Origin of the sequence: Rhizobium sp. RM (assembly GCF_013390595.1) — a bacterium.
Lineage (GTDB): Bacteria > Pseudomonadota > Alphaproteobacteria > Rhizobiales > Rhizobiaceae > Agrobacterium.
Genome location: NZ_JACAWV010000006.1, coordinates 115343 through 171667, shown reverse-complemented (window position 1 = coordinate 171667; position 56325 = coordinate 115343). Strand labels below are relative to the sequence as shown.

At 57.2% G+C, this 56325-nt stretch carries 58 protein-coding genes and 1 tRNA gene (1 of these 59 running past the window's edge); 30 read left to right on the top strand and 29 right to left on the bottom strand.

Going from position 1 to position 56325, the window contains the following annotated elements:
* The 6 genes from HWX89_RS04685 to HWX89_RS04660 all read left to right on the top strand — a co-directional run.
* On the top strand, positions 1 to 54 hold the 3' portion of the coding sequence (locus tag HWX89_RS04685; protein ID WP_138793545.1) for an amidohydrolase. Its footprint begins 1824 nt before the window's first position; only the last 54 of its 1878 coding nucleotides appear in the window; the start codon falls outside the window, past its left edge; it ends in the stop codon at positions 52 to 54.
* A gap of 221 nt (positions 55 to 275) precedes the next feature.
* The gene (locus HWX89_RS04680) at positions 276 to 716 is read left to right on the top strand and encodes a DoxX family protein (protein WP_138793546.1); all 441 of its coding nucleotides are present in this window, start codon (positions 276 to 278) and stop codon (positions 714 to 716) included.
* Positions 713 to 2311, top strand: coding sequence for an MFS transporter (locus HWX89_RS04675; protein ID WP_138793547.1), 1599 nt, complete (start codon positions 713 to 715; stop codon positions 2309 to 2311). The genes HWX89_RS04680 and HWX89_RS04675 overlap by 4 nt, the downstream gene beginning before the upstream one ends.
* 183 nt (positions 2312 to 2494) lie before the next feature.
* Complete coding sequence (locus tag HWX89_RS04670; RefSeq protein ID WP_138793681.1) at positions 2495 to 3175, top strand: YoaK family protein; 681 nt, start codon at positions 2495 to 2497, stop codon at positions 3173 to 3175.
* 61 nt (positions 3176 to 3236) lie between these two features.
* Positions 3237 to 3632 carry a DUF1622 domain-containing protein gene (locus HWX89_RS04665; RefSeq protein ID WP_138793548.1) on the top strand — a complete coding sequence of 132 codons (396 nt, stop codon included), beginning with the start codon at positions 3237 to 3239 and terminating at the stop codon, positions 3630 to 3632.
* A 54-nt stretch (positions 3633 to 3686) separates the two neighbouring features.
* Entirely contained in the window at positions 3687 to 4730 is a 1044-nt protein-coding gene (locus HWX89_RS04660; protein WP_138793549.1) for an LLM class flavin-dependent oxidoreductase, read from the top strand.
* Between the two features lie 2 nt (positions 4731 to 4732).
* Here HWX89_RS04660 and HWX89_RS04655 read toward each other — a convergent pair whose 3' ends face one another.
* The 12 genes from HWX89_RS04655 to HWX89_RS04600 all read right to left on the bottom strand — a co-directional run bounded on the left by HWX89_RS04655 (position 4733) and on the right by HWX89_RS04600 (position 18287).
* Positions 4733 to 5845: an FAD binding domain-containing protein gene (locus tag HWX89_RS04655; protein ID WP_138793550.1), complete on the bottom strand. Its 1113-nt coding sequence runs from the start codon at positions 5843 to 5845 to the stop codon at positions 4733 to 4735.
* Positions 5846 to 5854: 9 nt separating this feature from the next.
* Entirely contained in the window at positions 5855 to 7066 is a 1212-nt protein-coding gene (locus tag HWX89_RS04650; RefSeq protein ID WP_138793551.1) for an MFS transporter, read from the bottom strand.
* 94 nt (positions 7067 to 7160) lie between these two features.
* Positions 7161 to 8408, bottom strand: a complete 1248-nt coding sequence (locus HWX89_RS04645) for an oxalate decarboxylase family bicupin (RefSeq protein ID WP_138793552.1) — start codon at positions 8406 to 8408, stop codon at positions 7161 to 7163.
* A 1-nt stretch (position 8409) separates the two neighbouring features.
* Positions 8410 to 8877, bottom strand: coding sequence for a hypothetical protein (locus HWX89_RS04640; protein ID WP_138793553.1), 468 nt, complete (start codon positions 8875 to 8877; stop codon positions 8410 to 8412).
* Between the two features lie 244 nt (positions 8878 to 9121).
* Positions 9122 to 9328: a hypothetical protein gene (locus HWX89_RS04635; RefSeq protein ID WP_138793554.1), complete on the bottom strand. Its 207-nt coding sequence runs from the start codon at positions 9326 to 9328 to the stop codon at positions 9122 to 9124.
* Positions 9329 to 9386: 58 nt separating this feature from the next.
* Positions 9387 to 9761, bottom strand: coding sequence for a response regulator transcription factor (locus HWX89_RS04630; RefSeq protein ID WP_138793555.1), 375 nt, complete (start codon positions 9759 to 9761; stop codon positions 9387 to 9389).
* Between the two features lie 90 nt (positions 9762 to 9851).
* Positions 9852 to 10484, bottom strand: a complete 633-nt coding sequence (locus HWX89_RS04625) for a response regulator transcription factor (RefSeq protein ID WP_138793556.1) — start codon at positions 10482 to 10484, stop codon at positions 9852 to 9854.
* Positions 10477 to 12057, bottom strand: coding sequence for a PAS domain-containing sensor histidine kinase (locus HWX89_RS04620; RefSeq protein WP_138793557.1), 1581 nt, complete (start codon positions 12055 to 12057; stop codon positions 10477 to 10479). The genes HWX89_RS04625 and HWX89_RS04620 overlap by 8 nt, the downstream gene beginning before the upstream one ends.
* 195 nt (positions 12058 to 12252) lie before the next feature.
* On the bottom strand, positions 12253 to 13842 hold the full coding sequence (locus tag HWX89_RS04615) for an MFS transporter (RefSeq protein WP_138793558.1): 1590 nt from the start codon (positions 13840 to 13842) through the stop codon (positions 12253 to 12255).
* A complete protein-coding gene (locus tag HWX89_RS04610) occupies positions 13839 to 14939 on the bottom strand; it encodes an HlyD family secretion protein (RefSeq protein ID WP_138793559.1) in 1101 nt (366 codons plus the stop codon). Before HWX89_RS04610 ends, HWX89_RS04615 begins: the two co-directional genes overlap by 4 nt.
* Positions 14940 to 14944: 5 nt before the next feature.
* Positions 14945 to 15778: a formate/nitrite transporter family protein gene (locus HWX89_RS04605; protein ID WP_138793682.1), complete on the bottom strand. Its 834-nt coding sequence runs from the start codon at positions 15776 to 15778 to the stop codon at positions 14945 to 14947.
* Positions 15779 to 15992: 214 nt separating this feature from the next.
* Complete coding sequence (locus HWX89_RS04600) at positions 15993 to 18287, bottom strand: FdhF/YdeP family oxidoreductase (protein ID WP_138793560.1); 2295 nt, start codon at positions 18285 to 18287, stop codon at positions 15993 to 15995.
* 433 nt (positions 18288 to 18720) lie between these two features.
* Here HWX89_RS04600 and HWX89_RS04595 point away from each other — a divergent pair, with 433 nt between their 5' ends.
* The 6 genes from HWX89_RS04595 (at position 18721) to HWX89_RS04570 (ending at position 22055) form a co-directional block, all read left to right on the top strand.
* Complete coding sequence (locus HWX89_RS04595) at positions 18721 to 19239, top strand: Dps family protein (RefSeq protein ID WP_138793561.1); 519 nt, start codon at positions 18721 to 18723, stop codon at positions 19237 to 19239.
* A gap of 1 nt (position 19240) precedes the next feature.
* On the top strand, positions 19241 to 20221 hold the full coding sequence (locus tag HWX89_RS04590; protein WP_138793562.1) for an alpha/beta fold hydrolase: 981 nt from the start codon (positions 19241 to 19243) through the stop codon (positions 20219 to 20221).
* A 73-nt stretch (positions 20222 to 20294) separates the two neighbouring features.
* Positions 20295 to 20471: a hypothetical protein gene (locus HWX89_RS04585; protein WP_178340623.1), complete on the top strand. Its 177-nt coding sequence runs from the start codon at positions 20295 to 20297 to the stop codon at positions 20469 to 20471.
* Between the two features lie 44 nt (positions 20472 to 20515).
* Positions 20516 to 21025: a redoxin domain-containing protein gene (locus HWX89_RS04580; RefSeq protein WP_138793563.1), complete on the top strand. Its 510-nt coding sequence runs from the start codon at positions 20516 to 20518 to the stop codon at positions 21023 to 21025.
* The gene (locus HWX89_RS04575) at positions 21022 to 21543 is read left to right on the top strand and encodes a DsbA family protein (RefSeq protein WP_138793564.1); all 522 of its coding nucleotides are present in this window, start codon (positions 21022 to 21024) and stop codon (positions 21541 to 21543) included. Before HWX89_RS04580 ends, HWX89_RS04575 begins: the two co-directional genes overlap by 4 nt.
* Positions 21544 to 21818: 275 nt before the next feature.
* Positions 21819 to 22055 (top strand): hypothetical protein, encoded by a 237-nt coding sequence (locus HWX89_RS04570; RefSeq protein WP_138793565.1) that lies wholly within the window; start codon positions 21819 to 21821, stop codon positions 22053 to 22055.
* Positions 22056 to 22204: 149 nt separating this feature from the next.
* Here the strand turns inward: HWX89_RS04570 and HWX89_RS04565 are convergent, their stop codons facing one another.
* Genes HWX89_RS04565 through HWX89_RS04555 form a run of 3 tightly spaced genes read right to left on the bottom strand, consistent with a single transcriptional unit; the run spans position 22205 to position 26048 of the window.
* Positions 22205 to 23521 (bottom strand): c-type cytochrome, encoded by a 1317-nt coding sequence (locus HWX89_RS04565; protein ID WP_138793566.1) that lies wholly within the window; start codon positions 23519 to 23521, stop codon positions 22205 to 22207.
* Between the two features lie 4 nt (positions 23522 to 23525).
* Positions 23526 to 25295, bottom strand: a complete 1770-nt coding sequence (locus HWX89_RS04560; protein ID WP_138793567.1) for a GMC family oxidoreductase — start codon at positions 25293 to 25295, stop codon at positions 23526 to 23528.
* Between the two features lie 21 nt (positions 25296 to 25316).
* Entirely contained in the window at positions 25317 to 26048 is a 732-nt protein-coding gene (locus HWX89_RS04555; protein WP_138793568.1) for a gluconate 2-dehydrogenase subunit 3 family protein, read from the bottom strand.
* A gap of 371 nt (positions 26049 to 26419) precedes the next feature.
* On the opposite strand from HWX89_RS04555, the gene HWX89_RS04550 reads away from it, so the two are divergent.
* Positions 26420 to 27445, top strand: coding sequence for a LacI family DNA-binding transcriptional regulator (locus HWX89_RS04550; protein WP_138793569.1), 1026 nt, complete (start codon positions 26420 to 26422; stop codon positions 27443 to 27445).
* A gap of 172 nt (positions 27446 to 27617) precedes the next feature.
* Here HWX89_RS04550 and HWX89_RS04545 read toward each other — a convergent pair whose 3' ends face one another.
* The 3 genes from HWX89_RS04545 to HWX89_RS04535 form a co-directional block, all read right to left on the bottom strand.
* Entirely contained in the window at positions 27618 to 27980 is a 363-nt protein-coding gene (locus HWX89_RS04545) for a hypothetical protein (protein WP_138793683.1), read from the bottom strand.
* A 349-nt stretch (positions 27981 to 28329) separates the two neighbouring features.
* Positions 28330 to 28419 (bottom strand) — tRNA-Ser (locus tag HWX89_RS04540).
* 197 nt (positions 28420 to 28616) lie between these two features.
* Entirely contained in the window at positions 28617 to 29774 is a 1158-nt protein-coding gene (locus HWX89_RS04535) for an ROK family transcriptional regulator (RefSeq protein WP_138793570.1), read from the bottom strand.
* A 190-nt stretch (positions 29775 to 29964) separates the two neighbouring features.
* Between HWX89_RS04535 and HWX89_RS04530 the strand changes: the two genes are divergently transcribed.
* From HWX89_RS04530 to HWX89_RS04505, 6 genes are all read left to right on the top strand, one after another.
* Entirely contained in the window at positions 29965 to 31272 is a 1308-nt protein-coding gene (locus HWX89_RS04530; protein WP_138793571.1) for an extracellular solute-binding protein, read from the top strand.
* Positions 31273 to 31343: 71 nt separating this feature from the next.
* Positions 31344 to 32234, top strand: a complete 891-nt coding sequence (locus tag HWX89_RS04525; RefSeq protein WP_138793572.1) for a carbohydrate ABC transporter permease — start codon at positions 31344 to 31346, stop codon at positions 32232 to 32234.
* A gap of 3 nt (positions 32235 to 32237) precedes the next feature.
* Entirely contained in the window at positions 32238 to 33155 is a 918-nt protein-coding gene (locus HWX89_RS04520; RefSeq protein ID WP_138793573.1) for an ABC transporter permease subunit, read from the top strand.
* Positions 33156 to 33158: 3 nt separating this feature from the next.
* Entirely contained in the window at positions 33159 to 34283 is a 1125-nt protein-coding gene (locus tag HWX89_RS04515) for an ABC transporter ATP-binding protein (RefSeq protein WP_138793574.1), read from the top strand.
* Between the two features lie 145 nt (positions 34284 to 34428).
* Positions 34429 to 35259, top strand: coding sequence for a glycerophosphodiester phosphodiesterase family protein (locus HWX89_RS04510; RefSeq protein ID WP_138793575.1), 831 nt, complete (start codon positions 34429 to 34431; stop codon positions 35257 to 35259).
* Positions 35256 to 36077 (top strand): inositol monophosphatase family protein, encoded by an 822-nt coding sequence (locus HWX89_RS04505; protein ID WP_138793576.1) that lies wholly within the window; start codon positions 35256 to 35258, stop codon positions 36075 to 36077. Before HWX89_RS04510 ends, HWX89_RS04505 begins: the two co-directional genes overlap by 4 nt.
* A gap of 35 nt (positions 36078 to 36112) precedes the next feature.
* On the opposite strand, the gene HWX89_RS04500 is transcribed toward HWX89_RS04505, so the two are convergent.
* A complete protein-coding gene (locus HWX89_RS04500) occupies positions 36113 to 36865 on the bottom strand; it encodes a FadR/GntR family transcriptional regulator (RefSeq protein ID WP_138793577.1) in 753 nt (250 codons plus the stop codon).
* A gap of 453 nt (positions 36866 to 37318) precedes the next feature.
* On the opposite strand from HWX89_RS04500, the gene HWX89_RS04495 reads away from it, so the two are divergent.
* From HWX89_RS04495 to HWX89_RS04450, 10 genes are all read left to right on the top strand, one after another.
* Entirely contained in the window at positions 37319 to 37792 is a 474-nt protein-coding gene (locus tag HWX89_RS04495; protein ID WP_138793578.1) for a RidA family protein, read from the top strand.
* 37 nt (positions 37793 to 37829) lie between these two features.
* Positions 37830 to 38570, top strand: a complete 741-nt coding sequence (locus HWX89_RS04490) for an amino acid ABC transporter ATP-binding protein (RefSeq protein WP_138793684.1) — start codon at positions 37830 to 37832, stop codon at positions 38568 to 38570.
* A 10-nt stretch (positions 38571 to 38580) separates the two neighbouring features.
* Positions 38581 to 39249, top strand: coding sequence for an amino acid ABC transporter permease (locus HWX89_RS04485; protein WP_138793579.1), 669 nt, complete (start codon positions 38581 to 38583; stop codon positions 39247 to 39249).
* A gap of 9 nt (positions 39250 to 39258) precedes the next feature.
* Entirely contained in the window at positions 39259 to 39909 is a 651-nt protein-coding gene (locus tag HWX89_RS04480; protein WP_138793580.1) for an amino acid ABC transporter permease, read from the top strand.
* 41 nt (positions 39910 to 39950) lie between these two features.
* Positions 39951 to 40796 carry a transporter substrate-binding domain-containing protein gene (locus HWX89_RS04475; protein WP_138793581.1) on the top strand — a complete coding sequence of 282 codons (846 nt, stop codon included), beginning with the start codon at positions 39951 to 39953 and terminating at the stop codon, positions 40794 to 40796.
* A gap of 172 nt (positions 40797 to 40968) precedes the next feature.
* Positions 40969 to 43059, top strand: coding sequence for a hydantoinase/oxoprolinase family protein (locus HWX89_RS04470; protein ID WP_138793685.1), 2091 nt, complete (start codon positions 40969 to 40971; stop codon positions 43057 to 43059).
* A gap of 15 nt (positions 43060 to 43074) precedes the next feature.
* On the top strand, positions 43075 to 44712 hold the full coding sequence (locus HWX89_RS04465) for a hydantoinase B/oxoprolinase family protein (RefSeq protein WP_138793582.1): 1638 nt from the start codon (positions 43075 to 43077) through the stop codon (positions 44710 to 44712).
* Positions 44713 to 44786: 74 nt separating this feature from the next.
* Positions 44787 to 45992: a pyridoxal phosphate-dependent aminotransferase gene (locus HWX89_RS04460; RefSeq protein WP_138793583.1), complete on the top strand. Its 1206-nt coding sequence runs from the start codon at positions 44787 to 44789 to the stop codon at positions 45990 to 45992.
* Positions 45993 to 46062: 70 nt separating this feature from the next.
* Positions 46063 to 46968, top strand: a complete 906-nt coding sequence (gene kdgD / locus HWX89_RS04455) for a 5-dehydro-4-deoxyglucarate dehydratase (protein WP_138793584.1) — start codon at positions 46063 to 46065, stop codon at positions 46966 to 46968.
* Between the two features lie 242 nt (positions 46969 to 47210).
* Positions 47211 to 48014: a DUF2189 domain-containing protein gene (locus HWX89_RS04450; protein WP_138793585.1), complete on the top strand. Its 804-nt coding sequence runs from the start codon at positions 47211 to 47213 to the stop codon at positions 48012 to 48014.
* Positions 48015 to 48051: 37 nt separating this feature from the next.
* Here the strand turns inward: HWX89_RS04450 and HWX89_RS04445 are convergent, their stop codons facing one another.
* The 8 genes from HWX89_RS04445 to HWX89_RS04410 all read right to left on the bottom strand — a co-directional run bounded on the left by HWX89_RS04445 (position 48052) and on the right by HWX89_RS04410 (position 54231).
* A complete protein-coding gene (locus HWX89_RS04445; protein ID WP_138793586.1) occupies positions 48052 to 48396 on the bottom strand; it encodes a cytochrome C oxidase subunit IV family protein in 345 nt (114 codons plus the stop codon).
* 11 nt (positions 48397 to 48407) lie between these two features.
* Positions 48408 to 49127 (bottom strand): heme-copper oxidase subunit III family protein, encoded by a 720-nt coding sequence (locus tag HWX89_RS04440; protein ID WP_138793587.1) that lies wholly within the window; start codon positions 49125 to 49127, stop codon positions 48408 to 48410.
* Between the two features lie 9 nt (positions 49128 to 49136).
* The gene (locus HWX89_RS04435; protein ID WP_138793588.1) at positions 49137 to 49835 is read right to left on the bottom strand and encodes a cytochrome c oxidase subunit 3; all 699 of its coding nucleotides are present in this window, start codon (positions 49833 to 49835) and stop codon (positions 49137 to 49139) included.
* Positions 49832 to 51610 carry a cytochrome c oxidase subunit I gene (locus tag HWX89_RS04430; RefSeq protein ID WP_138793589.1) on the bottom strand — a complete coding sequence of 593 codons (1779 nt, stop codon included), beginning with the start codon at positions 51608 to 51610 and terminating at the stop codon, positions 49832 to 49834. The genes HWX89_RS04435 and HWX89_RS04430 overlap by 4 nt, the downstream gene beginning before the upstream one ends.
* Before the next feature lie 41 nt (positions 51611 to 51651).
* A complete protein-coding gene (locus HWX89_RS04425; protein ID WP_138793590.1) occupies positions 51652 to 52467 on the bottom strand; it encodes a cytochrome c oxidase subunit II in 816 nt (271 codons plus the stop codon).
* 141 nt (positions 52468 to 52608) lie between these two features.
* On the bottom strand, positions 52609 to 52995 hold the full coding sequence (locus HWX89_RS04420) for a c-type cytochrome (protein ID WP_138793591.1): 387 nt from the start codon (positions 52993 to 52995) through the stop codon (positions 52609 to 52611).
* Between the two features lie 380 nt (positions 52996 to 53375).
* On the bottom strand, positions 53376 to 53579 hold the full coding sequence (locus HWX89_RS04415) for a hypothetical protein (protein WP_138793592.1): 204 nt from the start codon (positions 53577 to 53579) through the stop codon (positions 53376 to 53378).
* A gap of 178 nt (positions 53580 to 53757) precedes the next feature.
* Positions 53758 to 54231 (bottom strand): VOC family protein, encoded by a 474-nt coding sequence (locus tag HWX89_RS04410; protein ID WP_138793687.1) that lies wholly within the window; start codon positions 54229 to 54231, stop codon positions 53758 to 53760.
* A 224-nt stretch (positions 54232 to 54455) separates the two neighbouring features.
* Between HWX89_RS04410 and HWX89_RS04405 the strand changes: the two genes are divergently transcribed.
* On the top strand, positions 54456 to 54740 hold the full coding sequence (locus HWX89_RS04405; protein WP_138793593.1) for an acylphosphatase: 285 nt from the start codon (positions 54456 to 54458) through the stop codon (positions 54738 to 54740).
* Between the two features lie 19 nt (positions 54741 to 54759).
* On the opposite strand, the gene greA is transcribed toward HWX89_RS04405, so the two are convergent.
* Both greA and HWX89_RS04395 read right to left on the bottom strand, forming a co-directional pair.
* Positions 54760 to 55242, bottom strand: coding sequence for a transcription elongation factor GreA (gene greA, locus HWX89_RS04400; RefSeq protein ID WP_138793594.1), 483 nt, complete (start codon positions 55240 to 55242; stop codon positions 54760 to 54762).
* Positions 55243 to 55267: 25 nt separating this feature from the next.
* Positions 55268 to 56215, bottom strand: a complete 948-nt coding sequence (locus HWX89_RS04395) for an MYG1 family protein (protein ID WP_138793595.1) — start codon at positions 56213 to 56215, stop codon at positions 55268 to 55270.
* Positions 56216 to 56325: the final 110 nt, after the last annotated feature.

Genomic DNA, 56325 nt, shown 5'->3' with positions numbered 1-56325 from the left:
GCCGATCTGAAGGGCTTCTTCGGCGCGCTTGGTTGCTCCTGCTGGGCGGTCTGAGCCCTGTAATGACTGGCTAACGGTTCAATGGGCATCGATTTCGTCGATGCCCGTTTATCGCATTCAGCGTTAGAGTCGCCCAAATTATCATTATTGCATAAATCGCAATTAAATAGAAAATATTGATGCAATTGTAGTTCGCAATGCATCAAGCCAATATCGCTCCATCAGATGAACACGCAAGCCGCTCGCAACGAACGGCAAAGATGCAGGAGCAGACAATGATCGATCCAACTCGAACAATTCGCCGGGGCGGGCTTTTAGCCAACGTCGTTGCGGCGCCCGTCACACGAACCGTTGCACTTCTTGCGCTTTGCGCCGCCTATATTCAGGGCCCTCTCACCAAGATCGCTGACTTTCCAGGCGCTATTGCCGAGATGAACCATTTCGGACTTCATCCAGCTCCCGTGTTCGCCGTTCTGGTCATTGGATTTGAGCTTGCCGCATCCGCCATGGTGGTCTCCGGTTTTCTACGTTGGCTCGGCGCTCTCGCTCTATCCGGATTCACGCTGCTTGCGACACTCATCGCGCTGCGCTTCTGGGAGCTGCCATCTGGCATGGATCGCATGATGGCAACGAACGCATTCTTTGAACACCTCGGATTGGCCGGTGCTTTCGTCATCGTCGCAGCAATCGATCTCACAAAAGGAGCAGGCAAATGAGTGCCAACAAATCTTCGATGAGCAGTTTTGCTCCGCTCGCTCAACCCGTCTTCGCAGTCCTCTGGGCTGCCACGGTTCTCGGTAATACTGGCAGCTTCATGCGTGATGTGGCGAGTTCCTGGCTGATGACGGATCTGTCCGCGTCGCCTGCGGCCGTCGCCATGGTTCAGGCTGCAGGGACGTTGCCAATCTTCCTGCTCGCCATTCCGGCGGGTGTCCTGACTGACATCCTCGACCGGCGCAAGTTTCTGATTGCCGTGCAGTTGCTGCTGGCTTCGGTTAGCGTCAGCCTCATGGTGCTGGCTCATTCCGGCATGCTCTCCGTTAGCGCCCTGATCGGCCTGACCTTCCTGGGCGGCATCGGTGCCGCATTGATGGGGCCGACGTGGCAGGCGATTGTTCCTGAACTGGTCAAACGCGAAGACGTTAAAAGTGCGGTCGCGCTGAACTCACTGGGCATCAATATCGCCCGGTCGATCGGCCCTGCGGCTGGTGGTCTTCTGCTTGCTGCTTTTGGTGCTGCCTTCACCTATGGTGCTGACGTTGCCAGCTATATCGTCGTCATCGCGGCGCTGGTCTGGTGGCCGAGGGCAAAGAACGCCAACGATGCGTTGCAGGAAAACTTCTTCGGTGCTTTCCGCGCCGGCCTTCGTTACACCCGCGCTAGCAAGCCTCTGCATGTCGTTCTGTTGCGTGCAGCCATCTTTTTCGCCTTCGCCAGTGCCGTCTGGGCTCTGTTGCCTCTGGTCGCCCGTCAATTGTTGGGTGGAGACGCCAGCTTCTACGGTCTTCTTTTGGGTGCTGTCGGCGCCGGTGCTATCGGTGGCGCGCTGATCATGCCCAAACTGCGCGAACGTTTTGATGCTGATGGTTTGTTGCTGGGGGCGGCTGTCGTCACCGCTGTCGTCATGGGAACATTGTCCATGGCGCCGCCAAAATGGGTTGCCATCATCGTATTGCTTCTGCTCGGTGCCGCCTGGATCACCGCATTGACCACCCTTAATGGAACGGCTCAGGCTGTCCTGCCAAACTGGGTCCGTGGCCGTGGTCTTGCCGTCTACCTGACTGTTTTCAATGGCGCGATGACGGCAGGCAGCCTTGGCTGGGGTGCGGTTGGTGAAGCAGTTGGGGTGCCGGGTGCACTTCTTATCGGCGCTGCAGGTTTGCTGGTTGCTGGTGTCATCATGCACCGCCTGAAACTGCCGGCTGGCGATGCGGATATGGTGCCGTCCAACCATTGGCCTGAACCTCTCGTTGCCGAACCGGTTGCTCATGATCGCGGCCCTGTCCTGATCCTGATCGAATACAACGTCGAAAAGCATCACCGTACAGCCTTCCTGCATGCACTTGACGTCCTGTCGCAGGAGCGTCGCCGGGATGGAGCCTATGGCTGGGGCGTTACAGAGGACTCCGCCGATCCGCAGAAGATCGTGGAATGGTTCATGGTGGAATCCTGGGCTGAACATCTGAGACAACACAAGCGTGTCTCAAATGCCGACGCCGACCTGCAAGGCAAGGTTCTTGCCTATCACACAGGACCGGATAAGCCCGTCGTCCGGCATTTTCTGACAATCAATCGGCCCGGCAAGGCCTGAGAAACGAGGGAGCGGTCAAAAGCCGCTCCTTCTTTTATTGTTTCATAAATCGCAACTCACTCGAAAATATTGTTGCAATTGTTGGATCCGCAGTTTCTGGCCAATATCTCCATCGAACCGAACGAGCCGACGCTTAACGCGGCAGACGTTCCTCCACTAGAAACAGCGATCGAGATCAATGCCATGAAGTTTCCTTCTCTCCCCATGCTCCTGAGTTTCAACGGAGGTTACGTCGATACACTTGGCTTCCTGGCGCTGTCGGGGCTGTTTACCGCCCATGTCACGGGAAATTTCGTCACCTTGGGTGCGACCGCAGCCCTTGGCCTCGGCGGAGCGTTGTCCAAGCTTCTGGCGCTTCCGATGTTCTGCATCGTGGTCTTCGCATCCCGTCTCGTTTGCCTGAAGCTTCAGGACGCGGGCCGCTCGCCTATCAGGCCGATGTTGCTGGTGAAGCTGGCGCTGCTGACTGCGGTGGCACTATATGCTCTCTATCATGGGCCGTTCAATGCAAGCGAAACCGTCGCAACTTTCGTGGTCGCGATGCTGCTGGTGTCCGCCATGGCGATTCAGAACGGGCTTCATCGGGCTCATCTCGCAAAAGCACCGCCATCGACTTTGATGACCGGAACGACAACCCAGATCATGCTCGACCTCGCGGATCTTCTGGCTGATCCGAAAGCCGACGAAGTGGCCGCCGCCAAAGCGCGGATCAAGAAGATGAGCGCCGCAGTGTTTACCTTCGCGCTTGGATGTGGCTTTGGCGCTGCCGGTTACATCTATGCCCCCGCAGCAGCCTTCAGCCTGCCCGCCATTCTCGCACTGGTGGCTCTGTTTGCCAGCACGGCTGGCGCCGACGCCAACTAAGCCACTGCTTCTGCGGCCACGAGGCCGAAATCGTTTCTCTTCAACTAGAAGGACTATCGCAATGGATATTGGGAGTGAAGCTGGCGGTTTGGCAGGCCTGATCGCACCGATCCTGAGGCCACTCGCATCAGGCCTCGAATTCTTCGGCGTCGGCGTGATCCTCGCCGGTGTCGGTATCGCAACGATCGTTTATGTGCGGGACCTGCTATCCGCCTCTGGACACGACGCTTACGACCGGTATCGCGCAAACCTCGGGCGCGGCATCCTGCTCGGACTGGAGATTCTGATTGGTGCCGACATCATTGCCACGATCATCTCGCCACTGACCTGGGAAAGCGTTGGCCTGCTGGGATTGATTGTCCTCATCAGAACATTTCTGAGTTTTTCCCTCGAAGCCGAGATCGAAGGCCAATGGCCGTGGTCGCGAAATACACGTCCGCGCTCTGAGAACCGATGAAAGCTGATCCCACGCGCTCAGCTCCACAAAGATAAAGCATGAACTGGAAATCCCATGACCCAATCACTTGAATTCGGCCTCGACACCTTTGGGGATGTCACGACCGCTTTAGACGGACAGCTTCTCGCCCAACCGCAGGTCATCCGCAATGTCGTCGAAGAGGCGGTTTTGGCCGATCGCAACGGCATCGACTTTTTCGGTATCGGCGAACACCATCGACAGGACTTTGCTGTCTCAGCGCCAGAGGTGGTACTCGCCGCCATTGCCTCTCGTACAGAACGCATCCGATTGGGATCGGCGGTGACAGTGCTCAGTTCCGACGACCCCATCAGGGTGTTTCAGAGGTTTTCGACGCTTGATGCTCTCTCGAATGGCCGAGCCGAAGTTATTCTCGGTCGCGGCTCGTTCATCGAATCCTTTCCTCTCTTCGGTTATGACCTCTCACAATATGAGGCGCTGTTTGAAGAAAAGCTCGACCTCTTTTCCCAACTCGCCACTAAAAATCTGATCAATTACCAAGGGGATTGGAGACCGCCCCTGGTCGATCAGCACATCTATCCGCCCATGGCAGAGGGGCATCTGAAAACATGGATCGGTGTTGGTGGTAGCCCGGAATCCGTGTTGCGGGCCGTGCGGTACGATATGCGGCTGATGCTCGCCATCATCGGCGGTGATCCCGGCCGGTTTGCACCCTATGTGGCGCTATACCGCAAGGCGTCTGAACAAGCGGGTCGCCAGGCGGGTGAAATCGGTGTGCATTCGCCGGGCTATATCGCCGAAAGCGATGAGCAGGCGCGCCGTGATCTCTTCCCGCATTTCAAGAAGATCCGCGACCGTCTCGGACGGGAGCGCGGCTGGCCTCCTGTTACAGAACGGGATTTTGAAAACGAGATCGAGCACGGCTCGCTATACGCGGGTTCCCCCGAAACAGTCGCAAAGAAGATTGTAAAGCTTGTCCGCACGCTCGGTGTTTCGCGCTTCCAGATGAAATACTCGGCTGGTCCCATGGAGCACGAAAAGCTCATGAACAGCATTGAACTTTACGGCACGAAGGTGATCCCGCTGGTGCGTAGATTGCTGGCTGAGCCTCAAACGTGAGTTCAGAAAGCTGTTTCGGCGAGACGTCGCCCATAGGCGGCGATGGCCCTGCCGACTGGCAGACGGATGCGCTGGTATTGTGAAAGAGCCTCAGGCAGATCATCCGACTGGCGCAGGGTCTCTTGCAGTGCCATCGCATCGCCCGCAGCTTTGGAAACACCCATTGCCGTGTGGGGGCGAACGACGAAACCGGCATCTCCTATCAACGCGATGCGGTGCGAGACAATATGTTCTGCCTCGTAGTCGAAAATGCCCTGGATTGAGGGGCTTTCCTCTACCTGCACCGCGAGCGCCAGCTGCGGCGGTAGCTGTGAGTAAGCGTCTTTGCGCAATTGCTCCCGGCGGATTTTTGACAGCTCGCCACGCGGCAGCGAAAATTCGAATTGCCGACCGTCCTGGCCCGTGAAGGTTCGGGCCAATTCTTCCGTCGATGTCGGGCGATACCAGACCCAGTTGTAACGTCGCTGGCCTTTGTCCGTTTCGCCTTGTGATCCCGGAACGAGGTAACCGAGAACGTGGATGCCAGGGGCGATGAAGAACGTGAAGCGATCCAGCAGCAAGGCCGTATCATCTGGCAAATGTGTTTCGGGGATCAGTCCGCGCCACGCAACGTAACCCGCAAAGGAATTTGTCGCATTGCGGTTAAGGGCTCGTCGAACTGTTGAACCTAGGCCGTCGGCCCCGATCAGCAGGTCGGCGCGCTCCTGCGTGCCGTCGGCAAAGGTAAGGGTAACACCGCCATCGTTTTCCTCAACACTATCGACATGGTGGCCAAGACGATACGTATCCGGGGCAAGGCGAGATGATACGCGTTCGAACAGGTAATCCCAGGAGATCTGCATCTGTGGCATGTCGAGCCGTTGCGCGACACGCCCTGTTGCGTCGAGATATATTCTCTCTTTCGCGATCACGCCAACGTGGGCAACATCTTCGCAGCCAACGCGGCCGAGAATGTCGAACAGATCCTGCTGCGGGACCAGGCCCGCACCTCGGCCTCCAAGCCCGGACGACGAGCGCTCGTAAAGTTTGACGTCATGTCCATCCTGTTGCAGCAGGATCGCGGCGAAGAGACCTGCAAGTGAACCGCCTGCAATACGAATTGTCAGAGGTTTCATGGCGCGCTCCTATTCCTTGACGATGGAACGGCGCGGGGCGCGGTGGTCAAGAAGCCGGATAGCCAGTGCAACGAGCGCGAGCAGGGCACCCAAAACGCTGACACCACTCCAGCCCGCCTGTTCCCACGCGAAAGTGGCAAGTGCCGCGCCTGCTGCGCCACCAAGGAACATGGAGGTCATGAAGATCGTGTTCAAGCGGCTACGGGCCTCAGGTTCCAGTGCATAAACGATGTGCTGGTTCGAAACGAGCGTGCTCTGCACACCGAAGTCGAGAACGATAACGCCGATTATCAGTGCGGCAAGGGAGCCCCAGAGACCGAAGATGGCCCAGGACAGAAGGGTCAGCAGCACACCGATCCAGACCACGAAATGTGGACCGCGCCGGTCTGCGATACGTCCTGCCAAGGGGGCGGCAAAAATACCGACAGCGCCGATGATGCCGAAGAGACCGGCGACATCTGCGCCCAGATTGAAGCGCGGCGTCTGGAGATAAAAGGCAAGGATTGTCCAGAAGGCCGTGAACGAGCCGAAAAGCGCTGCCTGCATCAGTGCGGCGGTGCGCAACTGCCTGTGCCTGCTCCACAGATGCGCCAGCGAAGCGATGGCACGGTGGTAATGCATTCTGGAGGTCGGCCGGTGATCGGGCAGGGTAAAGTACATCAGAACGGCAGCAGCCAGCGAAAGCGGGACACTGATCCAGAACATTTCCCGCCATCCGGCATGCTGCCCGACGAAACCGGAAAGAGTTCGGCTGAAAAGGATGCCGCTCAGCACACCGGCCATAACGGTGCCGATCGTCGAGCCACGCTTTTCCGGTGTCGCCAGGCTCGCTGCAAAGGGTACGATCTGCTGAGCCACGGTTGCGCTTGCACCGACCAGCAGCGAAGCGCCGACGAGGAACCATGCCGAGGGCGCGATCGCGGCGACAGCAAGCGCAGCAGCCAGGACGATGAACTGGCCAATGATGAGCTTTCGCCGGTGAACGATATCGCCGAACGGCAAAAGGAAAAACAGGCCGAGGGCGTAACCGAGCTGTGTCGCGGTCGGAACCAGCCCCGTCACGGAAGTTCGGCCGAGATCGGTCTCGATGATGCCAAGCATGGGTTGATTGTAATAGATGTTCGCAACGGCGACGCCGCTGGCGACCGCCATGGCGTAGAGGGCGCCACGACCGAGACCGGCAGCGACATGTTGGTGATGGGACGAGGTGCTTATGTCCATGGTGTCTTACCTTCGCTCAGTTGCAAGCGTGTCTCGAATGGGAAAACCGGCGGATCGGCCATGCCGAAACGCCGGTGGGAATATCAAGGACCATTCAACCTGGCATGATCGCAGGCTGGTTCGCCGGGAACTTCGCCAGATCGTCGAGGCTGATGTTCAGGTGCTGGGCTACCAGTGCCGGCGGGGTATGGGTCAACCACGAGGAGAGGCTGACCTCCTGATATTCAGCGGTCTTGAAGACTGCGACGAACTGGAGATCGGTCTTTCCGGTGTTTTCGATGATGTGGCCCTGGCTTCGCTTGACGTATCCAATATCGCCGGCGCGAAAGTCGGCAGTCTGGCTGCGCGGACCTGCGTCGAATACCGTCATCCGTCCCTCACCCTTGATCCAGTATTGCCACTCATCCGCATTGGGATGCCAATGCATTTCCCTGACAGCGCCAGGTTTGATGGTCTCGATGGCAGCGGCAATCGTCTTGGAAACTGTGAAGGCGCTGCTGTCGGCAAGTTGAATGACGCCGGCTGCATTTTCCTTGAGAGGTTTGGATGCCGCCAGCTTGTAGGTGAAAGGAAAAGGCGGCAGGCCGGCGCCGGCAACGGCTTCCTGATCTATCGATAGAGGACCGGGCTCCTTACCCTGAAAAATCCAGAGATCCTGAAGTGGAATATTGCGAAAGGCATCCTGCGGAACACCGAAATTCTTGGCCAGCAGGTCGGGAGCGGTATGGGCGAGCCAGTCGGTCAGCAGCAACGTGCCGTATTCGGATTGGTCGCCTTCATCGAAGACGATGACGAATTCACACCCTTCGGGCCCGATCCCCTGCAGCGAATGCGGGAAGCCGGCCGGAAAATACCAGAGGTCACCGGCCTCGACATCCTGCACATAGGCGCGACCCTGCGTATCGAGCACAGTGATGCGGCACTGCCCGTTGGTCATGATCGCCCATTCGGCGGCACGGTGCCAATGCATCTCCCTGATCCCACCTGGTCCCAGACGCATGTTGACGCCGGAAACCGCGTCGGAAATCGCAAAATCCGATTTCGTTACCTGACGTGCCCAGCCGCCATTCTGAATGCGTTTTGCTGCGTTGTTGAATGATCCCCAGAAGAGCTGCATATCGCCGACATCGGTCGCGGGTGGATCCTGGAACGATGGAAATTCGCTGTTGATAGCAGGGTTCTTCGGTCCCGGATCGGTCAGGCTTGCGGCATTGGCGTTGATGGCACCTTCGGCCGGTTGGTCCGGATTGCCAAACGATGCTGCCTTCGCGGTGCTGGCGGCAAGCGCGGTGCTGCCGATGGCGCCGATGGCAAGAACTGCGCGTCTTGATAATGTTTCCATCTTAGAAATCCTTGTTCATGGCGATTTGGGACGAGGCTTCGATAAGGCGCGGTTGCGAAGCCAGCTGCAGTGTGGCGATCCGGTCGATCAGTTCCGCATTGAAAAGCCGGTGTTGAAGTTGGCAGAAGGTTTTGGGGTCGAGCGTTTCATGGCGATCGGTTTTTTGAGCAGCGCGCGTCGCGATGCAGGACGTTTTGTCCAGGGTCGGAACAGGCTGCGCCTCTGCGGTCGTATCATCGTCTGCCGTCGTGGAGACGGACAGGCCAGCCAACCGGTCGATTGTCTGTGGTGCGACAATGTGGAATGCGCTGGCTGATGCGACGTCCTCCGAAGCAGCAAGAGCCGGTTCGGTGTTCCTGATCAGGAAAGCATTGCCCGCGAGCACTGCTACCGCGCCCAATGTCAAAACTGCCGCGACTTTGAGGGGACGAGGCTTACGCTCGTCTGCATTTTTGCTGATGGAGGTCATGCCGTGCTCCACAAAAAGGGTGATGGTGTCATGAGGACCAGCCCTTTGGGGGCGCCGCTTGACTGGAGCAAAGGCTACGGTGCGGCGGAGGCGTCGGCATCTATACAGAGGTCTAGTTTGTATGTGCTGAAGTGTTAGGGGGCGATCCGATCACTGGAATGCCGCAGCCTTAAACGGCAATGCGTGCCCAGACGGTAAGGCCTGAGCATCAGAGAGCGATTGTGTGTTGGGGATCAGGATACGGTCAGGGCGAGGGAAGGGCTGCCTGCACCGTCTTGGAAGGCCGATCCAGATGTTCAGCCCTCAGGTGGTCCAGCGTCGGCATCGCTCCGTTCCTCTCGACTTCACAGCGAAGCGTATAGGACTGGTTCGACTGGCTGCTGAAAAGATTGGCGGATAGAGAAAGAACGCCGTTCTTTTCGGAGATCTGCAGATTTGACAATGACAGCAAAGACTCTACTCCTCTTCCATGAACAAACGTCGGTTGGCCATTGGCGTGGTGGTGTGGATCAGGACTGCTGGCCGAGGGCGGATTCCAGGCAGCCGATCAAGTTGCCGATATTGACGGGCTTGCGAAGAAAGGCAAAGGCGCCACCGCTCAAGGCGGCATTGCGTGTCCGGTCATCCTCATAGGATGTCACGAAGATCATCGGTGGATGATTGCCACGCCGGTTCAGTTCGCTCTGCAGTTCGATGCCGGAGAGACCTGGCATTTTCACATCCACAACGATGCAGTCGATTGCCGCGTGCTGCTCGAATTTCAGGAACTCCTCTGCGGAGGAAAACAGGCGGCATTCGTAACCGAAGGACATGATGAGGTCATCCATGGCTTCACGGATAGCCTGGTCGTCGTCAACGACGGCGATGATGGGTACGGGGGGCAATGAGGCGACCTTTTCTGTTTTTCTTTATATCTTCTATGCGCCCGCGCCGGTTTAAATGATACCATACTAAGATACAGGTGGATTGTGCTTCTAACCAAGCAACTCCGCTTTTCTGACAAGATCAGCAACCGATCTCGCCTCCATTTTGCGCATGACGTTGCCTCTGTGCAATTTCACGGTCACTTCGCTGATTCCAAGCTCGTAAGCGATCTGCTTGTTCATCAGGCCGCGAACGACGGCGCCCATGACCTCGCGTTCTCGTGGTGTCAGTTGCTCGGCAAGAGACGCGACAGCCTCGTTCTGGGCGTTCTCCAGCCGTCGCGAGGCATCACGTTCCATCGCCGTTGCGACAGCATCGAGAATGTCCTGCTCCTTGAACGGTTTTGTCAGGAAGTCTACGGCCCCAGCCTTCATTGCCCTCACACTCATGGGAATGTCGCCGAAGCCGGTCATGAAAATGATCGGCATCCTGTTGCCGATGCGATCCATCTGCATCTGGAAATCAAGGCCGCTGATCCCGGGAAGCCGCACGTCCAGCAGCAGACAACCATGCCGGTCGAGATTGGCTTTCTCAAGAAAAGCTGCCGTGCTTTCGAAGGCTTCGGCGTCGAACTTCATGGACCTGAAAAGATCAGTGAGAGCCTCTCGCATGGATATGTCGTCATCGACGATGAACACGACCGGCGAAGGCGGTTCCTTGGATATCTTGCGTGCTTCAGGCATGCTCAACCTCCGGGCTGATTGGCATGGAAATGGCAAAAACCGCGCCACCGAGAGGGTGGTTGTCGCCATCAAGCCGCCCACCGCGTGCTTCCAATGTCGTGCGGCAGATGGAAAGCCCCATTCCCATACCTGTCGCCTTCGTCGTGAAGAACGGCGAAAACAGCTTTTCCTTTATTTCTGCGGCAATGCCAGGCCCGTTGTCGCGAACAATGACGCGAATGGTATCGGCGTCCTGACTTTCCTTTCGAACGGTTATTGTGCGATTGCCAATGCCCGCTTCGTCCATGGCCTGAATGGCATTGGTGAGCAGATTGATGAGAACCTGCTGCAGTTCAATCCTGACGGCCTTGACCGGCGGCGTGGTTTCCTTTTCGACATTGACGGTCGTACCGCTGCGTTCCAGATCGTGTTCGAGGAGACCGAGCGTCTCGTCAATGAATTCGTCCAACTCGAAGGTTTCGAGCTTGCCACCGGTATGAGCCAGCATGCTTCTGGTGTTCTCGATGATCTCGCTGGCGCGCTGGCTGTCGCGGATCATGCGTTCGGCCGAACGGCGCGCCGCAGCAAGATCGGGTGGATCGCGATCCAGCCAACGCAGCAATGTCTGCGCATTGACGATGATGGCGCCGAGCGGCTGGTTCAGTTCGTGAGAGAGGGAGGCGGACATGGCCCCGACGGTCGCGGCTTTTGAGGCTTTCGTCAGTTCGGCCTGTGCCTCGGCAAGAGCCTTGAGTGCCATTTCGCGCTGGGTGATGTCGACCATGCTCACCACCACCCGATTGAAGGAAGAGGATTCCGCCGGAAAACTGATTGAAAGAAGCACCAGCCTGTCTTCGCCGCCAACGGTGCGGACGACCACCTTGTCTTCGAAAACCCGCCTGTTATCGACAATGGCTTGCAGCACATCCAGAAACTTGTCGGGTGCGGAGACAACCGACTGCTTTAAGGTGCCGCTGACGGAGGAATCATAACCGAGCATCTCCTTGCCGGCTTCGTTCGAGGCAACGACGGTGATAAGATCGATGCACTTCTGGGTAAATCCCGGATTGGCGCGGGCATGGGCGCGCATATCGACAATACCCTGCTGTTTGAGATCCACGAGCAAAGTATGAAGCCTGGAGTAGTCGCGCTCCCACAGCGCCACGCGCGTACGGTCGAAAATCGAGCGGTATCGTTCTTCGCTTTCCTTCAGTTCGGCGTTGATCGACAGCAATGCCAGACGGGCGGTTTCCGTCTTCAGCAGCAACATTGTCGTGACCGCCAGAGCCGATAAGGCGACGAGAAGGCGCAGTGCGGATTGCAGGTCGGCATCCTGTGCGTGCGTCATGGCGTATGACAACAACGACAGGATGGCGCAGGCGAAGGAGATTGTGATCAGTGCAGATCGTGTGATCGCCTGAGCGGCCAAAAGCATCGTGATCACGTAGAGCACGGCGATGGCGCCTTCGATGTCGGTGTAGGTATCGACATAAAAGACGGCCGCAGCCAATGCCAAGGCTCCCAGACCGAAGGCGAGATGATGTCCTCCGCCTTCCGGTTCGCGAGAGCGAAATATCGTTGACGCAATCGACATTGTTCCCCCGATGCGATTTTTCACGACAATACGTTTTTTCGAGCACAACCTAACCTATACATTGGTCTGGGTCGGGCGCGGTCCTGCACGCAAGGATATCGGGAATATTGCGCCGCGGTATTGAAAAATACACTCCATTTTTGGATGAAAGTGTTCCGGGTGAAGAGAGCAGATGCCGACTTTTCGGTCTGTACCTCAGGTTGTCGGGCGTTGCTGGTGCTCATAGTCGGGGTGAAGCGGGCCAAACGGCATTTTTCCCATGAATGCCACCAGTGCAAGACCTGCTACAGCGGCAACGAAAGACAGCATGAACATGTCGGAATAGGCCAGAGTATAAGCCTGAGTCCGGATTTGCGATGCGGTGAGAAGCAAAGCGTCTAATGTGCCGTGACTGGATTTGCCGAAAACCGTCCGGAGCCGCTCCATCCACATATGCAGTTCAGGCGAACCAGCGCTCACCTTCTGGCTCAGAATGGCGGAATGGAATTGTTCGCGTTGCCTCAGCCATGTTGTCATCAGGCTTGTTGCCAGCTCGACGCTGCCCAGTCTGATGACCTGAATATAGGCGGAAACCGCTGTCGCACGTTTTGGGTCGGAGTTGGCGATCAGATAAACGACGGTCGAGAAAAATGCGAAAGCCTGGCCAGCGGTATAAAGAAGAACCGTTGGCTGAAAATTATCCGGTGACCAGTCGGCTGTCACACGAGCGCCGAAAAGCGTCCCGGCCGCCATGAGAAGAAGCCCGATGATGATGCCAATGCGGGAATCGAAGCGGCGTTGAAGAATGATGGCCGCCATCGTGAAGAGCAGCACCGGTATGACGGCGCTGGTGAAATAGAGGCTGGAGATGGCGATGGGCCGCAATCCGCCGACCGTTTGTAAAAAGCCGGGAACCGCGATCGCGCCACCGGCACTGCACAGACTGAAGCAGATGATGACTGCATAACCCAGGCCGATGTTGCGTGACAGAATGACACTGGCGTGTGCCCAGGGGTGTCTGACCAGGCTTTCATTGAGGAAAAAACCGACAGCCAAGACACATCCACCCGCGATCAGTGCGCTGATCGTTCCGGATTGGAACCAGTCGAGCCGGTTGCCTTGGTCCAGGCCGATATAGATCAGCATCATCGCCGTTCCGAGCAGCATCATGCCACCCCAGTCAGCGTGTTCCAGCAGACCGATATCGATCTTTTCTTTCGGGGCCGCGACGATCAAAAGTAGCGCGATGAGCGGTGCAAGGATCACATCCTGCCAATATAGCCATTGCCAGCCAAGGTAGTCGCCATAGATGCCGACGAGCACGAAACCGAGGCTTTGCGACAGGGGAACACGCAGCGCATAAAGCGCAATGCCGATCAGCCAGTATTTCGTTGCAAGATTGCGGAAGACCACCATCAGCGTCGCGGGGATGAAAACCCCGAGCAGCAGTCCTCTGACGGCATGCAAGACGAGCAGCACGGTCCCTCCCGGCACCTGAGGGATTGCCCAGGACACCACGGCATAGGCCAGTGCGGAGGGGATCATGATACGGCGAATGCCGAACACCGTGACCAGCCAGGCGACTGCCGACGAAACGAGGATTTGGGGTGAATTGGCGATGGTGTTCAGCCATGAGGCTTCGTCGGCACTAAGCGAATAGGCGCCGCGCAAATCCGGCAGCCCGACCGCGAAGACACGGGTGTCGAAGCCGACGACAAAAGACGCCAGCAGAAGCGCTGCAACGATGAGCACAGGGCGACTGGCGTTGATGCCGCTCGTGACAGGTCCGAAGATGCGTGTTGTCATCGCCGAGATATGTCTTGATGAGAGGTATCGACCGTGACGATGGCCGACATTCCCGGTTTCAGCAGGTCGATCTCAGGCTGGCCCGGTTCAAGTTCGATGCGGAGTGGAATGCGTTGGACAACCTTTGTGTAGTTTCCGGTGGCATTGTCGGCTGGCAGTAGTGCGAAAATTGCTCCACTGGCGGGTGACAGCGCGGCGATCCTTCCGTGGAGTGTCTTTCCGGGAAATGTATCGATGGTCACGTCTGCACGGTTGCCCGGTGCCATATGGGCAAGTTGGGTTTCCTTGAAATTCGCCGTAACATAGACATGCGGCAGGGGAACTTCAGAGACGATCCCGGAACCTGCATTGACGACATCGCCCTCGTGAACGAGTTTGCGGCTCAGCACTCCGTCAAAAGGGGCTGTTATGCGTGTGTAGCTTCGATGGATCAAAGCCGTCTGCAGATTGGCGCGAGCGCCGTCCGCCTGAGCCTCAAGAAGCGGCAGTTCCCCTTGAAGAACCTTTAGTTGTGCCTGCTGTTGATCAATGGCAGCCGAGCTCGATTTCACCGCGGCTTCCGCCTGCAGGAACGCCGATTGAGACTGTTGACGCTGGTGCTCGGACGTCGCGACACCGAGATCATTCTGTCGCTGCAGTTCTGCGCGTGTCTGGGTCTGTTGCGCCAGCGCCGAGGCATTCTGCGCTTCAGCGACCCGGATGACGGCTTTTTGCAATTCAACCTGATTGGAAAGGTTGGCCACCGAGGCGTTCGCCGCGTCGAGGGTTGCCTCGGCAGCGCTCACCGCCGCATCATATTCGCTGGGGTCTATTTCAGCCAGAAGCTGCCCTTTGGCAACCTTCTGGTAGTCCGCGACAGGAAGGCTTTTGAGAACGCCGCTGATCTGCGCGCTGAGCGTTGAAACATCGGCGCCGACAACGGCATCGTCGGTTGTCTGGCTGTCGGCATCCGCAACCCATTTGCCCCAGTCACTGATTGACCATGAGACGCAGGCCATGACGGCTGCGATGGCAAACAGAGGGATTGTCAGCCGCCTGATGCCGGCTCGCGTCATGGTGGGTGTCGGGGGAGGAGAAGGATCGTTCCGGTCATTCATCGACGTTACGCCTTGTTGCGGCCCGCGCGGGCTTTATCGCCAAGTGCTGCGGGCACAGGAACAAAGGACACGTGACCACTGCTGCGGAACTGCACCCAGTAACCGAGCGCCATGAAGACGGAGCCACCGACGAGGTTGCCGAGCGTGACCCAGACAAGGTTATGTACTGCACCGGAAATCGTGACATTGGCGGGATGTTCGCCCAACAATGCCATCGAGAATGTGAACATGTTGGCCACGGAGTGTTCGTAGCCGGCGGCCACAAAAATCGTAATCGGCCAGAAGATCAGCATGATCTTTGCTGCTGCATTTTCGGTGCGGCCTGCCATCCAGATCGCCAGACAGACCAGCCAGTTGCAGAGGATGCCGCGGGCGAAAAGCTCGGCAGATCCGGCAGACATCTTGGCGGAAACGGCGGCGAAAAACGCCGCACTGCCATCGCCGAGCAACACGCCGCCGCCTGCCATGTGGAACAGGGCGGCAAGAAGAACCGCGCCGACGAGATTGCCGAGCCATGCGCTGCACCAGACGAGGAACACGTCTGCAATGCCCGATCGCCCCATCAGGAACGCGAGAGGCATATACATTGCCGTTCCCGTGAAAAGTTCCGAACCGGCAAAGACCACGATTGTCAGCGCGGAGGAAAAGACCGCTCCCATCACCAGATGGCTCCAGGCGGGATCGACGTGAGCACTGACGCTGAACATCAGGATATCGCCGAAACCGATATAGGCACCGGCCATGGCCGCGCCCGTAAGAAAGGCGAAAAGCTGTTTTCTTACGACCTGCGCCTTATGGGCGCCCGACTCGGCGAAACCTGTTATGGAATCCTCGTACATGACAAAACCTCGCATCTGACCGTCCGAAGATCGGCCACGTTTTTGATGCGATCAGGCTAGTCTCTCGATTTCACGGGCTGAATCATACCAAGGTGTAGTCGGGTCATCGGAATGGACAGGTTTTCGGGAGATGGCGAGACACCAACGAATGAAACCCCGTCACGATCGCGACAGGGTTTCGAGTTGAAACGGGGCCGGTGAACAATCCGATAGGTCAATCGCTTGCCGCAGTCACGATGACCGGGACACCCTTGTAGGAAGGTGTGCCGGACAGCCGGTCGTAATGGCTGAGCGCGACGACGGCGTTCATCTCGGGATAATAACCAGCGGCCGACCCCCTGGGGATGTCGTAGGCAATAGCGGTGAAGCCCTGTACGAGATGTTTTCCGGTGTCATCTGCGACGAGGCCATGAATATCGATCCTGTCTCCGTCCTTCAGGCCGCGCGTTGCAAGGTCGTCCTTGTTCATGAAGATAACATCGCGGCGACCGAACACGCCGCGATAGCGATCGTTCAAGCCATAGATCGTCGTGTTGTATTGGTCATGGCTGCGGATTGTCGTCAGCACAAGCGCATCGGGATTGCCGATCCTTGGATCTTCGTCTAGCCCGGCGGAGATCAGAAAGTTCGCCTTGCCGCTCTGCGTGTTCCAGCGACGGAAGGAGGCCGCGACATCAAGGCGAAAGCCTCCCCGCACCCGCACCCTCCTGTTGAAATCACGGAAGTCGGGGAACACCTCTTCGATCTTGTCACGAATGCGGTCGTAGTCTGCGATCAGCCAATCCCAGTCGATGCCGTGGCGGTTGCCAAGCGTTGCCCTGGCAATGCCGGCAATGATGGCCGGTTCGGACTTCAGCAGCTCCCCTGGCGGGTTGAGAAAACCGCGCGAAGCATGAACCATTGACATGGAATCCTCGACGGTGACGGCCTGCGGTCCCGAAGCCTGTGTATCGAGGTCCGTGCGTCCGAGGCATGGCAGGATGATGGAGGTTCTGGCGGTCAGAAGATGTGAACGATTGAGTTTTGTTGCGATATGGACCGCAAGGTCAAGCTTGCGCATGCCCGCAAATGTCACACCCGGGTCTGACATGGCAACGGCGAGGTTTCCGCCAAGGCAGATCAGCGCTTTCGATTTTCCGGCCGCGATCGCTTCGATGGATTCAATGGCGTTATGGCCTTTTTCCCCGGAGGGTCTGAAGCCGAAAGCGCGCTCCATTCCATCGAGCAGCGACTTGTTGGGAATTTCGGTAATGCCGACGGTCCGGTCTCCCTGCACGTTGGAGTGGCCACGGATCGGAGCTATTCCGGCACCCTCGCGGCCCATATTGCCACGAAGCATGAGGAGATTGGCAATCTGCTGCACGTTGCCTGTGCCCTTGGCGTGCTGGGTGATGCCCATGCCGTAACAGATGATGACATTGGAGGCATTTGCGTAAATCCGGGCAACGCTTTCGAGCGCCTCTTTCGTCAACCCGCTGACGGAGCAGATCGTTTCCCAGGACGTGTTGTCGATATCGGTGTGAAGCTCTTCGAAGCCTGCTGTGTGTTCTGCAATGAAGGCACGGTCGAGAACACCCTCGCCACCTGCTGCCAGGCTTTCGGCATCCATGTCGAACACCGCTTTCATAATGCCTTTGAGGGCGGCCAGATCGCCGCCGGTGCGAACCTGATGGTAGGCGGAGGCGATTTGCGTGGAAGACAGTGTGACCATCTCTACCGGGTCCTGCGGGGCAGCGAACCGTTCCAGCGCCCTTTCCTTCAGCGGATTGAAGACCACGATCGGCACGCCGCGCCGGGCGGCATTGTGCAACGTCGTCATCATGCGCGGATGATTGGTGCCCGGGTTGTGACCGAAGCTGAAGATGGCATCGGCGTGGTCAAAATCCTCCAGCGTGACGGTGCCCTTGCCGACGCCAATCGATTTTGGCAGGCCGACACTGGTCGCTTCATGGCACATGTTGGAACAGTCCGGAAAATTGTTCGTGCCATAAGCGCGGACAAAAAGCTGGTAGAGAAACGCTGCTTCGTTGGAGGCGCGGCCAGATGTGTAGAATTCGGCTTCATCCGGGCTGTCGAGCTTGTTGAGCTCCTGGGCGATCAGGCTGAAAGCATCATTCCAGTCAATCTGCTCGTAGCGATCGGTTTCGGCGTTGTACCGCATCGGAACGGTAAGGCGGCCGGCATCCTCCAGATTGTGATCGGTCCATTCCCACAGTTCGGAAACGCTGTGCTGTTCGAAGAATTCCGGTCCCGATCGTTTGGCAGTGGATTCCCATGTGATGGCCTTGGCGCCGTTTTCACAGAACTCGAAGGATGAGGTGTGTTTTGGATCGGGCCATGCGCAGCCAGGACAGTCAAACCCTTCAGGCTGGTTCGCCTTCAGTAATGTCATCGTACCCTGCGCGACGATTTGCTGGTGCGCGAGTGTCTTGGCGACAGCTTTCAGCGCTCCCCAGCCACCGGCGGGTTGATCATATTGTTCGATACCTTCCGGGCGTTGATCTTCCATGTCTGCAACTCCTTGAAGCTTCACCGGTGTTGAGCGGGGTTTCTGCACGCCCAAAATAGCTGCGATCGCGCGGGGTAAACATAATACCCAAGCATAGGTTGCCAGTTTTTCGCAGGTTCCCGTGGCGAAAAAAAAGGCCGTCTCCGGGCGGCGGAAGACGGCCTTGGCGGATCGAGGGGATGATCCGCGGCTCCGGAGGAGGGGAGGGACACCGGAGTTGTTGGCTTTGACGAGCCAGTCGCCTTCGAGGGGGAGGCGATGACCAAAAGCTACGCCGTGCCGGGATTTGTCGAAACTACACTTAGGTATCGGATCGACTGTACCAGCAGCCGATTTCTCCGGCCCCCTGCTTCTACCTATCCTTCAGGCAGATCAGACAGCAGCAACATGAGCGCTCAGCAACGAGCGGTCATTTGCTCAAAGGAGAAAGATCATGGACACGATCACAGCCACCAGACACCGCAAGCTTCCACTGGCAACGCCAACCGATCTCGGCGCTGATGCGACCCGGGAAATCTCCGCTGCGCTGACCGCGCTGCTGGCGGATGTTTTCACGCTCTATCTCAAGACCAAGAATTTTCACTGGCATGTTTACGGACCGCATTTTCGCGACTACCACACGTTGCTCGATGAGCAGGGCGCGCAGATTTTCGCGATGACGGACGACGTTGCCGAACGTGCCCGCAAAATTGGCGGCACGACCATCCGTTCGATCGGCCATATCGGGCGCCTTCAGCGCATTCTGGATAACGATGCCGAATTTGTCTCGCCGGACGACATGCTGGCCGAGCTACGTGAGGATAACAAGCAGCTGACAGCGATCCTGCGGCAGACGCACACACTGACGACGGAACACAATGATCACGCCACGACCAGCCTGATTGAAAACTGGATCGACGAGACAGAGCGTCGCACCTGGTTCCTGTTCGAGACGACGCGCCGTGAGCGGTGAGATGATCGAAAACCCAATCGAACTGGCAATTTCCAGACGGCATGTCCTTCTGGCCGGTGCCGTCCTTTCCACCGCGATGACAATGCCGTCGCTCGCTTTTTCAAAAAACACCCAAGCACCGAACGAAGGAGTATTTCCCATGACCGGATCATTCGTAAAAACCAAAGACGGCGTAGACATTTTCTACAAGGATTGGGGTCCGAAGGATGCCCAGCCGATCGTTTTCCATCACGGTTGGCCACTGTCGTCCGACGACTGGGATGCCCAGATGCTGTTTTTCGTTCAGAACGGTTATCGTGTCGTTGCCCATGACCGCCGGGGTCATGGCCGTTCACAGCAGGTCTCCGACGGTCATGATATGGACCACTATGCAGCTGATGCGGCGGCTGTCTTCGAGCACCTGAACCTCAGGAATGCCGTTCATATTGGTCACTCGACGGGTGGCGGCGAAGTCGCACGTTACGTTGCCAAATTTGGCCAGCCTCAGGGACGCGTGGCCAAGGCTGTGCTGGTGTCTGCCGTTCCTCCGCTGATGCTGAAAACCGCCTCGAACCCCGGCGGTTTGCCGATCGAAGTGTTTGACGGTTTCCGCAAGGGGGTCGCTGACAACCGGGCCCAGTTTTTCGTCGATGTGCCGGCCGGCCCGTTCTACGGTTTTAACCGTCCGGACGCCAAGGTCTATCCCGGTGTGATCCAGAACTGGTGGCGTCAGGGCATGATGGGCAGCGCCAAGGCTCACTATGATGGCGTCAAGGCATTTTCCGAAACCGACCAGACTGATGATCTCAAGGCAATCACTGTACCCACGCTCGTCTTGCACGGCGACGACGACCAGGTCGTGCCGATTGCAGATTCCGCAGAACTGTCGGTCAAGCTTCTGAAGAATGGTACGCTGAAGGTCTACAAAGGCTATCCGCACGGCATGCTGACGATCCACGCGGACGTCATCAATCCCGACCTGCTCGCCTTCGTGAAGGCTTGAGGATCTGAAACGCGTTGCTGCCCGCGCAGAAAAACGCGGGCAGCAACTCTTCCCTGGTGCGAAGGAGCTGCCGATGCGGTTGAAAACACCCTGTGACGATCCCGCTCTTCGAGACGGCATCGCAAGCCTCCCCGAGATGGAGGATATCCAGCTTGAACTTCCCTTGCTGCAAAGCTCCCCCGAGGATCAAGCGCTTCTTGTCGACGAAGAGCCGCATCCTCTGGCATCCGAAACCATCATCCGGATTTGACCGCAGGTTCCCGCATGCATGTGGGCCATAGGAGAAATGAAATCATGTCTGAACATAACGCTAGCAAGGCACTTTCGGCGGGAACCCGCGCTCCCGCATTCAGCCTGCATTCGACGCCGGACCAGACTGTAGCGCTGGAGGATCTTCAGGGAGCGCCGGTCATCTTGGCCTTCTATCCGGCTGACTGGAGCCCGGTCTGCGGTGACCAGATGGTGCTCTACAATGCCGCACTTCCGGCGTTTCACGCTCGTGGCGCACAACTCATCGGCATTTCCGTGGATGGCGTGTGGTGCCACGCGGCATTTGCCGCAGCCCGCAACCTGCATTTCCCATTGCTGGCCGATTTCGAACCGAAGGGCGAGGTCGCGCACCGATACGGAGTCTACCGGGATGCGGACGGAATAACTGAACGCGCCTTGTTTGTGATCGATGCCGACGGTGTCATTCGCTGGAGTTACGTTTCTCCTCTCGGCATCAACCCCGGTGCCGATGGTATTCTTGACGCACTTGATGCCATCGCTGCCGTTCCTTCGCTGCAGGAGATAAACGCATGAGCCGGCTCACTATTCCCGTGAATGAATACGACCATGTCCAGGGCTCACGCTCCGCCGCCGTTACGCTGGTGGAATATGGCGACTATGAGTGCCCCTATTGCGGCGAGGCCTATCCTGTTCTCAAGGCTGTCCAGAGCGCTATGGGAGACGAACTGCTGTTCGTATTCCGCAACTTTCCTTTGGCCGAGATGCATCCGCATGCCATGCGTGCCGCCGAATTTGCCGAGATAGCGGCGAGCCACGGACTTTTCTGGCAGGCCCACGACCTTCTATACGAGAACCAGCAGGCCCTGACGGATGGAGATCTGCGCCGTTATGCCGACGTTTTGGGTTTTCCATCTTCGGACACCGCACAGATCCTGGCGCGTCGTTTCGACCGCAAGATCGAGGATGATTTCCAAGGTGGTCTCAGAAGCGGTGTGAACGGCACACCGACCTTGTTCATCAATGGCCTGAGGTATAATGGCCCGCGCGATGTCGAGAGCCTGGTCACGGTTCTCAGGCAGGCGGCTCGCTGAAGTTTCCGGGCCCCGTGCGATATGCTTCCCATGTTTAAGCCCAGTAGCTGCGACAGATACATGTGGTTGGATAGGAACTATCCTTACTCCACAGCGTTTGCATCACAGGAGTTTCACTGTGTCAAACGGACATGACAGCGCCGAAGAACATCAGGATTTTTCCGTTTTCTCCTGATGGCCAACGAAACGGCAGACGAGCTTCTTACCTGTCCAGTGTACTCCGTCCCTCTTCAGGGACTATTTCGTCACCAAATTCGTTGTCGGGAGGCTTTGATATGGAAATGACACAGACACGCCGGCTCGCCGAAGAATACCTGAGGCTCGGGGGCACGAGGCAAGTGATGATTGACGATGACAAGACGTTCGTGCGTCAGTATCAGGACGACCCACCAGCCGCCAAGGCGTTCTGGCTGGAGAACATTGCCGGGTTGGATGAGGACACTTTGGAAGACGTCGAGTTCTTTCTTCCTTCAGTCAATTCGGATGCGAAACCGCAGAGCGATAAGCACTGATGTCTTGACTAGCTAGCCTGTGATCAGTGCAGACGAAAATGCCATTGCCGCCTGCCAGATCAATCGTGTTGGTCGATCGCTCCCCAGCCGTGTGACGTTCAAGGCTGGGGTGATTATTTGTTGGGCGATCAGGTGGTTCACCTCTTTGCTCAGGGCGTCGACATTTTCTGGTGTGCCTTCAGGAATGTCCGAAGCCGGCCGACATCCTCTTCCTGAACAGGGGATGCTGCATTGCCCCAGGAATTGCGAACGTAATTCAGCAAGGTGGCGATCTGGACATCGTCCATTTTCCAGTCGAATGCTGGCATGCCGGCCGCTGTCTGGCGATCGTGCGTATGCGGAGCACGAGCACCCTGGAGCATGGCATGGATCAGACTGGTGGCATCGGCTGACAGCAGACCATGATTATCCTTGAAAGCGGGTACCATACCCTCGATGCCTTCGCCCTGCAGTCCGTGGCATGCAGAGCAGTTGACCTCATAGGCGAGCGCAGCCGTCTGCATGGCCGTCGTATCGGTCGGCATCGGCCTTGCAGCCTCTGTCGGAGAGGGCGGAAGCGACTTGAGATAAGTACCCACCGCGCGCGCATCGGCCTCGGTGAAATATTGCGTCGAATGCTCAACGGCTTCCGCCATCGGACCTGCGGCAACCGCGATACCGTCGGCGCCTGTCCTCAGGTAATTTGCGATGTCCTCGACAGTAGACGAACCAAGCCCGACATGGGGATTGGACGTCAGGTCCGGGGCGTACCACGCGCCGATGTTGCCACCCTGCAGATAAGCCGAGCTCATTTCCCCGCCGAGCGGGTTACGGGGCGTGTGGCAGGCGGCGCAGTGGCCGGGACCGTCGACGATATATTTGCCGCGGTTCCAGGCCTCATCCTTCACAACATCTTGCTCGAAACCGGAATTGTCGAAGAAAAGCATGTCCCATCCGGCCATCGCCAGTCGGATGTTGAAGGGGAAGGGCATGCCGGCATTCTCGTCGATATCGTTTTTCACCGGCTTGACCGTTGACATGTAGGCCCACAGATCATGCACGTCCTGATCGCTCAGTTTTCGATAGGCGGTGTATGGCATGGCCGGGTAAAGCAGGCCATGCTGACCGATGCCCTGCCGCACCGAATTGAAGAAGTCGCGTTCGGTCATGTTGCCGATCCCGGTTTCCGGCTCCGGCGTGATGTTGGAGCTGACCAGCGTCCCGAACGGCGTCTTCATGTTGTAGCCGCCGGCAAACCTGCCACTCTCGCGGGTATGGCACGCCGAGCAGTCGGCCAGCCGCATCACATATTCGCCACGCTTTATGGCTTCGGCGTCTGTCGATTTGAAATCGGCCAGCCGCACGCTGTCGTCGGCAACGCCGGACGCGGATGTTTCGAGGCTGGTCCAGGCCCAGAACCCTGCGCCCGCTGCCGCGATAACGGCAACGATCGCCAAGCCGCCACCGATTTTTTTCCAGTTTGCCATGATCTTATCCCTTCACCAGCGGGCCGGGGTTGTTCACATAGGTCTGATGGATGGCCTGCGCGGCGCGGACCGCGAGCGCGCCGACGGTGACCGTCGGGTTGTAGCCGCCGTTCATCGGGAAGGCGGACGCGCCGACGACGAAGACGTTGTGAACGTCCCAGCTCTGCAGGAAGGGGTTAAGCGCCGAGGTGGTGGGATCCGCTCCCATAACCGCGCCACCAATGGTGTGCGAGGAATGCTGCATGTAGGGGTTCCAGCTGTGCTCAGCCTGGTTGTCGACGATGATGTCCTGACCACCGGCTTCGCGCATGATCTCGATGGAACGATCCACCGTGTACTTCAGCATGTTTTTGTCATTCTGGTTCCAGTCGAAGGTCAAGCGGAGAAGCGGCTGGCCATGGCGATCGCGATAGGTTGGATCGAGGTCGAGATACGCGTCTCGAACAGGCATCGAGGTACCCTGGATGAAGATGCCCGCGCCCTGATTGTAGTCGCGTGCGTAAGCTTCCTTCCAGGCGGAACCCCAGCGCTTCGAGCCCGGGCGCAGGTTGTTCATGTTCTGGATCGGCCGGCCATTGGTGGAGTAGCCCATGATCCCGGCGCCGCCGATGAAGTCGAGTTTGGAATGGTCGAAGTTGTCGCCATTGAAATCATCAATCTGCACCGCCAGCGCACCGCCACCGATGAACGGATTGATATATTTGTCCGGGAAGAAGGCATTGACCGTACCGCAGGTCTGATAGGTGTAATTGCGACCCACCGTGCCCTTGCCGCTGACTGGATCATATTGTTCACCAATGCGGGAGAGCAGCATCAGGCGGACGTTGTCCATCTGATAGGCCGTGATTACGACTATATCGGCTGGTTGAAAGCCTTCCTGACCTTCTTTGGTGACGAACTTCACACCTTTGGCGGTCTTGCCGTCATCATGCTTGACGGCATGTAGGACTTCAGTCTGCGTAAGAAGCGTGAAGTTCGATCGGCGCATCAATGCCGGCAGGATACAGGCCTGCGGCGACGATTTGGAGAAGTTGCCGCAACCATGGAAATCGCAGAAGCCACAATAGGTGCATGGCCCCATAGTGACGCCGAGCGGGTTCACATAGGCCTGACTGATATTGCCGGCGGGAATGGTGAAGGGGTGATATCCCAAACGGTCTGATGCCTCGCGAAATTCGCGCATCCAGAACGTGTCCTTGAGGGGCGGGGTGGGGTAATCGCGGTTTCGTGGTCCTTCGAAAGGATTGCCGCCTGGTTTTATGTCGCCATTGAGGTTGCCGGCGATGCCCGATGTACCGGCGATGCGCTCGAACCGGTCGTAATAGGGCTCCATATCTTTGTAGGTGACACCCCAGTCCTGCAGTTGCAGACCATCGCCTTTGGCAGCGCCGTAACGCTCCCGGGTCTGGGTGGCGATTTCGAAGTCCCAGGGCGTAAAGCGCCAGGACATGCCTGCCCAATGGGTGCCGGCGCCGCCGACATTCCAGCCAAATTGATAAGCCGACCAATTGCGAACCGGTGCTGCCGTCTGGTCCATGCTGTTGCGGAACGTCGTCGTCTCGACGCTCATCGGCTGCAGCAGTTCGCGGCGCGTATGCCAGCGTAGTTCGTCAGGATCGACAGCAGGTGGAAAATCGGTGGAGGTGTCTCGCCACGCACCGCGTTCGATGGCAACCACGTTAAGGCCAGCGCGTGTCAGTTCTTCGGCCATGATTGAGCCGGACCAGCCGAGCCCACAGATGACCACATCCGCCTTGGGACGTTCTATCGTCATTATTTTTCTCCTGAAGGGATATCAGTCGTTGGGGATCAGGCTGACCGGAACGAGGTTCAGGTTCTCGCCGCGTCGATCGACATAGGGCCGGTAATCGTAGCGGGCGCCTGGGAAGCCAATCATCTTCCAGCCCGCCATGTCACGGTTTCCGCCGTAAATCGGGTCAGCCAGATAGCCTTCACGGGCGTTTTGCAGCATGAGTTCGAAGAACGACTTGCCGTGCACACCATCAGGAAGTTCGATGCGACTTTCTTCCAGGCCCGTCAAAATCTCATCGATGCGATCCGCTGAAAGCGCATGGAAGGCAATGCCATCAGTGGCCTGTGCATAGGTTTCAAGAGCCTTGAGGCCCGCTTCATAACGCTGCCGTGGCGTCTGGGTAAACTGCGGCGACCCCATGATCGCTTCTTCATTCTCAGGCTTTACCGGGCCTTCGAGATAAAGGGCGCGCCCTTCGCCATAATGTCCGGCGAGTTGGTCATCCAAAAACTCAAGACAGCCCGCTTCGGTGGCAGATGGCCCGAACGTGTCGCTCGGAAGCAGGCGGTCGAACACAGCGGCGAGCGTGCGGCGATCGTTGTCCTGTGTGAACACTTGGAACGAGCCGCCTTTGATGGCGGGCTTCGGAAGATGGTCAGGTGACATTGCTGTCTGTGCGGGAAAACCCTTGAGTTCAGCGGCGGTCGATGGCGAAACAAGTGCCGACGTCGTCACTGCGGCTCCGAAGGAGCGAAGCAGGTCTCTACGCTTCATGGAAAAATCCTTTCGTTATTCAAACGGTCGAAAAGACAAGTGGGTTTTTTCGCGCGCCGGAAAGGACGCGCGGTGAAATCGACCGCGGCTGTGTTTGGGCTAACTTATGAGCGAGGACAGAAAAGCATTTTGGATAGAGCACCTAAGGTTCGTTGCTTCCTGCGCTAGATCGACGCACGGCGTGTGGCAAGATGTCCAAAATTGACATTTGCATAATCCCTCACAATGAGGGTCGTGATGGCTTTCTAATGCCCTCAAAATGATGGGTTTTGACGAAGCGACGCTGATCACGCAGTTAGTGCATCAACGAGTTTGACGCTTCGATGGACCGGTCATAAGAAGCGGCACCACCAACTAAAAAGGTTTCACGAGTGTCCCGGCATAAAACAATCGATGATCTCGCCCGAGAATCGAGAGTTAGCGTTTCCACGATCGATCGTATTCTCAGTGGCCGAGGGCAGGTTAAACCCTCGACGATGGAGCACGTTCTCGCTGTTGCAGAACATATCGGATTCTATGGCGTAGAGACGATCCGCAACAGGCTGCTTGGCGATGCGCCGGAGCGGCGCTTCGGTTTTCTTCTTAACAGTCGAAGCAGGCTGCTTTACTCTGAGCTTGCTCAGGAATTGACGGAAATTGTCAGGAAAACCGTTGCGGTGAGAGGCCATTTCGTTGTGAGCCATCTCACCGATACCGATCCGGACAGAGCGGCCGATGCTCTCGTGGAACTTGGCAAGGAATGCGATGCGATCGCCTGCGTATGCATCGATCACCCGGTGGTCAGTGCTGCAGCAGATGAACTCGCGCGGCGTGGGATACCCGTCGTGGCAATGATCTCGGATATCTCGTCACCCGCACGTGCTGGCTTTGTTGGGGCAAATGACCATCAACTCGGGCGCACTGCAGGCTGGTTTGCTAACCGGCTTGCCCGCCCGGGCAAGGCGGTCGTTCTCGTGGGATCTGAACGGTATACCTGTCAGCAACAGGCCGAGGCGAGTTTCAGAAGCTTTCTCAGAACGCAAACCACTGCGCTTGAACTCTTGAACACCAAGAGCACCGAAGAGTCCGATGAAACAGCCGAAAGGGTCACATTGGAACTGCTCAAAGAGCATTCAGGCCTTTCGGTCCTTTTTGCTGCCGGCGGTGGGATCGATGGCATATGCGCTGGCATTGAAAAGAGCGGGAGGAATGACATTACGCTGATTGGATGCGAAATGACGAGAAGTACGCGCAGCCGCGTTACCTCTGGCGAAATCGATGTTCTCCTTGTTCACCCTGTCGTTGAAATTGCCCATCAGGCAGTCCGCGCTATGATCAAGGTGTTGACGACGGCAGGACCACATCCCGCCTTCCAATCAATCCTCCCGTTCAACGTTGTCGTCAGTGAAAACTGTTGATCCACCCCGCCGAAGTCTCGCCGGACGACATCCATCTTGTTGTGAAGGTGTGGTCATCGCTGCGATTGACTATAAACAGCCGCGATTCTAGCGGCTGTTTTTTGTAGCAATCAGGCCGGCCAGAAGATCGCGCTAACGGCCCTATTTCTGGCAGGGAGCCACGCTGGGCAATTCACGCTTCGACTGGTTCGCGAACGTCATCCATGAGGAAATGCACGATGACGTAGTTCGTCGTGTATTTGTGACCGCTATCGGATATATTTTCGACAGCGCCACCATCGGCGGGATGCCATTTTTGGTAATGGGGATTGTTGGCGATGAGTGTGATCGCCTTGCCCGAAAACTTGCCGTCCAGCCGGTAGCGGGCCTCTGCGAGAGGCCAAATCTTTTCGAAATCCTGCTGGCTGATCCGGGCTTTCAGGGCTTTTCTCGATGTCGCTTTCCCAGGCGAGCCATCTTCGTGTGCCACCGGTGGAATATTCAGGTCTACCTCTTCCGCGCCGTCTAGCAGAAAGGCAAATTCGTCTGGCCACATTCGTCTCACGTATCGCTCCTCCCAAAGCTAACCGTCCAATAGCACCGTCATGATAGCGTCTTAGCCACAAGAGGCAATGGCCAGATGTTGTCGTTTATATCGATCACGGAAACGCCGTCGATTGAGCAGTGATTTTGATATCCCGCGTTTGGCGGATAGGATGACAGCCAATGCACTGACGTTCTTAACGCGTTTCAGCCTCTATGCCGTTATGCGAGAGCTATCGGCTAAGTCAGTCGATCAACGGATGGCCTGTGCCCTCACCGTAAGTTCGTGCGGCAGATGGAAAAATCTTTGCGACCATGCCGTGAATCAGATTAGTTTGGAAATTACGCCTTAGCGTTTATTATGGCGGAGAGGGTGGGATTCGAACCCACGATACGGTTGCCCGTATGCCGCATTTCGAGTGCGGTGCATTCGACCACTCTGCCACCTCTCCGCGGGCACAACGCTTGCGTCGTGCGGGCCCCTCTTAAACATCAATAGCGAGACTGACAAGGGGTATTTCATCTCTGCGTCACAAATTCTCGTCGCTCATGGAAATGTTTCTGTGCCATGCCGATTTCCATCGCCGCCAGCAGGCGAGGCCGTTGTTTTGACGGTGAATGCATTGGCGCCGAGATGTCTGGGTCGCTGCTAATAGAATGTTCGGCGGAAGGGCATGATGGCGGCGCCGATGGCTGGAGCGTCGGTTGCAATTTCCGATACAATCAGCTTAGGTCCGGGACGGTGGACGCCATATCGTGGGCGGTCGAAGAGTTTCGATCTGTCGATCATCATGCGGGCGAGGTCTGGGGGGATCTGGCCACCAAATACGATCGCTTGTGGATCGATCACGGCGCGGATGGCATTGATGAGGCGGTTATAGGCCGGTGTCGTTTCTTCCAGCCATTCGTTGACGCCTGGCCAGTTCCGATCGAAGTTTCGGCGCATGTAGTGGATCGAGGGCACGTTGATGCCGTTTCGGTTCAGCCGGTCGATCAGATATTGGAGCGCCGGGCGACGTTCCGATTCTTCCGCGTCGAACATGCCGGAGAATTCGCCTGCATTGCCGTTGCCGCCCTGCAGAAGTTCTCCATCGCTGATGACGCCGCCGCCAAAACCGTAGTTGAAACTCAGATACGCGAAGTGCCGGATGAATCGGCCAGCCCCGAACATGGATTCGGCTATCGCACCCGACTTGCCGCCATTGATGACCCATGCCGGCCGGTCGAACAGGTCGGCGATGAGTGGCCCAAGCTCGATTAGCGACCATTCATGCAGAGGAAGCGGCGCATTATGGCGGGTGCCATCGATATGGTAGCCGGCGATGGCAAAGCCGGTCCCGAAGAAATTTTCGTCCTTGAGGTCGTTTTGCCTTTGCAGGTCTCTTACATGCTGTTTCACGAGCTGTAATGCCTGGCTCATGGTTGTTTCGCGTAGCGTTACTTCGCGCTCGCCCAGGGTCTTTCCGGCGAAATCCGTAATGCAAATGCCAATGACATCCGTGTTGACCGAGATGCCGCAGGCATAAGCATGCGCCCCGTTCAGGCGCAGCATCGGGCTTGGCTGGCCGCGGCCCATTCCCGGTTTGGCCGAGCCCAGCAATATAATTCCACGGTCCGATAGCTGGTCGAGGATGCGATGTACGGACTGCTGGGTGAGATCCGTATGGCCGGTGATTTCCGAACGCGAGATTCCCGGATTTCGCCAGATGAGCTGCAGCAGCCGCCGTTCATTGGGAGATACAACATCCACCTCGCCCGCACGGCGAAAACGCTCGGGGATCAGGGCTTCTGCGCTATAGGCTCTCATTACCGTCAAAGCCTTACCCATAAAGTGTATTTTATATCATACGTTCAGTCGTGTTGATTTCAGCACTTATAGCCAAAGTTGTGTGTTTTCAAGCGTATTGCTTTGTCATCTAATTGTTACACGTAAAGTGTAGTAATCCGCCGTCGCAGGCAGGGCCAGATAGGCTCGCCGCAAAATCAGCGAGGGCATGATGAAAAAGTTCACTTTGGCGGCGACTGTCGCACTTCTCGGCTGTGCCAGCGCGGCGCAGGCCACCAATATTGAGTTCTGGTATGGCAATACTGGCCCTGTCGAGACTGCAATTAAGGCGCAGTGCGATGCCTTCAACGCGGGGCAGAGTGAGCACAAGGTCAATTGTGTGGGGCAGGGTAGCTATGAAGTGTCGATGCAGAAAGCGATCGCCGCCTATCGCGCCAAGAACCATCCGGTTCTCATCCAGTTTTTCGATGCTGGCACTCTGGACCTTATGTTATCCGATGCTGTCGAGCCCGTGCAGGATCTGATGCCTGATGTGAAGTGGGATAATTACATCGGCGGCGCGCGCGCCTACTACGAAACATCCGCTGGCAAGCTGTTCGCACAGCCCTACAACTCTTCGACACTTCTGTTCTACACGAACAAGACGGAACTGCAGAAGGCGGGCGTCATGCAGACGCCGACGAACTGGGAAGAGGTTATCGACGCAGCTCGCAAGCTGAAAGCTGCCGGCCATGCATGCCCCTTCGTTACGGATGGCGACACCTGGCGTGTGCTGGAGCAGTTCTCGGCGCGTCACGGTCTGCCGATTGCGACCAAGCACAATGGTTATGATGGCCTCGATGCTGAATATGTCATCAACACGACCTTTGCCGCCAAGCATCTCGCCAATCTCGTCGAGTGGCGAAATGAAGGGCTCGTCAGGCTGGATGCCGACACCAAGGCCGGTAAATATGCAGCGGCATTCAATGCCGGCGAATGTGCGATGATGGAAGGTTCATCAGGCTCATACACCGCCGCCGCCAAGGCGTTTGAGGGCAAATACGAACTGACGGTCGATATGGCGCCAATGTACAAGGGCTACGAGCGTCACAACACCTTTGTCGGCGGTGCGTCCATCTATGTCATGAAGGGGCATGACAAGGCCGAGATCGAAGCGGCCAAGTCGTTCCTCGACTTCCTGCGTCGCCCTGAACAGCAGATGTTCTTCACCGCGGCGACCGGCTACGTCCCGGTGACGACGGACGTCGTTGATGAGATTGCCAAAAGCAACGAGGCAAATTCACCCAAATATGCCACTGCGAAGGTTGGTGTGGCGTCCATGGATCAGCCCTCGACGCCAGATACACGTGGCATTCGCCTCGGTTTCTACGTCCAGTTCCGCGAAGTCTTCATGGAAGAGACGCAAAAAGCCTTCGCAGGACGGCAGACCATGCAGGTGGCGCTCGATAACGCCAAGACGCGTGGCGACCAGTTGCTGCGTCGGTTCGAGCAGACCTACAAGGGTAAGACGTTGCCTTGATCCAAGCCTAGCATCCGCGGTGTGGGGCGCAGTGCCGTCCCGCACCTGTCTCCTGTTCTGGGACTTTTTCCATGTCGTCGGATTCTTTCCTGTTCAGCAATCGCTGGCTGCCTATCCTGTTGGTGGCGCCCCTGATGTTGCTGATCCTGCTGTTTTTTTACGTGCCTGTTTTTCAGGCCTTTTACTGGTCCTTTTACCTGGAACAGCCGTTCGGCGGCGGTTCGCAATTCGTTGGATTCGAGAATTTCTCCCGCGTCCTGTCTGACCCGGAATTCTGGATTGCCGGCTGGCGGACGATCATCTTCATGTTGTCGGCATCGTCCCTTGCCGTTGCGGTGCCGTTGATGCTGGCAATCGCCGCCGACCGCAAGATCCGCATGTCGCTGCCGGCGCGCAACATTCTCGTCTGGCCAAAGGGTATCGCTGGTGCTTCGATCGGCGTTGTCTTTGCCTTCATCTTCAATCCGTTTGTCGGCATCATGGCGCCGCTCAACGGACTGTTTCCCGGTCTTTGGAACCCGGGTATCGATGGCACGGATGCCTTTATCACGCTGGTGGCGGCACATGTCTGGAGCGGAATTCCATTCAATTTCGTCATCCTGCTTGCCGGCCTGCGGTCCATTCCACACACCATGTATCAGGCTGCAGCAATGGATGGCGCTGGTCCATGGCGGCGTATCGCCGATGTGCAGCTTCCTCTCATCATGCCGCAACTGTTTCTGACGTTCGTTCTGGAATTTACCGAAAGCATCACGTCGGTCTTCGCCCTGATCGACACGATCACCGGTGGCGGCCCGGGCGGCTCCACGACCCTGATGGTCTACAAGATCTACGTCGACGGTTTCAGGGGCTATGACCTCTCAGGTGCCTCCACGCAGACCGCGATCCTCATGGCCTTCGTCATTCTCATCGCGGCCTGCCAGTTCCTCTTCATCGGCCGACGCATCAACTACGAGCGCTGAAAAATGATCGAGAACGCACGCTCCATCAACATCGTTGCCAGCATCCTGCTGTTCATCGGGATCGTCTATATTGTCGGACCGCTTTATCTCACGCTGTCTACTGCCTCGCAGTCCTATGAATTCCTGCTGCGCAACGGGCTTGCCTGGTATCCGGGTGGCGAGTTTTTCACCAATGTCGGCAAGGTCATCAAAGACACGCGCATCCCGGTCCAGATGCTCAATAGCCTGATCGTGGCTTTCTCCAACGCCTTCGCCACGTGTGCGCTGTCGTTCCTGTCGGCCTATGCGATCGTCTATTTCCGCGTACGGTGGGCAGGGGTGATATTTGCGCTGATCCTTGCAACGATCATGCTGCCGCTCGATATTCGTGTGATCACCACATATCAGGTCGCGTCCAACGTCTTTTCCCCGCTCAATGCGGTGCTGGATGTGACTGGCCTTAATACCCTCATCGCCAGCATGTTCGGCGCACCGGTGCATCTCGAACTCAGCGTGCTCAATACGCATTTGGGCCTGGTCGCGCCATTGGTGGCGCATGGAACGGGTACCTTCCTGTTTCGACAGTTTTTCATGACGCTGCCCAAGGATCTGTTCAAGGCGGCGCGCATGGATGGGGCAGGGCCGATCCGTTTTCTGTTCGATATTCTTCTGCCGCTTGCCCGCACCAGTGTTGCCTCCCTGTTCGTCCTGACCTTTCTCAGCGGCTGGACGCAGTATCTGTGGCCGCTGGTGGGCGCTTCTACGCCGGACATGCAAACGGCGGTGGTGGGCCTTGCCCGCCTAGTGCCCGACAATGATGGGCAGGTTCCAGATTACCCGATGATTATGGCCGGTGCCGTACTCGTATCCCTTATTCCCCTTTCGATGATCGCACTTTTGCAGCGCTTTCTCGTTCAGGGCCTCGTTCTCTCGGAGAAATGACCAATGACCGCGATTGCTAAAGGTGCCGCAGCGGCTGATATCGAACTCATGGGGGTCACCAAGGCCTATGATGCCAAGACGGTCGTCATTCCGCCACTTGATGTGGCCCTGCGACCGGGCGAGTTTACCGTTGTTCTGGGTCCGTCCGGCTGCGGCAAGTCCACACTTTTGCAGATGATCGCCGGCCTTGAGCGGGTCAGCGGTGGCAAGATCATGATCGGTGGACGCGAGGTCCAGGATCTGGAGCCCAAGCATCGTGGTTGTGCCATGGTGTTCCAGAACTATGCGCTTTATCCGCATATGACTGTTGCGCAGAACATGGCCTACAGTCTCAAGGTCGCAGGCGTTTCGAAGACCGAGCGCGCACAGCGGGTTGCCACTGTCGCTAAGACTCTTGGCCTTGCCGATCTGCTTGCCCGCAAGCCAAGCCAGCTTTCGGGTGGGCAGCGCCAGCGTGTCGCAATCGGACGGGCGATCATTCGCGAACCAGGCGTCTTGCTGTTCGATGAGCCTCTTTCCAATCTTGATGCGCAGTTGCGTCACGATATGCGTGTCGAACTCGCTGAACTGCATCGCCGCATCGGCGCAACCAGCGTCTTCGTCACCCATGATCAGGTGGAGGCGATGACATTGGCCGATCGCATCCTCATCCTGAACAAGGGTCGAGTTGAGCAGTTCGGCACGCCGAAGGAAATCTATCATCACCCAGCATCGGTCTTCGTCGCGAAATTCATCGGTGCACCGCCGATGAACGTTCTCAACGTAACGGGTGATGGCACAACGTTGCGCCTACCGGACGGGCAGGCGGTGGCGAGTTACGACGGTAAAGGCAATTTCCAGCTGGGCATCCGCCCGGAGGATGTTGTCGTCATATCAGGCGGTTCTCTCAAAGCGGAAATTCGCTACCGCGAGGATCTTGGTTCGCACGAGATCATCGAGGCGGATCTGGCCGGTCAGCAACTGCGCATTGCGACCCCGTTCGGCGCGGAAATTGGTGCACTGTCGACACTATCCCTGTCGTTCTCAGTCGAGCGCCTGCATCTCTTCGACGGGGAAACCGGTCGTGCCATTCCCGGTGCCCTGAAGCCGGTGGAAATCGTGCGCGAAGGCATCAAGGAATATCACTGAACCATAGTTTTCGCCCTGCTTTCTCGCGGTCATCGCGCGAAAGCGCGGCGGCCCGATGCTCGCGATAGCTGCCGCAGGCTGACGAAGCGTCGTGGATCAAACCTTCTTTTCAGGCTGTCGCCTGGACATTTCCAAGGAAAACAAAATGACGCATTACCAGGACTACATCGCCGATCCCAAGCGCGCTCCTGCCATCGTTGCCCATCGCGGTGCCTGGCGCGGGGCGCCTGAAAACAGCCTTGCCGCAATCGAGCGGGCGATTGCTGTCGGTGCCAATATCGTTGAGCTCGATATTCGCAAAAGTGCTGATGGCGAACTGTTCATCATGCATGACGATACGTTGCTACGTATGGCTGGTATCGATCGCGACGCAGAAACTTTCACCATGGCGGAATTGCAGGCCATTGCGCTCCGCGAAGATGATGGCGGGGAAGGCCGGGCAGTGTCCGATCAGCGCATCCCGACCCTGAAGCAGGCGCTGGAGATCATTCGCGGCCGTATCTTTGCCGATCTCGATCTCAAGGATCGCGGTCTTTTCCCGGAAGTCGCTGCTTGTGCGCGGGCGATGCAGGCAACGTCTTATGTCGATCTGAAAACACGCGTCATGACACGCGATGAACTGGATTGGGTACAGGATCAGAACATCGACGGCGTACCGTTCATGGCCATGGCCAAATTCACTGCCGGCGAGTTTCACGACACCATGGCGCTTCTCTCGGAAATCAAACCCTTCATGTGCGAGATGCGTTTCGATCGCATCGAAACGATTGTGGAAAATCGGGATCTCTTCCGTGAAGCCAATATGGCTCTGTGGATCAACACGCTCGATCAGGTTGGAAGCGGCGAATGGCGGGATGACAAGGCGATGATCGACCCGGATAGCATCTGGGGCCGTTTGATGGATGCCGGTATCAGCGTTTTTCAAACGGATCAGCCGGAAGCCCTCAAGGTCTATATCGAGGCGCGGCAGGCATGAAAGCCGTTAGTGACGAACTCATGTCTGCGTTGATGGACGATATGCGTGACGTGGCAAAGGCTGAGATCATGCCGCGTTTTCGCGGCGTCACCGCTGACGCCATGCGCGCCAAGACGGTGGCCGATGACCTCGTCACGGACGCGGACATCGCGGCAGAAAAGAGTCTGAGCGCACGGCTGACCGCGCGCTTTCCGGGCATTGCGATCATTGGCGAAGAAGCTGTGTCTGACGATGCATCCGTTCTGTCGCGGCTTGCAGCGGCCGATCTTGCCGCAGTAATTGATCCTGTCGATGGCACCTGGCACTTCGCTCACGGCACCCCGATGTTCGGCAGCATCCTCGCCATCGTTTCCGGTGGCGAGACCATAGCAGGTCTTATCCACTACCCTGTGCTCGGCGATTTTCTGGTGGCCCGTCGGGGGTATGGTGCCTGGCACGTGGCTCTGGATGGCAAGCAAACACGGCTATCGGTTGCTGCACCGACACCGCTTGAGGAGATGCATGGTTTCATTCCATTGCACATGTTCGAGCCGGACCGGCGCGAAAAGCTTGCCACTCGCGTGCTGAACTTTCTGCGCGTCACGACATGGCGTTGCTCGGCATGGGAATATCGCATGCTGGCAACCGGTGCGATGAGCTTTTGCCTCAATGAAAGCCTGAAGCCCTGGGATCACGCAGCAGGTGTTTTGATCCATGCCGAAGCGGGCGGACATGCTGCGACCATGGAGGGCGAGACGTACAGACCAACCATGACGGGCGGCCATCTTCTGGCGGCACCTGATGCGGCGTCGTGGAATGCGATCAGGACTTCACTCTGATGCTGCCGAGAGAGGGGCGGGTCTCCAACGGCCCGTCACTCCTCTCGGGCAACATTGCTGAGAGGTGAGGTTCCCCCATCTGAAAAGCCGCGATAGCGCAAATGGCTCCGGTTCAAATGCGCACGCATTGCTTCGCGTGCCTTTTCTGAATTGCCGGTGCTGATCGCCTCACAGATCGCGCGATGCTCGACGACAGTGTTCTGAACATAATCAGGTGTGATGAGGGCAGGGTTCAGCGCTTTGGAAAAGGCGGGCTGCGGCAGAATTTGCAGGCTCATCAAACTGAAGAACTCAATGAACGCTCCGTTGTTGGTCGCCTCGGCAATCGAACGGTGAAATACAAAGTCGAGATGATCAAGCGCTGATTCATTCTCGAGCGAGGCTTCGAACTCACGCGCAGCGTTCCAGATATTCGATTCCTGCGCCCAGGAGCGCCTGACGGCTGCAAGCCCTGCAGCATGGACCTCGAATGCCATTCGCAACTCGAGCAGGTCCATGAACGACGTCTTGAGGCGGGAGAGCGGTGCAAGCGCGGTATCGGCATCGAATGTGCCGGGTTCTTCGGGAATGATGCGCTGCGCATCTTTCACGAACACGCCGACACCATGTCGTGCCTCGACAACTCCGTCAGACCGCAATGCCGCGACCGCCTCACGGATGACCGTTCTGCTGACGCCGAACTGCTGGGATAAATCGTTCAGCGAACCCAGCTTGAAGCCGTTTTCCAGTCGGCTGTCGCTGATGTGCGTTTTTAATGCCTGTATGGTCCGGCCCGTTAGCGTATCCAAAAGTCACCCATGTCGTTTGTTGCCTCCTCCGGCACTCATCTCATGCGGACAAGGTAGCATGACTTGCCACAGTGATGCTACCTCATTGGTAGGTTTTCCCGCATAAAGAGTGCGCACACTTGCTCGAAGTGTGTTGTTTGCGCCCGTTTGGATCGCGATTTCCAAGAGGTTCAAATGAAAAAAATTATGACCTCTTTTGAGATTCGACGGGAGATTATCGAGGTCTGATAATTAAAACTGTATAATATCATAATCTTACGATTGGTCCTGATCGATTTTTTCAAAGAGATAGTATCTCTTGTTTTTGTATTGACAGGAGGTACTATTTCAATAATGTTCAGTTCCAGAAAAAGCGATCCAGCGATCGACCTGACCTGACGGGAGGGATGACGACTGGCTCCGGGAACATGGTCCGCGCAGTCCGCGCGTTCAAAAAGCAAATGGAAAGCTGCTATGGCTGGTGTCGCCTCACGACTCGCCGAGCTGGGTATCGTATTGCCTTCGATTGCCCCAGCTTCAGGAAACTACATTCCGTACAGGCTTGTCGGAAATCTCGTTTTTGTATCGGGCCAGATCCCCAGGATCGACGGCGTTGAGCATTATGTCGGCGTCGTTGGTCAGGATATCTCTCCTGAAGACGGTTATCAGGCTGCCCGCCTTTGCGCGCTCAATCTTGTGGCGCGGTTGAATGAGGCTGTTGAAGGCGATCTCGAGCGTGTTGTCGCCTGCGCCCAGCTTCGAGGTTTCGTGAACGCTCCGCCAGATTTCAAGGGCCATCCGGCCGTGATCGACGGCGCCTCTGATCTGCTTGTCGAGATATTTGGAGACAAGGGGCGCCATGCCCGTACGGCGCTCGGTGCCGGATCGTTGCCGCGTGGATCGTCTGTCGAGGTCGACGCCATATTCGAAATCGCACCAAAAGCTTGAGAACAAAAAGGGGAAACTGGCCATGAACCGGTCCAGCATGTCGGAAAAAACCATTGAGATGATCGGCGTCAACAAGTGGTATGGTCCACTGCATGTCCTCAAAGGCATTGACCTCAACGTCGCTCGGGGTGAGCATATTGTGCTCTGCGGCCCGTCCGGCTCGGGAAAGTCCACACTGATCCGCTGTATCAATCACCTGGAGGAAATCCAGGAAGGTACAATTGTCGTCAACGGTACCGAGCTTGGGCATAAGGGCAACAATGCCGATCACATTCGCCGCGATGTCGGCATGGTTTTCCAGCAGTTCAATCTTTTCCCCCATCTGACCGTTCTTGAAAACTGCATGCTGGCGCAGCGCCGGGTTCGCAAGGCATCTGTCGCCGAGGCAAAGGATAAGGCGATGCGTTACCTCGAGCGGGTGCATATCGCAGAACAGGCTCAGAAGTACCCGGCGCAATTGTCCGGTGGCCAGCAGCAGCGCGTGGCGATTGCCCGGGCGCTGTGCATGGATCCCAAGATCATGCTGTTCGATGAGCCAACCTCAGCGCTAGACCCGGAAATGGTCAAGGAAGTGCTCGATACGATGATTTCGTTGGCGGACGACGGCATCACCATGATCTGTGTGACGCATGAAATGGGTTTCGCACGCGCTGTCGCGCACCGCGTCATCTTCATGGATCGTGGCGAAATCATCGAAAGCGCCAAGCCGGACGTGTTCTTCAGCAATCCGAGCCACGAGCGGACCAAGACGTTCCTCAGCCAGATCCTCAATCACTAAGGAGCGGCCGATGAATTATACATTCGATTTCGCTCCCGTCTTTGCCGCCTGGCCCATCTTTGTCGATGGCGTGGTTGGCACGCTGAAGATGTCGTCCCTGTCGATGATATTCGGCTTGAGCCTCGGTATCGTGTTCATGTTGATGCGCATGAGCCAGCAGCCCACTTTGCGGGCCATCGCCATCGGTTACATCGAACTGATCCGCAACACGCCGATCCTTGTTCAGGTGTTCTTCGTTTTCTTCGGCATGCCGGCGATCGGCATCCGGTTGAGCGGCGAGCAGGCGGCGATCCTTGCCATGACGCTGAATTGCGCGGCCTATGCGGCGGAGATCGTTCGTGGCGGTGTCCAGTCCATTCGCGCCGGCCAGGTCGAGGCGGGCCGAGCGCTCGGCCTTCACACCATCGACATTTATCGTTTCATCGTCTTTCGCCCGGCAATACGGGCGGTGTACCCGGCGCTTTGCAGCCAGTTCATCCTGTTGATGCTGAACTCGAGCCTGATGTCTTCGGTTTCCGCGGAAGAACTGACCTACTTCGCACAGACGCTGGATTCCCAGACCTTCCGCAGCTTCGAGATCTATCTCGCCCTCGGCGTCATCTATCTGGTGCTTTCGCAGTTCTTCTCCGTCGCTCTCGGCATGATTGGCCGGGTCTATTTCTCCTATCCGGTAAAGTGAGGCAACGCGATGATCCGTCAATTTGGTTGGGGAGAATTCCTGTTCCTGCTGGAAGGCGCGCGTTGGACCGTTGTCCTGTCGCTTCTGGCTTTTACTGTCGGTGGCGCGCTAGGGCTCGCCGTGGCGCTCGGGCGTACCAGCAAATGGAAGATGCTGCGCATCCTGATGGCTGCCTACATTCAGGTGTTTCAGGGAACACCGCTGCTGATACAGCTTTTCTTCGTCTATTTCGGCCTGCCGCTGCTTGGCTTCAAGGTTGATGTCTGGGTGGCGCTGACAATTGGCTTGTCTTTGCACACCAGCGCATTTCTCGGCGAAATCTGGCGTGGCAGCATTCAGGCCGTCCCTGATGGACAAAGCGAGGCGGCACGTGCCCTCGGCATCAGTTACGCTCACCGCATGGTCGACATCGTCCTGCCGCAGGCGTTTCGCATCGGCCTGCCAGCGACCATCAGCTTCCTCGTCAACCTGGTTAAAGGAACTGCGCTTGCAGCATTGCTGGGTCTGACGGAATTGACCCGCTCGGGCCAGCTTATGGCGAACATCACCTTCCAGCCGTTGCAGGTCTACGGGGCGGTCGCACTCATCTACTTCCTCATCTGCATACCGCTGACCTACTGCAGCGCACGGATCGAAAGGCGTCTGAACGCCGCTCGGTAAAACAAGAACGCATGACAAAAAACCAACCCAGAGGTGACCACATGTCCAATACAGCATTGACCCCTTCGCGTTCGAAAGTCGTCAGCGGCCTTGCCGCCATGCTTTTCGCCGCAACGTCCTTTGCAACCGCCGCGCTGGCCGTGACGCCTGAGGAACTTAAGGCCAAGGGCACGGCGACAATCGGCGTACAGATGGATCAGTTTCCATGGGGTTTCATCGATCCGAAGGGCCAGAATGACGGCTTCGATATCGAGATCGCAAAGATGATTGCCAAGGAACTCGGCGTCGAGGCGAAGTTCGAGCGCATCACCGGCCAGAACCGCATTCCTCTGCTGGTCAATGGCAACGTCGATTTCCTCGTGCCGTCCATGACGATCACCGAGGAACGCGCCAAGGTCATCCAGTACGTCATTCCCTACTCGTCGAACGACATCACTGTCTGGGGCAAGAAGGACGCGGCGATCAAGGCAAACGAGGATCTCGGAAAGTTTGTGATCGGCGTCAATCGCGGCAGCGCCTTCGATCCTCTGCTGGTCAAGGTCGCGCCGCCGAACACCGAAATCAAGCGTTTCGATGATGATGCGACGACGGTGCAGGCGCTTCTATCCGGTCAGGTTGATGCGATCCTTGGCAGCATCACTTACGGCCTTGTTATCAAGCAGGCCGGTTACGATGCCCAGTTCGAGCGCAAGTACAAGGTCTCCGACAATTTCCAGGGTATGGCTGTACGCAAGGGTGACGAGGAGATGCTCGCGTTTCTCACGGATTTCGTGACCAAGCACACGGCTGATGGCTCGCTCGACGAACTTTACAAGAAATGGATCGGCGTTGATCGCGCCAAACTCCCGACAACCCTGCCAGGTGTCGATTTCACCGGCAAGCAATAACGACCAAGACCTGCGCGGCCGCTGACACCGCCGCGCAGGGCACCCGAAAATCAACAACTGAAGAGCTTTGGCCTCCGTCGCAACGCGTGCGGAGAATGCCCCCGGCATGTCGAAAATTGAGCTTTCGCAAGGCCGGCGCATCAACAGCTCGCTTATGGAGCATAGTCAAGAAATGGCGAAAGATGGCAAGCAGATCAGGGTCGGTGTCGATATCGGTGGCACCTTCACCGACGTTGCGATGGAGGTAGGCATCACTCTCCATTCGATCAAAGTTCTGACCGATTATTCCTATCCTGAAAACGCGATCGTCAAAGGTATTCGCCAAGTGGCAGACGTTGCCGGCGTGGATCTGTCCGAGATCGATACGATCATTCACGGCACCACGCTTGCGACCAACGCGCTGATTGAGCGACGCGGAGCGCGCACGGCTTTCATCACCACCAAGGGCTTTCGCGATGTCATCGAGATGCGCACGGAAAGCCGCTTCGAGCAGTATGATCTGAATATCGTCCTGCCGGCACCACTCGTCCCGCGCAATGAGCGTTTCGTCATCGACGAACGTATCGGCGCTGATGGCTCGGTGCTGAAGCCGCTCGACCTTGCCGAAGTGGACGCACTTTGCGACCACATCATCGCCGCCGGTTACGAAAGCGTGGCGATCGGCTTTATCCATTCCTACCTGAACGGAGCGCATGAAATCGCGGTTCGCGATCGGCTTCTGGCCAAGAAGCCCGATATTTCGGTATCGGTTTCGTCGGAAGTGTCTCCGCAGATGCGTGAGTTCCAACGGTTTAATACCGTCTGCGCCAACGCCTTCGTCAAGCCGCTGATGGCGTCCTATTTGAACCGCCTTGTCGGTCGCCTGACGGAAGAGGGGACACGTTGCCCGGTCTTCATGATCCACTCCGGTGGCGGCATCATCAGCGTCGAAAGCGCCATTGAATTCCCTGTCCGCCTTCTGGAGTCCGGTCCGGCCGGTGGTGCAATCTTCGCTGCCCATATTGCCAGCAGCTATGGTCTCGATCAGGTTCTCTCCTATGACATGGGTGGCACCACTGCCAAGATTTGCCTGATTGAAAAGCAGACACCCAAGACCTCGAAAACCTTCGAAGTGGCGCGTACCTGGCGCTTCAAGAAGGGCAGCGGCATGCCGATTTCCATTCCGGTCATTGAAATGGTCGAGATCGGTGCAGGCGGCGGCTCCATCGCCACCATCGACAGCATGCGTCAGATCCGCGTCGGGCCGCACAGTGCCGGTTCCGAACCAGGCCCGGCCTGCTACGGCCGTGGCGGTGAGAACCCGACAGTCACCGATGCGGACCTGATCCTTGGCCGACTTGACCCGGATGAGTTTGCAGGTGGTGCAATGAAGCTCGACCGTCCGGCCTCCGACAAGGCCATGCAGACCGATATTGCTTCCAAGCTCGAGACCGACATTTCTACGGCTGCCTACGGGCTTAGTGAAGTCGTGGACGAGAACATGAGCAATGCCGCGCGTATGCATGCGGTGGAAAACGGCAAGGAACTCTCCGAATTCACCATGATCGCTTTCGGCGGTGCCGCTCCCATCCATGCCGCGCGCCTTTGCGAAAAGCTTGGCATGTCGGAACTGCTCATTCCGCCGGGCGCCGGTGTCGGCTCGGCCATCGGCTTCCTGCGCGCGCCGTTCGGTTTTGAATCCGTGCGCAGTGCCTATAGCCGCCTCAGCCGCTTCGAAGCCAGAGCGATCAACCAGACGATCTCGGATCTGATTGCTGAAGCAACTTCATTCGTCCGTTCCGGTGCTCCGGATGCCGACCCCGATCTCGAGTGCACGGCATACATGCGCTATGTTGGTCAGGGCTGGGAAGTGCCGGTGACGATTGCTGTCCGTGATTATGTCGATGCCGATGGCGAGGTGTTCCGCAACCTCTTCAACGAGCAATATGAGAAGTTCTTCGGCCGCGTGATCGACGGTCTCGACGTCGAAATCGTGAGCTGGTCGCTTCGCGCCACCTCAAAAGTCGCGCCACCCGACCGGATCGGCAAGACGGCAAAGGCCGGGGAAGCGAAAGCCCGCGGCACGCGCGAAATATTCGATGTTCAGGAAGGCCGCTTCCAGAACGCTGCGATTGTCTCCCGCAACGACATGAAGGCTGGCGACTGGGTGAGCGGGCCTGCCGTCATCACCGAACGCGAGACCTCAACCATCATCACCGCGAGCCGCGAAGTCATCATGCAGGCCGATGGCTGCCTGCTCGTACGCGTCAAGCAGAGCGCTTGAACGGAGGACAGACCCATGACAACCAACGCACTTTCCGAAGTCCACATGCAGATCATGTGGAACCGCTTGATCTCCGTCGTCGAAGAACAAGCCGTGACGCTTATCCGCACCGCTTTCAGCACCAGCGTCCGTGAATCGGGCGATCTTTCCGCAGGTGTATTCAACCGTGGTGGCAAGATGATTGCTCAGGCGGTGACCGGAACGCCCGGCCACGTCAACGCCATGGCGGAAGCCGTCGGGCATTTTATTCGCGATATCGGACCCGAAAACATCTTCGAAGGCGATGTCTACATCACCAATGACCCGTGGAAGGGCACAGGCCACCTGCACGACTTCACGGTGGTTTCGCCAAGCTTCCGCAACGGCGCACTGGTCGGTTACTTCGCCTGCACGGCGCACGTGGTCGACGTCGGTGGCCGAGGCTTCGGACCGGACGCGAACGAGGTGTACGAAGAGGGGATCTTTGTTCCCATCATGAAATTCGCGGAGCGGGGTAAGGTCAACAAGGATCTCGTCAATATTCTTCGCAACAATGTTCGTGAAAGCCACCAGGTGGTGGGCGACGTTTACTCACTCGCGGCATGCAATGAAATCGGCCATCGCCGTCTGATGGACATGATGGACGAATTCGATCTCGCGGATCTGGAAACGCTGGGCGAGTTCATTTTCAAACGCAGCTATGATGCGACCATAGAGCGTATCGCCGCGCTGCCGAAGGGCTCTTACTCCAACGTAATGCGCGTGGATGGATATGGCTCTCCGATCGACATCGCCGTGCGTCTTGAGGTCGCCGAAGATCACATCCTCGCCGATTTCGAGGGGACGTCGCCACCGAGCCCTAAGGGCATCAATTGCCCGATCATCTACTCGGCTGCCTACGCTTGCTATGGTCTGAAATGCTCGCTCGCACCTGAAATTCCAAACAATCACGCCTCATTGCTGCCGTTCCGTATGACGGCGCCGAAGGACTGCATTCTGAACGCGCAACACCCCGCACCGGTGTCCGTTCGTCACGTCCTCGGCCATCTCGTCCCGGATGCCGTGCTTGGGGCCGTGCACAAGATGCTGCCAGGACGCGTTCCGGCGGAAGGGGCGGGTGCTCTCTGGAACCTCCATGTCAGCGTGCGCCCGTTGCAAGGCGAAAAGGCGCCCGCAGATGGTGGCCAGCGCGCCGAAGTCCTGCTCTTCAATAGCGGTGGCGCAGGTGCCCGCTCGACCCTCGACGGCCTGAGTGCGACGGCATTCCCGAGCGGCGTTCATTCTATGTCTATCGAAGCTACAGAGCATGTCGGTCCGGTGATCTTCTGGCGCAAGGAGCTGCGCGACGGTTCTGGCGGTGCCGGGCAGTTCCGCGGTGGTCTTGGTCAGGTGGTCGAGATCTCTCCGACTGATGGTCACGAGATGCATTTCAACGCGATGTTCGATCGTATCGATCATCCACCACGCGGCCGAGAGGGTGGCGAAAATGGTGCTGCGGGTGCGGTGCTTCTCGATGACGGCACCCGTCTTGCGTCCAAGGGTCGCCAGCATGTGCCGGCGGGCCGGCGGCTGATCCTGCAGCTTCCAGGCGGTGGTGGTTATGGCCCGGTCGACAAGCGTGAGGCCGCTGCCGCCGAACGCGACAGTGCCTTCGACTACGTCATTTCGAAATAGTTCTCCCGGTGATGTCGGGCGAGACGAAAGCCTCGTCCGGCATCAAACTCACGTCAGAATTCAAGGAAGCCACAATGAGTTTCGAGAACAATCGCGCGGCAGGCATCAAATCGTCGCCCAGCATGGCGATTGCCATGGCCGCGAAGAAGCTGGCGGCGGAAGGGCGCGATATTATCGATCTGTCGCTCGGAGAACCCGACTTCGAACCGCCTGAGCATGTTGCTGAAGCGGCCATGCAAGCGATCCGCAAAGGCGGCATCCGATACGGAGCGCCCGCCGGCATGGTCGATCTGCGTCAGGCGATTTCACGCAAGTTCAAGGTCGAGAACGGCCTGGACTACACGGTCGATGAGGTCATGGTTGCCAATGGTGCCAAACAGATCCTTTTTGATGTCTTTCTCGCAACCCTTGAACCAGGCGACGAGGTCATCATTCCAACGCCTTGTTGGGTTTCCTACGGCGACATCGTATCCCTGCACGGTGGCGAGCCTATTTATGTTGGCTGCGGTGCCGCGTCAGGGTTCAAAATTTCTGCCAAGCAACTGGAAGAGGCGATAACGCCGAAAACCCGTTGGTTGATGCTGAACTCGCCTTCTAATCCAACTGGTGCCATCTATTCTGCCGAGGAATATCGTCAGATCGCAGCCGTGCTCGCCCGTTATCCGCGTGTTCTCGTCGTTTCCGATGAAATCTACGAGCATGTCCTTTTGAGGGACACGAGTTTCGTCTCCTTTGGACAGGCTTGCCCGGAACTGCGAGATCGAACCTTGATCGTCAACGGCGTATCCAAGGCCTACGCCATGACCGGCTGGCGGCTTGGATATGCGGCAGGACCGAAACCGTTGATCGCCGCACTCAACAAGATGCAATCGCAAAGCGTTTCCTGTGTATCCCCCATCGCGCAAGCGGCAGCGCTCGCGGCGCTGACGGGAGATCAGAGTTTTGTCGGGCAGGGGGCAAAGACCTTTGCCGGGCGTGCGAAAATCGTCGCTGAGCGCCTGGCCGAAATCGACGGTATCGATTTCAGTCCTCCCGATGGCGCTTTTTACGCTTTCATTGGCGTCCAGAAATTGCTGGGCTGCAAGACATCCAACGGTGATGTCGTCAAAGACGACACGGTTTTCGCGGCTTGCCTTTTACAGCAGTTCGGTCTGTCGAGCGTGCCTGGCGCGGCGTTTGGCGCACCCGGTTACATCCGCCTTTCCATCGCGGCATCCGATCAGGAACTTATCGGTGCCTGCGAACGGCTCGCAGCCATGGTTCAGTCGCTGGAATCCTGAGGCGCAGATCCCAAAAACAGAACAGAGGGACGGGTGGCGATCGTCGCACCTGGACAAGAGGAGGTACACCATGAAAACTCAAGACCTGAAACATGCGCTCGGTGCGGGGCTTTTGTCCTTTCCGGTCACGCATTTCGATCAGGAAGGACGATTTAACCCCAAGAGTTACGCAGAGCATGTGAACTGGCTCTCCGGCTTCGAGGCGGCAACCTTGTTTGCTGCCGGCGGGACAGGCGAGTTTTTCTCGCTGACACCGGAAGAAATCCCTGAAATCGTGCGCGTCGCCAAGGATGCCGCCGGGAAGACGCCAATTGTGTCCGGTTGCGGTTATGGTACGGAGATCGCGGTCTCGATTGCCAAATCTGTGGAGAAGGCAGGCGCCGATGGCATTCTATTGCTGCCGCATTATCTGATCGATGCGCCACAGGAAGGTCTCTACCGTCACATCAAGGCGGTCTGCCAGGCAACCGGGATGGGGGTCATGGTCTATAACCGTGATAATTCCGTTCTGCAGGCCGATACGCTGGCGCGACTTTGTGACGAGTGCGAAAACCTCGTGGGCTTCAAAGATGGGACAGGCGATATCGGTCTTGTCCGCCAGATTACCGCGAAGATGGGTGATCGCCTCACCTACCTCGGTGGTATGCCAACCGCAGAGCTTTTCGCCGAAGCCTATCTCGGTGCTGGCTTCACGACCTATTCTTCAGCCGTCTTCAATTTCGTGCCGGGACTTGCGGTCGAGTTTTACAAAGCGCTTCGCGCCGGCGAACGGGCGAAGTGCGAAACGATCCTCATCGACTTCTTCTATCCCTTCATGGCCATCCGTAACCGCGCCAAGGGTTATGCCGTCTCCGCCGTCAAGGCCGGTGTACGACTGCAAGGCTTCGACGCAGGTCCTGTTCGTTCACCGCTGCAGGACCTGACGGCCGAAGAGATGGCAATGATGGAGCAACTCATCGGACAACATAAGCGCTAAGCAAAACGGAGGGGGCCGTCTTTATGCAAGGACGGCCCTTTGTCGATCGCCAAGAATGGCGATGAAGCAGTGGACACTACCTTCCTGGTCACCGATCCCATTGCCGATCCCTTGGGCCTCTGTTCAGATTTCGCCAAGGGGCGTATACTGGAAAGACGTGCAGTTTCGGTCCATTGGTCCCGGTTTATGCGCGGGAATGCCTGTTGACCGTTGCTGCCAAGGCGTAATCGGGAGGAAACGTCATGGCGCATTTTCATGTGATTGCGGGTGGGCGCGATAACGCCGTCTTCCCGAATGTCAGACGCATCAGTGTTTCGGATGTCTTCGCAGCGCTCAAAGAAGGCTTGGATGACTTCTGGGACAAGCCGTCTCATTATGTTTTTCTCTGCCTGATTTACCCCGTTGCCGGCATCGTGCTGGCGCGCTGGACGTCCGGTGCCAATGCCCTGCCGCTGGTCTTTCCACTGATGTCGGGTTTCGCCCTGCTTGGACCCTTCGCCGCTATTGGTCTTTATGAGATCAGCCGTAGGCGCGAACTCGGTATGGACACGTCTTGGCAACATGCACTGGAAGTCCGCCACTCTCCGGCAATCCCGGCAATCCTTGCCGTCGGAGCTCTACTGGTCGCGATCTTCGTGGCCTGGATGTACACCGCGCAAGCGCTTTATATCCGCCTGTTCGGGCCTGAACAGCCGGCATCGCTGATGACCTTTATCAGTGATGTTTTCACGACAACTCAGGGCTGGCAGTTGATGCTCTATGGCAACCTGATTGGCTTCTTCTTTGCCCTGATTGTGCTCTGCACCACGGTTGTCGCTTTTCCGCTCCTTCTCGATCGCGACACCGGCGCTTTGGCAGCGGTTTACACGTCGTTGAAAGCGGTGGTCGTCAATCCGATCGAAATGATGTTGTGGGGGCTGATCGTGGCAGTTCTGCTGGCAGCAGGCTTTGCAGTTTTCTTCGCCGGTCTTGCCATCGTCATACCGGTTCTCGGACATGCCACCTGGCACCTCTACCGCAAGGTCGTCGAGCCGGAACGCCTCTGAGCGATTGAACACTTGTCCTCTCCGGCGCTCACGTCATTCAGGGCGTGGCGCCGAAGAAGGACAGTCGGGTAAAGAGTGTGTAATTCGCCTCCGACATCATCAGCGCCATGAAAACCAGCACCAGTATCGGGGGAAGTAAAACGGCGTAAACAAGGGCCAGCCGTTCCCATGCCATGTGCATGAAGACTGCAATGATCAGCCCCGCCTTGAGAAGCATGAAGAGGATGATCAGCGACCAGCGCGGATAACCCTGTATGCCCAGATAATCGACCATGTAGGAAAAGGCGCTGAGGACGAAGAGCAGCCCCCAGACGAGTAGATAAAGCCGTATGGAATGCTGTTGATGTTCGGTTTGCGTTTGAACTGGCGCTGTTTCGTTCATGATGGCGCTCCTCACCACAGATAGAAGAAAGCGAAGATGAAAACCCAGACAAGATCGACGAAGTGCCAGTAGAGGCCCATGATCTCAACAGCTTCGTATTGGCCCTTTCGACTGGTGAAAAAGCCCCGCCGCTCTGTATCGAAATCGCCCCGCCAGACTTTTCGCGCAACGATCAGCAGGAAAATGACCCCGATCGTGACATGGGTGCCGTGAAAGCCGGTGATCATGAAGAAGGTCGAGCCGAATTGTACAGCGCCCCACGGGTTTTCCCAGGGGCGGACGCCCTCCGAAATCAGCTTCGTCCATTCGAAAGCCTGCATGCCAACGAAGGTGGCACCGAGAAGTGCCGTCAGCAGCATCAGAACGGCCGTCTTGCCCTTTTCGCGGCGGTAGCCAAAGTTGACTGCCATCGCCATCGTGCCGCTGCTTGAAATCAGCACGAACGTCATGATGGCGATGAGGATCAGCGGGACATCCTGTCCTGCGATGTGAAGCGCAAACACCTCGCTCGGGTTCGGCCATGGAACGGTGGTGGACATGCGGGCGGTCATGTAGGCCAGCAGAAAACATCCGAAGACGAAAATGTCGCTGAGGATGAAGAACCACATCATCGCCTTGCCCCAGGACGCAGTTTTGAAGGCGCGTTGATCCGAGGAAAAATCGGCGGCAATGCCCTTGAGGCCGGATGGGCGGACTGGCTGGTTACCATGCGTTTGGGCGGACTGAACCATTTTGTCCTCCTAATTCAGCAGTTGTCGGCACAGGTCGGCAAAATCATTTGCCCATCCTGCAAAAATTGCGAAAAGTATGAGCCAGACTGCCAGCATGAAATGGGCGTAAATTGCCGAGAGTTCGATGTTGAGGCGAAGTCTGTTTCGCGGGAAATCGGCCGAAAATGCTCTGACGGTTGTGTGTCCGAGAACAAGGATACCGCCAAGGATATGCAGGCCGTGCAGCCCTGTCAGCAGGTAGAAGAAGCTGTCGGCCGGGTTGCCCGAAAAGACGAAGCCGGAAGACGCAAGCTCACGCCATGCTTCGACCTGCCCGATGAGGAAAAGAAGCGCGAGAACGAAACTGGCAGTCAGATCGTGACGGACAGCGCTTTCGCGTCCACGTTTGGCTTCGACTTCTGCCCATTGAAGAGTGGTACTACCAAGGATCAGCACGCCAGTGTTCAGCCACAAAATCCGCGGCACCGGCGTTGTCCACCAGTCCGAAGACGTCATCCGCATGAAATAGGCGCTGATGAAGAGGCTGAACAGTGCGCCGACCACGCCGAGGAATACGAACAATCCGATCTTTGTGGGGGGCGTGGAAGGGTGATCCGTGAGCGGTATCGTGCCAGTTTCGAGCCACGGTTTCGCGGTGAGCCTTTGGCCGGACATCCACCAGACGATCACCGCACCGATGGCGGCAAGGAAAATCAGCGTCGCACTCATGATGTTGCCTCCCGCGTGTTGCCGCCGGTGGCCGGTACGGTCTGTGGAATGAAGTCTTCCGTTGCTCCGGGAACGCTGTAGTCATAGGCCCAGCGGTAGACGACCGGCAATTCCCGGCCCCAGTTGCCGTGTGCCGGTGGGGTTTGTGGTGTTTGCCATTCGAGTGTTGTCGCTCTCCAGGGGTTGCCGCCTGCAGGTCTGCCTTTGAAGAGGCTCCAGACGAGATTGAACAGGAAAACCATTTGTCCGGCGCCGACAATCAGCGCCATCACCGTGATGAAAATGTTCAGCGTATGCGCCGAAGCCGGTACAAACGCCGTTTCTCCCAGCTCGTAATAGCGGCGCGGCACGCCGATCAGGCCGAGATAGTGCATGGGGAAGAAGATGGCATAGGCACCGAGGAAGGTGATCCAGAAGTGAATATGCCCGAGGATAGCGTTCAGCATGCGTCCGGTTACCTTCGGATACCAATGATAGATGGCACCAAAGACAACGAGGATCGGTGCGACGCCCATGACCATGTGGAAATGCGCGACGACGAACATGGTGTCGGACAGCGGAACATCAACGACGACGTTGCCGAGAAAGAGACCGGTCAGCCCGCCATTGACGAAGGTCACGATGAAGGCAAGCGCGAACAGCATGGGTAGGGTCAGGTGGATATCGCCACGCCAGAGTGTCAGCACCCAGTTATAGACCTTGATGGCCGTCGGCACCGCGATGATGAGAGTGGTCGTGGCGAAGAAGAAACCAAAGGCGGGGTTCATGCCGCTGACATACATGTGATGGGCCCAGACGACGAAGCTGAGTGCGGCGATGATGACGATTGCCCACACCATCATGCGATAACCGAAAATGTTCTTGCGCGCGTGGGTGCTGATGAGATCCGAGACGATACCGAAGGCAGGCAGCGCCACGATGTAGACTTCAGGATGACCGAAGAACCAGAAGAGGTGCTGGAACAGGATGGGGCTGCCGCCGCCGTGCTGCAATTGCGTTCCCATTTCGACAATGGCAGGCATGAAAAAGCTGGTGCCCAGCAATCGATCGAACAGCATCATGACCGAAGCAACAAAGAGGGCTGGAAAGGCAAGCAGCGCCATAACCGTTGCGGTAAAAATGCCCCAGACTGTGAGCGGCATGCGCATCAGCGTCATGCCGCGTGTGCGCCCCTGTAGAACGGTAACGACATAGTTCAGGCCACCGAGGGTAAAGCCTATGATAAAGACGATCAGCGAGGAAAGCATGAGGACGATGCCCCAGTTGCTTCCCCCCGGCGTGCCTGAAAGCACGGATTGCGGCGGATAAAGCGTCCAGCCAGCACCGGTTGGTCCTCCGGGTGCGAAAAAGCCTGCGACAAGGATGAGCACGGCCAGGAGATAGATCCAGTAGCTCAGCATGTTGGCATAGGGAAATACCATGTCACGCGCGCCAACCATCAGCGGAATGAGGTAGTTGCCGAAGCCGCCGAGAAACAGCGCGGTCAGCAGATAAACGACCATGATCATGCCGTGCATGGTGATGAACTGGTAATAGCGATCTGCATCAATGAAGGTGAAGTAACCGGGAAAAGCGAGTTGCAGCCGCATCAGCCAGGACAACACAAGGGCGACCAGGCCGATCGACAGAGCAGTAAGAGAATACTGGACGGCTATCACCTTCGCGTCCTGGCTGAAAACGTATTTCGTCCACCAGCTTTTGGGATGGTAAAGCTCCATCTCCGCGACTTCTGCGGGTGGAATGGCGTCTGCGCTGTCCGAGCGGATTTCCGTCATGGTCTTCCCTCCTTTCCTCCCGATCGTCTACTTCGCAGCCGTCAATTTGACGGTTGCGGCGCCTCTGAGGCCGTAAGCTGTGTGAAGGTCGGCTGCTGTTCCAGCCATGCCTGATAGGTGGCCGCGTCATCGACCACGACGGTTCCACGCATCTGGGGATGGCCGACACCGCACAGTTCGGCACAAAGAACGTCGAAGGTTCCTGTTCGTGTGGGCGTGAACCAGAAAAACGTTACCATGCCGGGGATCATGTCCATCTTGGCGCGGAATTCCGGCACGTAGAAATCATGAATGACGTCTATGGAGCGCAACAGCACCTTCACGGGCTTGCCGACTGGCACATGCAGCTCACCGCCATCGACGATCACGTCATCGAGACCGGAGGTATCATTTTTATCAAGGCCGAGTGGGTTGTCGGGGGTGACGGCACTGGTGTCGGAACGACCAAGTTTTCCGTCAGCACCCGGCAGCCGGAAACTCCACAGCCACTGTTGGCCGACGATCTCGACGGGCGCGGCATCCGCCGGGACGGAAATGAAACGGTCCCAAACGATCAGGCCGGGCGCGAGCATGGCGGCAACCCCAATGGCGGTGCCGCCGGCAAGCGTCCATTCGAGTTTGCGGTTTTCCGGTTCATAGGCTGCCCTGTTCCCCGGCTTGTGGCGAAAGCGAAAGACACAATAGGCAACGAACAGAACCACAGCGATGAAGACAATGCCGGTGATCCAGAACGTAATGACCAGCGTGTGGTCGATATAACTCCAGTTGGACGCAATCGGCGTCCACCACCAGGGGCTCAGCATGTGAAACAACACGGAGCCAACCACCAGCAGAACGAGAATCAGCACAACAGCCATTTCCGTCTCCTCCCTGAGACGATTGCGACCGTGGACGTGAAACTGCTTTTTTAGAAAAGTGTGACCGTCATTATCTCACAAATGAAAAATGTGGGCAATTACGGCGATTTAGCTAGTATCCATCCCTTTCGGGACGTGGTTCTACTTTGAGAACTGTTTCAGATAGGCCGTGAGATTGGTGATTTCCGTCTCGTCCTTCAGACCCGCGAAAGCCATTTTTGTACCTTTGACCTTCGATTTCGGGTTGTGCAGATAATCACGCAGTGTTGCCTCGTCCCAGACGAGACCGCCTTCACCCGCATCCTTCATCGCCGCCGAGTAGGAGAAGTCCGGATGTGTTCCGGCTTTTCTGCCGAACAAACCGTTCAGTGATGGTCCCACCTTGTTCTGGTCCGTCTCGGCGACATGACAGGCGGCGCACTTCTTGAAGACGATTGCACCGGCAGTCACGTCACCTTCCTGAGCGTAAGCAGCAGGCGGTAAAAATACGAAAAGAGTTGTAAGCAGCAGAAATCCGCGACAAGTCATGGCAAGCCTCCTCCCAGAGTCGCCGAAGCGCGAGGCGGAAACTGTCGAGCCCGTAAGGCTTGCCGGTTTCGGACGCTCATACCGTCTTTTTCGTTCTTGATTGAGTACGGCTGCGCTTAGAGGAATTTTATTCCTTCATGATCGCAAGTCAATCGTGACGCGAAACGGTACGTTTTCGTCCGATGCATTGGTTAGCGGCATCGGGAACGAACGGAGGTGAGTTCGCCGGAGACTTCGAACAGCCGATCCCGAACATCCGACATGCCTGTATCTCCTATCAGGTCATCCGTCAGAAGCGAACGATACTCGTGAACGAGAAGTCTGCGCTCGAGATCGTCTCGCAAGGCGGAAAGACGAAAGAAACGGTCTCCTGTTTCCAGTCAGGCAGCTTTTGACGCTGCATGGACCGTGTTTCCAGTCGACACCAATTTATGGATCGCACGCAAAACTTCCGCCGGTGAAGCGAAGTATCGTCCATCCAGATCATGAACATGAAATTTTACGGCAATGAACTTCAGCAGGCCGTTGTCGGGGACAACAATTCCAACCGCAATACCCGCATATTCGATCACTTGTCTGGTCATCGGAAAGCCTCGTATTGGCGCTGAACGTCGCAGCGTAGGGTGTCAATGAAGGAGGCGCCGAGCGGCTCCGATTTAGTCTATTAATTTAGTAGACTATATCGCGTTGACGACCGGAAGGCTTGGCATTCCATGCTGACATGTTTGCCGGTTCATAGAAATTTCTTCGAAGATTTACGGATTATCCGCGTCGCGCAGCCTCGATTGCCGCGACGTTGATCTTTTTCATGGTCATCATCGCATCAAAAGCCCGTTTTGCCTCATCACCGCCGACTGTGAGTGCTTCAATCAGGGTTCTCGGTGTTATCTGCCAGGAAATTCCCCACTTGTCCCGGCACCAGCCGCACTCGCTCTCTTCACCGCCGTTGCCGACGATGGCGTTCCAGTAGCGATCGGTTTCCTCCTGGTCTTCGGTGGAGATCTGAAACGAGAATGCTTCGTTGTGTTTGAAGACCGGCCCGCCGTTCAAACCAACACAAGGAACGCCTGCAACCGTAAACTCGACCGTGAGGACATCACCCTCCTTGCCGGAAGGATAGTCCCCCGGTGCACGGACAATCGCGCCCATTACGCTATTTGGAAATGTCGTTGTGTAGAAGCGAGCCGCGGCCTCGGCGTCCTTGTCGTACCAGACGCAAACGGTGTTTTTTGCAATTGCCATGGTTCTTCCCTCTTGCTTGAAATGCCGGAGACCCGACCAGCCTCGTTGGAATTATTGAACTGTAAGAACGTTCGCGCGCCATCGGGCGTTCCCTTGAGGACGGCTGGAAAACTGTCAGGGACGGAAAATCAGGATCGAGTGAAGACTTGCACATGAGCGGCTTGCAACAAGCGCTGCAGTTCGGCATTTTTTGAGATGACTGCTGATGGGAGACGACAATGTCGAGCGATCAAAAGGCAATGCTGGTTCGAATTACCGGCAAGGTACAGGGTGTCAGTTTCCGCGTCTGGACGCGCCAGGAAGCCTTGAAGCTCGGTCTGGTGGGTTCGGTCCGCAATGAAGCCGACGGTTCTGTCGTTGCCCTGATCGCAGGACCAGAGCAGGCCGTCTCCTCAATGATTGAAGGCTTCTGGCACGGACCGCGCGGCGCATCCGTGGTCGACGTACAAACGCAGGCGGCGACACTGCAGGATTGGCCGACAGGATTTCACATCACTGGATAGGCAACCGATAACCACTGCCTTACGAGATCGAAATGATTTCCAGTTCGTGGCCGCCCATTTCCACCGCGTCACCGACCGCTTTACCCATGAGGCGCGTCGCTACCGGTGAAACAAAGGAGATCGAGCCGGCTTTGGGGTCTGCTTCGTCCTCTCCCACGATGCGGTAGGTCTGCACCCGCCCGTCATCGCGGCTGAAAGTAACCGTGTTGCCGAACGCGATGGTATCGAACGACGTCGGATCAGGGATGACCTGCGCCGTTCTCACTCTCGCAGCAAAATAGCGGACGTCGCGCAGGGGGCTTGCCGCCTGCCGACGCCGTTCATTGATGTCCTTGATCGCATTTGTCGCTTCATAAGCATCGCGAGCCTGCTGAAGCTGCAATTCCAGAGCCTTCATGCCGGTTTCCGTCAGGAGGTTCGGGTGAGATGAAATCGGACGGTCGGGCAGCAAGGTTTCCGATGCTGTTTCGGAACTTTCTTCTTTGGTGAAAGCAACACTCACTGTCCCGCTCCGTCTTGATCTCTGTTCAGGCGCTGGTCGCGACCGCCGCGCCAGTGGCAAAAGCTTCTTTCACTGCCAACTCCGCCATGGCCATCGCTGCTTCCCTGGTCTTGGCAGCGGCGATGAACCGACCATTGTGACAGAAGCTTGCTCCTTTAACGCCGGAGGCGGCTTCAAGATCCTCATTGGTCAGGCCTGCCCATGCCAAAGGCAGGTCAGCGCGCAACTCGAACCCTTCGTCTGCACGTCGAATACCGGTCAGGCACCAGTCGTTGCCGCGTGGATGGACCACGAACAGAAGATGATCTGCGCCTGCTTTGACAATCGCCGGCCGGAACGGCATGCCGAGGGGCAGTTCCAGAATATACCCTGCACCGGCGTCGACGATAGCCTTGTTCACAAGTGCTTCGGCACGAAGCTTTGCGGCACTTTTCGCGATCTTGGCTTCGACGAAGCTGCGGGCGATGTCGAGCGCTGCATGGAATGCCCGCGTTTCTGCTTCTGGATCGGTCTCATCGAAAACCGGCTTCAGGATTTCGAGAAGTGCGGGCAGCGTTAGTCCTGCCAACTGTCCCGCAGTGGAGGGGCTCAGCGCACCGTTGTCGACCAGATCGACCGGCAACACGAAGCCGCTGTCGAAAGAGGCATGGATGGCTTCGATGTGCTCTGCCGGGATCGCCAATGCGGCGAGATAATTCCGACCATAGTGCTTCCAGATCAGGCCGAAGGAGCTGTAGGGCTGGCCATCGTCCCTGAGCGGCGCGCCACGCTGGTGGTGATCGAATATTCCCTTCGTCTCATCATAGGCGCCGCCGACGTCGTAGATGATCCGGTCTTCGCCGGGCGTGATCCATTCCGGTGCTCTGCTGCGAACAAGGCGGGCTTCTGGAAAGAGCCGGGTGAGGATGACGCTGGACAGCAGTTCATCGGCATGGAAGCCACCGGAATGGGTGACGAGGAAATCCGGGATCATGTCGGGATAAGCCTTTTGGGTTTTGAGAGGCAGGTTTGCGGGAGGTCCGCCTTGAATTGAAGCACCTGATACCTTCTGCCGGGCCCTATCTCAACCCGTCATTCGATCGA

What these genes read in the sequence shown, in the direction of transcription:
- HWX89_RS04680 (WP_138793546.1), top strand. Translation starts at nt 276, where the DNA reads ATGATCGATCCAACTCGAACAATTCGCCGGGGCGGGCTTTTAGCCAAC.
- HWX89_RS04675 (WP_138793547.1), top strand. Translation starts at nt 713, where the DNA reads ATGAGTGCCAACAAATCTTCGATGAGCAGTTTTGCTCCGCTCGCTCAA.
- HWX89_RS04670 (WP_138793681.1), top strand. Translation starts at nt 2,495, where the DNA reads ATGAAGTTTCCTTCTCTCCCCATGCTCCTGAGTTTCAACGGAGGTTAC.
- HWX89_RS04665 (WP_138793548.1), top strand. Translation starts at nt 3,237, where the DNA reads ATGGATATTGGGAGTGAAGCTGGCGGTTTGGCAGGCCTGATCGCACCG.
- HWX89_RS04660 (WP_138793549.1), top strand. Translation starts at nt 3,687, where the DNA reads ATGACCCAATCACTTGAATTCGGCCTCGACACCTTTGGGGATGTCACG.
- HWX89_RS04655 (WP_138793550.1), bottom strand. Translation starts at nt 5,845, where the DNA reads ATGAAACCTCTGACAATTCGTATTGCAGGCGGTTCACTTGCAGGTCTC.
- HWX89_RS04650 (WP_138793551.1), bottom strand. Translation starts at nt 7,066, where the DNA reads ATGGACATAAGCACCTCGTCCCATCACCAACATGTCGCTGCCGGTCTC.
- HWX89_RS04645 (WP_138793552.1), bottom strand. Translation starts at nt 8,408, where the DNA reads ATGGAAACATTATCAAGACGCGCAGTTCTTGCCATCGGCGCCATCGGC.
- HWX89_RS04640 (WP_138793553.1), bottom strand. Translation starts at nt 8,877, where the DNA reads ATGACCTCCATCAGCAAAAATGCAGACGAGCGTAAGCCTCGTCCCCTC.
- HWX89_RS04625 (WP_138793556.1), bottom strand. Translation starts at nt 10,484, where the DNA reads ATGCCTGAAGCACGCAAGATATCCAAGGAACCGCCTTCGCCGGTCGTG.
- HWX89_RS04620 (WP_138793557.1), bottom strand. Translation starts at nt 12,057, where the DNA reads ATGTCGATTGCGTCAACGATATTTCGCTCTCGCGAACCGGAAGGCGGA.
- HWX89_RS04615 (WP_138793558.1), bottom strand. Translation starts at nt 13,842, where the DNA reads ATGACAACACGCATCTTCGGACCTGTCACGAGCGGCATCAACGCCAGT.
- HWX89_RS04610 (WP_138793559.1), bottom strand. Translation starts at nt 14,939, where the DNA reads ATGAATGACCGGAACGATCCTTCTCCTCCCCCGACACCCACCATGACG.
- HWX89_RS04605 (WP_138793682.1), bottom strand. Translation starts at nt 15,778, where the DNA reads ATGTACGAGGATTCCATAACAGGTTTCGCCGAGTCGGGCGCCCATAAG.
- HWX89_RS04600 (WP_138793560.1), bottom strand. Translation starts at nt 18,287, where the DNA reads ATGGAAGATCAACGCCCGGAAGGTATCGAACAATATGATCAACCCGCC.
- HWX89_RS04595 (WP_138793561.1), top strand. Translation starts at nt 18,721, where the DNA reads ATGGACACGATCACAGCCACCAGACACCGCAAGCTTCCACTGGCAACG.
- HWX89_RS04590 (WP_138793562.1), top strand. Translation starts at nt 19,241, where the DNA reads ATGATCGAAAACCCAATCGAACTGGCAATTTCCAGACGGCATGTCCTT.
- HWX89_RS04585 (WP_178340623.1), top strand. Translation starts at nt 20,295, where the DNA reads ATGCGGTTGAAAACACCCTGTGACGATCCCGCTCTTCGAGACGGCATC.
- HWX89_RS04580 (WP_138793563.1), top strand. Translation starts at nt 20,516, where the DNA reads ATGTCTGAACATAACGCTAGCAAGGCACTTTCGGCGGGAACCCGCGCT.
- HWX89_RS04575 (WP_138793564.1), top strand. Translation starts at nt 21,022, where the DNA reads ATGAGCCGGCTCACTATTCCCGTGAATGAATACGACCATGTCCAGGGC.
- HWX89_RS04570 (WP_138793565.1), top strand. Translation starts at nt 21,819, where the DNA reads ATGGAAATGACACAGACACGCCGGCTCGCCGAAGAATACCTGAGGCTC.
- HWX89_RS04565 (WP_138793566.1), bottom strand. Translation starts at nt 23,521, where the DNA reads ATGGCAAACTGGAAAAAAATCGGTGGCGGCTTGGCGATCGTTGCCGTT.
- HWX89_RS04560 (WP_138793567.1), bottom strand. Translation starts at nt 25,295, where the DNA reads ATGACGATAGAACGTCCCAAGGCGGATGTGGTCATCTGTGGGCTCGGC.
- HWX89_RS04555 (WP_138793568.1), bottom strand. Translation starts at nt 26,048, where the DNA reads ATGAAGCGTAGAGACCTGCTTCGCTCCTTCGGAGCCGCAGTGACGACG.
- HWX89_RS04545 (WP_138793683.1), bottom strand. Translation starts at nt 27,980, where the DNA reads ATGTGGCCAGACGAATTTGCCTTTCTGCTAGACGGCGCGGAAGAGGTA.
- HWX89_RS04535 (WP_138793570.1), bottom strand. Translation starts at nt 29,774, where the DNA reads ATGAGAGCCTATAGCGCAGAAGCCCTGATCCCCGAGCGTTTTCGCCGT.
- HWX89_RS04530 (WP_138793571.1), top strand. Translation starts at nt 29,965, where the DNA reads ATGAAAAAGTTCACTTTGGCGGCGACTGTCGCACTTCTCGGCTGTGCC.
- HWX89_RS04525 (WP_138793572.1), top strand. Translation starts at nt 31,344, where the DNA reads ATGTCGTCGGATTCTTTCCTGTTCAGCAATCGCTGGCTGCCTATCCTG.
- HWX89_RS04520 (WP_138793573.1), top strand. Translation starts at nt 32,238, where the DNA reads ATGATCGAGAACGCACGCTCCATCAACATCGTTGCCAGCATCCTGCTG.
- HWX89_RS04515 (WP_138793574.1), top strand. Translation starts at nt 33,159, where the DNA reads ATGACCGCGATTGCTAAAGGTGCCGCAGCGGCTGATATCGAACTCATG.
- HWX89_RS04510 (WP_138793575.1), top strand. Translation starts at nt 34,429, where the DNA reads ATGACGCATTACCAGGACTACATCGCCGATCCCAAGCGCGCTCCTGCC.
- HWX89_RS04505 (WP_138793576.1), top strand. Translation starts at nt 35,256, where the DNA reads ATGAAAGCCGTTAGTGACGAACTCATGTCTGCGTTGATGGACGATATG.
- HWX89_RS04495 (WP_138793578.1), top strand. Translation starts at nt 37,319, where the DNA reads ATGGCTGGTGTCGCCTCACGACTCGCCGAGCTGGGTATCGTATTGCCT.
- HWX89_RS04490 (WP_138793684.1), top strand. Translation starts at nt 37,830, where the DNA reads ATGTCGGAAAAAACCATTGAGATGATCGGCGTCAACAAGTGGTATGGT.
- HWX89_RS04485 (WP_138793579.1), top strand. Translation starts at nt 38,581, where the DNA reads ATGAATTATACATTCGATTTCGCTCCCGTCTTTGCCGCCTGGCCCATC.
- HWX89_RS04480 (WP_138793580.1), top strand. Translation starts at nt 39,259, where the DNA reads ATGATCCGTCAATTTGGTTGGGGAGAATTCCTGTTCCTGCTGGAAGGC.
- HWX89_RS04475 (WP_138793581.1), top strand. Translation starts at nt 39,951, where the DNA reads ATGTCCAATACAGCATTGACCCCTTCGCGTTCGAAAGTCGTCAGCGGC.
- HWX89_RS04470 (WP_138793685.1), top strand. Translation starts at nt 40,969, where the DNA reads ATGGCGAAAGATGGCAAGCAGATCAGGGTCGGTGTCGATATCGGTGGC.
- HWX89_RS04465 (WP_138793582.1), top strand. Translation starts at nt 43,075, where the DNA reads ATGACAACCAACGCACTTTCCGAAGTCCACATGCAGATCATGTGGAAC.
- HWX89_RS04460 (WP_138793583.1), top strand. Translation starts at nt 44,787, where the DNA reads ATGAGTTTCGAGAACAATCGCGCGGCAGGCATCAAATCGTCGCCCAGC.
- kdgD (WP_138793584.1), top strand. Translation starts at nt 46,063, where the DNA reads ATGAAAACTCAAGACCTGAAACATGCGCTCGGTGCGGGGCTTTTGTCC.
- HWX89_RS04450 (WP_138793585.1), top strand. Translation starts at nt 47,211, where the DNA reads ATGGCGCATTTTCATGTGATTGCGGGTGGGCGCGATAACGCCGTCTTC.
- HWX89_RS04445 (WP_138793586.1), bottom strand. Translation starts at nt 48,396, where the DNA reads ATGAACGAAACAGCGCCAGTTCAAACGCAAACCGAACATCAACAGCAT.
- HWX89_RS04440 (WP_138793587.1), bottom strand. Translation starts at nt 49,127, where the DNA reads ATGGTTCAGTCCGCCCAAACGCATGGTAACCAGCCAGTCCGCCCATCC.
- HWX89_RS04435 (WP_138793588.1), bottom strand. Translation starts at nt 49,835, where the DNA reads ATGAGTGCGACGCTGATTTTCCTTGCCGCCATCGGTGCGGTGATCGTC.
- HWX89_RS04430 (WP_138793589.1), bottom strand. Translation starts at nt 51,610, where the DNA reads ATGACGGAAATCCGCTCGGACAGCGCAGACGCCATTCCACCCGCAGAA.
- HWX89_RS04425 (WP_138793590.1), bottom strand. Translation starts at nt 52,467, where the DNA reads ATGGCTGTTGTGCTGATTCTCGTTCTGCTGGTGGTTGGCTCCGTGTTG.
- HWX89_RS04420 (WP_138793591.1), bottom strand. Translation starts at nt 52,995, where the DNA reads ATGACTTGTCGCGGATTTCTGCTGCTTACAACTCTTTTCGTATTTTTA.
- HWX89_RS04415 (WP_138793592.1), bottom strand. Translation starts at nt 53,579, where the DNA reads ATGACCAGACAAGTGATCGAATATGCGGGTATTGCGGTTGGAATTGTT.
- HWX89_RS04405 (WP_138793593.1), top strand. Translation starts at nt 54,456, where the DNA reads ATGTCGAGCGATCAAAAGGCAATGCTGGTTCGAATTACCGGCAAGGTA.
- HWX89_RS04395 (WP_138793595.1), bottom strand. Translation starts at nt 56,215, where the DNA reads ATGATCCCGGATTTCCTCGTCACCCATTCCGGTGGCTTCCATGCCGAT.